The following is a 46,044-nucleotide window of genomic DNA, read 5'->3' as shown; positions in this document are numbered from 1 at the left end:
ATTAACCCCCGACCAATGCCGAAGCCTCTTCCACTGCCAATTAACCCCAAGCCATTGCCGAAGCCTCTTCCGCAACCGGTGAATCCGATCCGGCCAATGCCCCCGCGGCCGGTGGAACCAATTCGGCCGCTCCCGCCCCGGCCAGTGGAGCCGGTTCGGCCGCTCCCGCCTCGGCCGGTGGTTCCGGTTCGGCCGCCGGTCAATCCGAGCCGGCCGATTATCAACAACGGCGGCAACAATAACATCAACCGGCCGACCTGGATCAACAACCGCCCGGTGATTAACAACGGCGGCAACACGATCATCAATAACAACATCAACAACAATCACTTCAACAACTATCGCCCGGCGTACAACCGTCCGTGGGGCGGTTATTACGGCGGCAGTTGGTCCGGCTATTACGGCGGCTGGCACTCCGGCTGGCATTCCGGCTATTGGGGCAACAACGCCGCCTGGTTCACGGCCGGGCTGGCCACCGGCTGGCTGCTGTCCCCGCGCGTGGCCACTTATACTTATGTGAACCCGTTCTATGTCGCCCCGGCCGTGCCCACGACGGTGATTTACAATTACTCCCAGCCGATTATCACGGCCCCGGCGCTCTCCCCCGTGGCCCCGGCGGCGACGGATGTGCCGACAGACATCCCCATCCCCCAGCCGCTTGCCTCCGATCCAACCGTCGTCCGTTCGCCACAAGAAGAGGCGGCGCCGGATGTGTCGAAACTTTCCGACGACGAGGCGAAAAATCTCCAGCAACAAGTGGAGAACATCGTCGGCGACGCCCGGAAGGCGTTTAAACTGAGGGCGTACACCGTCGCCTTGGAAAAGATCGAGGAGGCCATCGCCAAACTTCCGAACGATCCCGCCCTGCACGAGTTGCGGGCTTTGTTCCTCTTCGCCCGCGGGGATGTCCGGAAAGATGATTACAAGAACGCCTCGGCGGCCATCTATTCCGTGCTGGCGAGCGGGCCGGGCTGGAACTGGGAAACCATGAGCGCCCTCTACGGAGATGTCAAGGATTACACTTCCCAACTGCGGGCCTTGGAAACCCATTTCAAGGACAACCCAACCGCCGGGGAAGATGCCTTCTTGCTGGCCTACCACTATCTCACGCTTGGTGAAAAGGAGGCCGCCATCGCCAAACTGGAGGCCACGCTGAAGCTGATTCCCGGAGACGAGCTTTCCAAAAAGATGCTCGATTATCTGAAGAATCCCCCGAAGGAACCGCTCCCCTCGACGGACAAGCCGAAACCCGGCGGATGAAAGCCCGCCCGTCGGCTCCGGCCTCCTTCCTCAAAACGGGCGGAGGTCGGGCCGACGGTATTTTCACTTGCTTGGATATGACCAATCTTTCGGGCACTTTTAATCCCTTCGTTCGCATCAAACCGTGTTGATGGTTTTTGCCCCAAGGGGGTGCTCGATAATAGCCAGGGGCGGTTGCCGCCCCTGGAAACATCGGCAATTAATGCGTTTTCGCCCCAACGGGGCGACACATATTCGATGTGCCGCCCCGTTGGGGCGGAGATCGGGGGAACGGCCATTTTCCAAGGGCGGCAACCGCCCTTGGCTATTTTCGAGCGCCCCCTTGGGGCGAAAAAGCATGATCGACGTGAGTAAACACAAGACTGATTGAGCGCCGGACCATGCGCATTTTCGCAAAAATCCGATTTTCCCCTGTCACAGCCGCGATGTTAGCATGTACGGGGCATTGCACGCCGCCACAGGATGCCGGCCAGAATTCTCTCCCTGGAGTTTCCGATGTTCCGATACGGGTTGCCTCTGTTCTGCCTCGTGTTGATGGCCGGGAATGGTTTTGGGCAGGCAAACGAGATTCGCACTCTTCTTCAGGACGGCCGGGCGTCGCTCAAGGCCGGCAAACTGGACGAGGCAGAGCGGCAGGTCAAAGAGGCTATCGCCCTTGCGGAAAAACACTTCACGATGGACCACCCGAACGGGTCGGACATGTACTTTGAACTCGGCGAAATCGAGACGCAGCGGGGCAACCTCCGCAAGGCGGCCGAGCATTACTCGGCAACGCTCACCATCCGGCAAAAGCACCTTGGCAACGACCATCTCAGCACGGCCAACGCCTCCGACAAACTCGGCATCACACTTGCCCGGTTGCGGCAATACGACAAGGCCGAACCGCTGTTGCTCGAAGCCCTGCGCGCCCGCGAAAAGCTCGTCGAGGCGAACAACGCCTTCCTGAAAATCTCCTTCGACAATCTTTCCGAAATGTACGCCGGGTCCGGCGCCTACAAAAAGGCGGAGCCGTTTGCCCGGCGGGGGGCTGAGTTTGCCGGGCGGGTTTACGGCAAAGATTCCAAGACGCTGGCCATCAGCCTGAACGTCCTTGGTCAAATTCAGGCAAGGCAGGGAAACTGGAAGGATGCCCGGACGACTTTGGAGCAAAGCCTCGAAGTCGCCGAAATCGCCTATGGAAAGGATGGTTATGCCGTCGACGTTCCGGCAGGCAACCTGGCGGCCGTCCACATGGCGACGGGGCGGCTTGCGGAAGCCGAGACGCTGTACAACAGAGCCTTGGAAATCATCGAACGCCACAAGGGGAAAGACGACCCGGCCACGGCGACGGCCCTCAACAACCTCGCGGAACTCTACGGCCGCCAAGGGAAGCTCTCCAAGGCCGAGACTTTTGCCAGCCGGGCGCTGGCCATCAACTTGAAGCAGCCAAAGCGGGACAATCTGGCCATCGCGGCAAATTACTTCCGGCTCGGCAACATCCACTTTGAAGCCGGGTCGCTCAATCAAGCGGAAACAGATCTCAACGCCAGCCTCAAACTCTGCAACGAAAATCTGCCGCCCAACCATCCGCAGACGGCTTATGTTTATAACAGCCTCGGCCAGGTTTATGGCGCCTTGGAGCTTAATGACAAAGCCGAGGCCGCTTATCGCAAGGCGCTGGAAATTCGCCTGGTGGTGTTTGGCCCCCGGCATTCGGCCACCGCGCAATCGTATGCCAACATCGGCACGATCTGTCAGAATCGCGGTGAATATGAAAAAGCCGGCGAATTATACGAAAAGGCGCTTGATATCATCGACGTGGGTGAGGGCAAAGAAAGCCTCCAGACGGCCGTCGTGTTGAACAATATCTATCGGTTAAAAATTGTCACCGACAAACAAGCCCGGCTCGACATCCTTGACCGGGCTTATCAAATCCATGTGAAGCAACTCGGGCCGGACCACCCGGAGACCGTTCGGCTGCGGTATAACATCGGTTTTGGTTACTTCTCGGCCCTGGCCTATGCGAAGGCCGAGGAGCCGCTTCGCCAGAGCCTGCGGCAATTGCGGGCCACCTTGGGGGAGGCCCATCCCCAAATGATCATCGAGGAACAATTGTTGGGCCGGACGCTTTATGCCTTGGGCAATCGGACGGAAGCCCTGCCGTTCATGGATGCGTCCCGTCGGCACACGAGGACCTTCGTAACGAGCGTTCTCCCCGGACAGTCGGCCGACGACCAGAAAACATTCTTGAAAGAAACCGATTTGTACGCCCAATATCTGGCCCTGACGATGGGGGCGGCAAACGCCGACGAAGCCAAGTTTGCCGAAGCCTCGGCAGCGTGGCTCCTCAACGGCAAAGGCTCCTTGCAGGAAACGCAGGCGCGGACGGCGCAGCTAGCCAACGCCGGAGATTCCCCGGCGGCGAAAGAGTTGCGGAAGATCCGGGCCGAACTGGCCGATCTTTCATCCAAGGTTCGCAAAGTCGCGGATCTGCTCACGGCCGCCCGGCGGGCCGTCCTCTTGGATCGTGAAAAAGAACTGGCCGTCACTCTTCAAGGCGCCGGCAGTCATCTCGGCCAGCCTCTTCCGTATGTGGAACTGGATGCCGTGCGGAAAGAACTTCCCAAAAACGCGGTGTTCATCGACTTTGCCCGCTTTGAACGGGCCAATCTCATCCCCAAAGTGGGTGAAAAACTATACGGCGAGGCGTGCTATGTCGCGTGGATCACCCCGAAAACCGGCCCGGTTCGCGTGGTTGATCTCGGCTCGGCCAAGGAGATTGAAGAACTCGTGGCGGCGGCCCGCAAGGAACTGACCGGGGCGCCAAAGCTGATCCCCGAAGTCGGCAATCCGGATGCCGAGAAGAAGCTGCTGGAGGCGCTGGTTCCGCTGGCCAAGCGGGTTCTTCATCCGGTGCTGAAGGAAATCGGCGATGCCGAAACGCTGGTCATCAGCCCGGATGGCTCGCTCTGGCTGTTGCCGTGGGCGGCGATGCCGTTGCCCGATGGCAAATATGCGATCGAGCGGTTTGTCATCCGGAACGTGGTCAGCGGCCGGGATCTCGTCGCCGTGAAGGAAAAGATCACCCCCTCCCCGGCCGTCATCGTGGCGAACCCGGATTTCGATCTGGATGCGAAGTCGGCCGCCGAGGAGGCGAAGTTGCTTCTGAAGGAAGCCCCCTCGCGCGGGTTGGATTCCCGGCGGCTGGCCCTGAAGATCGGCCGCGTCCCCTCGCTGCCGGGCACGGCCATTGAGGCCCGCGAAATCACGCCGCACGTCGAAAAGTGGCTCAGCGGCAAGCCGCGCGTGTTGACGGAGCGGCAGGCCCTCAAGAGCGTGGTCACCAGTTTCCGCAATCCGGAAGCCCTGATCCTCTGCACGCACGGATTCTTCAAGCCGGATCAAGAAGCCGAACTACGGGAAAACCTTGACCCCACCCAATCCCGCTCGGCCGCCCGCACCAAAGACTCAAAGCCGCTGGAAGACCCGCTTCGCCGCTGCGGGTTGCTGTTCGCCGCCTGCAACTCGGCCGACGCCGACGGGGACGACGGCATCCTCACCGGCCTGGAGGTTGTCGGCTGCGATCTTCGCGGCACCAAGGTGGTGGTTCTCTCCGCGTGTGAAACCGGCTTGGGAGATGTCAAAAACGGCGAAGGCGTCGCCGGTCTGCGGCAGGCATTCCAACTGGCCGGGGCCGAAAGCGTCGTCGCCACACTCTGGCAGGTGCCCGACTTGGAGTCAGCCCAACTAATGGTCGGCTTCTTTGACAACCTCTCCAAAGGTCAGGCCCGCGACGAAGCCTTGCGGAATTCCCAAATCGAACGGATCAAGGAACGCCGCACCCGATACGGCGCCGCCCACCCGTATTATTGGGCGGCCTATGCGGTGACTGGGCAAGTGAAGTAAAAGGCTGTCTCGCCCCCGTTCCCGCACGCCTTTCTCTTGGGGAATCGGGGGGGTATTCCGTAGAATAACGAGACGACGCACCGCCCGAGGAATCCACCCTACCCCGATGGGGATCACGCACCTTTGTTTCGGCCTTAGCTATCTCACGGCGTTTGTCCTGGAGATCGCCCATCAGTATCGCCCGTCTGAGGTGGTGCGGTGGATTGGCACGGGCTTCGGCCTCGCCGGGCTGGTCGCCCACACGTTTTACCTGCTTTACCACCATCCCAGCCCCGCCTCCGGTTCCGGCTCGCTGCTCATCCTCGGATGGGTGCTGGCCGTGTTCTATCTGTACGGGGCGCTGCACCGCACCGGGCGGCCGTTGACGCTGTTTGTGCTGCCGCTGGTGATTGGCATGAGTTTTCTGTCGTATGCGTATCTCGGCGACGATCCCGACGTGAACGTCTGGTTCAATGCCGAGCATTTTTGGGGCACGTTGCACGGCCTGCTGTTGCTCGCGGCCTGTGTCGGCATCACCTTGGGGTTTCTTGGCAGTGTCATGTATCTGATTCAATTGCGACGCTTGAAGAAAAAGCAAAGCCTGCTCGGCGGCTTCCGAATGCTCAGTCTCGAACGGCTGGAGACGATGAACCGCCGGGCGATCAACTGGGCCTTTCCGTTCCTCACGGTCGGGTTGTTGCTCGGCTGGATTCGCTGGCCGGGATCCGAGATGGTCGTCGCCCCCGGTTCGTGGACGGCGGCGAAAATCCTCGGCTCGGTCGGCCTCTGGGCGGTCGCCTTGGTGTTGCTTTATCTGCGTTATGGAACCGGCCTCGCCGCCCGGCGGCTGGCTTATCTGACGATGTTCGCCTTTGCCCTGATGCTGGTCACGCTGATGACCTCGCACCCGTTCGCGGCGGCGGGAGAGGTCGCCAAATGAACCTCCTCACGCTGGGGTTGAGTTTTCGCTCGGCAACCGTGGACCTTCGGGAAAAGCTGGTCTTCGACACTGCGAAGCGAGATTGGGCCATCGCCGAACTGGCTTCGCGCTACGGTTGCGAGACAACCATTCTCAGCACGTGCAATCGCGTGGAGCTTTACCTCGCCAAGAACGACGGGGACCATCTTCCCTCTCGCGAGTTGCTGGCCGAGTTTCTGGAAGAATGCCACAAAGTGCCGGCGAAGATGATTGATCCGCACTTGGTGGAACGCCACAACGTCGAGGCCGTGCGGCATCTCTTCCGCGTGACGGCCAGCCTGGACAGTCTGATTGTCGGCGAGGGACAAATTGCCGGGCAGGTGAAGGAGGCGTTCGACGCCGGGTTGCGAATCGGCACCACTGGGCCGCTGTTGAACACGCTGTTCCAATCGGCCCAACGGGCGGCCAAACGGGTCCGCACGGAGACGGGCATCACCGAGGGGCATGTGTCGGTATCCAGCGTGGCCGTCGATTACGTCAAACAAGTGTTCGATCACTTCGACGACAAGACGGTGCTGGTGATCGGCGCCGGGAAGATGGGCCGGCTGACGCTGAAACATCTTCACGAGCTTCAGCCGAAACAAATTTTGGTGACCAACCGCAGCCCGGAAAAAGCGACGACGATGGCCGCCGATTGCGGCGGGCGGGCCATCCCGTGGGAGCAACTGGACGCGGCGTTGATTCAAGCTGACGTGATCCTCAGCACCACCGGCGCCCCGGAACCGATCATGACCAAGGCCCGGTATGCGAAGGCGCTGGCCAAACGCCCCCGCCGGACGACGGTGATCTTGGACATTGCGGTGCCGCGCGACTTCGACCCGGCCATCCACGACGGCGAATCGGTGTTTCTCTTTAACATCGACGATCTGAAGAACATCCGCGAACAAACCATCGCCCGGCGGCGTAGTCATGTAGACAAAGCGGAAGCGATGATCGAGGAGGAACGCCGGAAATATGAGGAAGATCACGGCCGGCGTAAAAACGGCCAAGTCATCGCCCGGCTGACCGAAGATTTCGACAAGCAAATGGCCGAGATCGTCAACCCGTTGGTGGAACGGTTCAAAGGCAAACTGACCGAGGCCGAATTAAATTACATGATCGGCGGCTTTCGGTTATACAAGAATCGCCTGCTTCATGGTCCCATTAGTGCGTTGAATGAAGCGGCGAGAGACGGCAGCCAGAAGAATTTGCTGGAAGCGTTGAAGAGGATGTTCCGGCTGGAGTGATTGAGCGAGGACAAAAACCAACGCCTTCACGTGAGAGCCAAGAGCCCCACTGCGTAAGCGGTGGGGGTTGACGCTTTCCACGGGCAAAACCCCCACCGCTTACGCAGTGGGGCTCTTAATCTTGGCTTTGCGTTGACGCTGATGCGATGAAGTTCTTGATCGTAACACCGTGCGGCAGCCGAACAGGCCGCTTTTCATTCGACATGTCTTTCTGTTTTTGAGTGATCAGTTCTGCGTTGAAATGGGGGTTTCCATGAGTGCCGAAGCCAGTACGGAGAACGCCGAACAATTTTTCTCCATCCGTCGCCACGGCGAGAACATGGTCGTCACCGTGTCGGGGGAGATCGAACACCTGCCGTCCAACGTCATTGAGGCGGCGGCCCAGTTTGTGTTGTCTCCGCTAAAGGAGAACCCGCCGACGAACGTGATTGTCGATCTGGAACGGGTCAACTACTTCACCTCGGAGTTCATCTCTTTCCTACTGCGTTGCCATGTGATCGTGAAGAAACACGCCGGCGAACTAGTTCTGGCCGGCGTGACCGACCGCATCCGCGAACTCCTCCGCCAAACCGCCCTCGACACCCTCTGGGCGATCTACGACAACAAGGCCGAAGCCCTCAATGCGTTGAGCGGATCGGACTGACGAAAACAAGGATGAAGGATGAAGGATGAGGGATGAAAGGAAAGCCAAGAGACAGTTGTGCGATCTGGTTTTCCTTTCATCCTTCATCCTTCATCCTTCATCCTTGTTAATTGAACGGAATCCCCCGGAACATCTCTCATGCCTGATGAATCGACGCCGCGACGACCGCGTTCCCAAACAGTTTCCGAGTTTGTCCGCGACATCAAGGAAACGGCCGACCGGTTGGAGGCCGATGGCATCGGCCGGGGGGAGGCCAAGCTGCTCAGCACCGCGTTGCGGGAGTTGCGGTATGCCTTCAAGGTGTTTTCCCAATATCGCGGCAAGCGCAAGGTGACTGTCTTCGGCTCGGCCCGCACCAAGCCGGACCACCCGACGTATCAATTGGCGGTGGAATTCTCCCGGCAAATGGCCGCGTTGGATTACATCACCGTCACCGGGGCGGGGGGCGGCATCATGGAAGCCGGCCACGTCGGGGCCGGGCGGGACATGAGCCTCGGCCTGAACATCCTGCTTCCCTTCGAGCAATCCGCGAACCCAGTGATGACCGGCAGCGACCGGCTGATGACGATGCGTTACTTCTTCACGCGCAAACTCATGTTCGTGAAGGAGACGGACGCCGTCGTCCTGTTCCCCGGCGGGTTCGGCACGCACGACGAGGGCTTCGAGGCCCTCACGCTCATCCAGACCGGCAAGAGCCACATTTTCCCCGTTGTGATGGTAGATCAGCCGGGAGGGACTTACTGGAAACGGTTCAACGATTTCATCGAACATGAACTGTTGGGGAACAAGCTGATCTCCCCGGCCGACATGGGGCTTTACAAGGTGTGCCTCAGCGTCGAGGAGGCCGTGCAGGAGGTGACGAACTTCTACCGGGTCTACCATTCGATGCGGTATGTTCGCAAGGATTTGATGATGCGATTCATCAAGCCCATCAGCGACACGACCCTGGCCTATGTGAACTTGAATTACAAAGACATCATCTGGGAAGGCGACATCGCCCGTTCCGAGGCCGACCCGATGGAGGCCAACGAACCTCATCTGGCCAGCCTGTTCCGCCTGCGCTTCAAGTTCGACCGCCACGGCCACGCCCGCCTGCGGCACATGATTGATTACATCAACGAAGCGGAAAGCCAGCCGACAGGCGCTGGCAAAATGGATGTGTGAAGCCGCGTCGCCTGCTCATCGCAGAAACAGCCGATAAACCGGGTTGTCCGTTTCATCCACATACGGGTAGCCCAAGGCATCGACGAACTCTTGGAAGGATGCCCGGTCGGCTTCCGGGATTTGGAGACCGACAAGGATGCGGCCGTAGTCGGCTCCTTGATTGCGATAGTGAAACAAGGTGATGTTCCAGCTTGGGTGCATCGTCGCCAGAAAACGCATCAGCGCGCCGGGCCGCTCCGGGAACTGAAACCGGCATAATCGCTCGTCGCTGGCCAAGCGGCTTCGGCCCCCGACCATGTGCCGGATGTGGTCTTTGGAAAGATCGTCGCCGACCAAATCCAGCGCCACAAATCCCTGTCGGGCGAACGCCTCGGCAATTTCCGCCGCCTCATTTCGGTTGCCGGTGGCCACGCCGACGAAGACGTGGGCCTCCTGCTCATCGGAAACGCGATAATTGAACTCGGTCACGTTGCGCGGGCCGACCGCCTCGCACAACCGTCGAAAACTGCCGCGATCCTCGGGGATGGTGACCGCGAACAGGGCTTCCCGCTCCTCCCCGACTTCTGCTCGTTCCGCGACAAACCGAAGCCGGTCGAAGTTCATGTTGGCGCCACAAGTGATGGCCGCCAGTGACTGGTTGCGCAGGCCGTGCCGGGCGACGTATTGCTTCAACGCGGCCACCCCCATCGCCCCGGCCGGTTCCAGAATGCTTCGCGTGTCCTCGAACACATCCTTGATGGCGGCGCACACGGCGTCCGTGTTGACGATGACAAACTCATCAACCAAGGTCCGCGTCATGCGGAAGGTTTCTTCGCCCACTAGTTTGACGGCAGTGCCATCCGAGAACAGGCCGACATCATTCAGTTGGATACGCTGGCCCGCATCGACGGAACGGATCATCGCATTCGAGTCGGCCATCTGCACGCCGATAATTTTCACCTCGGGTCGCACCGCCTTGACATAGGCCGCGACACCGGCGATGAGGCCGCCCCCGCCGATAGCGACGAAAATGGCATGCAACGGCCCCTGCCGCTGCCGCAGAATCTCCATGCCGATGGTGCCCTGACCGGCGATCACATCCGGGTCATCAAAAGGATGAACAGACGTAAATCCTTCTCGCTCGCCCCAAGCGGCCGCATGGAGGTAGGCATCGGAGTAGCTGTCCCCGTGCAACACAACTTCGCCACCGAGCGTCCGCACGGCATCAGCCTTGAGTTTCGGAGTGGTCACCGGCATGACGACGACCGCCCGACAGCCCAACCGCCGGGCGCTGAGGGCAACCCCTTGCGCGTGGTTCCCGGCCGAGGCGCAAATCACCCCGCGTTTCAACTGGTCGGCCGAAAGCCGGACCATCTTGTTGTAAGCCCCGCGCAGCTTGAAACTGAACACGGGTTGAGTGTCTTCCCGCTTGAGCAACACTTGATTGCCGAGCCGCGTCGACAGTTTTCCGGCTATCTCCAGCGGCGATTCAATCGCCACATCGTAAACACGGGCGGTCAAGATTCGTTGCAGATAGTCCAACAACCGAGCGTCCATCCGTCCCATTCTTTCTTGCGCCGATGGCTTGAGAACAGCCGCTCATTGTAGAAAAGCAGAACGGTCACCCAACATCTTCCCGGAGAAGCGTTGGATGGGGGGTGGCAAATCTTTCTGGCACACGTCAGCGGCTTGTATTCGCCCCAAGGGGGCGCTCGATAATAGCCAGGGGCGGAAGCCCCTGGAATCCCGTTATTTTAAGGGTTTTCTGCCCCAACGGGGCAGCACTTGCGAGTTGTGCCACCCCGTTGGGGTGGATTCCTTTTGGCGATTGTTGCCCAGGGGCTTCCGCCCCTGGCTATTATCGAGCGCCCCCTTGGGGCGAAAACCAAGAGGCGAAAACCGACCGGACAGGCATACCAGAAAGATTTGCCACACCCATTGGATGACCGTTGTGATTTCAAACCGATGGCTTCTCTTCCGTCAGCCAATCACTTCGCCATTCTTGTGCGGCTTTTTGTCATCCGGTTGTAACTTGGCCAGAAACTCGGGCATTTCGATGCCGCCGATGTCTCGCATTACTTGCAGCATCGGGGGCATCGAGCGGGCCATGCTTTGCAGGAAATCCGTGGTGTTGGAACCGCCGGAGCCATTGCCGCCGTTTTCCCAGACGACCACTTTGTCGAACTTGATGTTCGAGATCGCGGTGGCCGAGGCTTGGGCCAGTTGGTCCATATGTTCGAGCATCAACATCTGGAAGGCCGCTTGCGAGGAACCGCAGGCTTCGATGATCTTCTTCAAGCCCTCCCCCTTCTTGGCGAGGATCTCATATTGCCCGCGGGCCTCGGCCTCCAACCGGGCATAGACGGCGGCCGCCTGTGCTTGGGCGTCGATGCGAGTTTTCTCGGCCTGGGCCTCGGCCTCGACGATCAGCTTGGCCTTCTCCGCTTTCGCCGGGGCTTCGAGGATGGCCCGTTGCTCGGCCTCCACCTTCTCCGCATCGGCCACGGCCGCCTTGGCCATCGCCCGGTTTTGGGCCTCCAGCACGGCGGCCTCGGCTTCCCGTTTTTTGGTTTCGGAGAACTGATACGCCTCGGCCTTCTTCACCGCCAATTCGGCTTGCGCGGAGGCGATGATCGCCTGCGATTGCGCTTCTCCGGCGGTCGCCTTCGCGTTGGCGTCGGCCTGCCGAATCCGCTTTTCCCGGTCGGCCTCGGCCACCGCCGCCTCGCGCTCGAAGCCGGCTTTCTGCTCGCCGATTTTTTGATCGCGGTCCAGTTCGGCCATCTTGATGGCCTGCAATCGTTGCGATTCCTTGATGAGCGTTTGCTGTTCAAGGAGGGCGGTTTGCTCGCCGACAACCCGTTCTTTCTCCATCTGCGCCAGCCGAACCGATTGATCGCGGACCGATTCGCGGGTGCCGATCTCCCGCAACTTGGTGGCGGTCGCCACTTGGATCGACCGTTCCCGCTCGGCCTCGGCGACGCCGATTTGCCCCTTCTTTTCCTGCTCGGCCACGTCGATGAGGGCTTGTTGCACCGCTTGAGCCGCCGCCTTGCGCCCGATGGCCTCGATGTAGCCGGATTCGTCCGTGATATCCGTGATGTTCACGTTGATGAGGACGAGGCCGATCTTCTTCAATTCCGGTTCGAGCGATTTGAGGATGCTTTCGAGGAACTTGTCGCGGTCTCGGTTGATGTCCTCGATTCGCATGGAGGCGATCACCTGCCGCAGTTGCCCGAAGATGATGTCGGCGGCTTGTTGCTTCTGGTGGAGCGTATCCAACCCGAGAAGGCGAATGGCCGCGTTTTGCATCGTCTCGGCGTCGGTGCCGATGGCCACCGTGAACACGCTGGGGACGTTCACCCGGATGTTCTCGATGGATAGCGCCCCCTTGAGGGGAACTTCAATCTGGATCGGCTCAAGGCTTAGATACGCAAAATCCTGAATCAACGGCACGACAAACGCCGCCCCGCCGTGAACGCACCGGGCGGCATTCCCATCTGATGTTTTGCCAAAGATCACCAACACCCGGTTGCTCGGGCAACGCTTGTACCGGTTCAACAGCATCATCACAAAGCTGAACAGCACCAACCCGGCCACGATCGCCATGATGAGCGGCCACGGAAGAGAGTCGTTGGAGCTTTGAGCGAAGAGAAATCGAGTCATCGCATATGTCCTCGGAAAGACTTGTGTGTTGTCGCATGATGAAAGGCAACCTCACCCCCCCGGCCCCCTCTCCTAAAAGAGAGGGGGAGCAAGAGGGCAAATGTCACCGTCAATCACCTTCGGTCTTCGTCGGCCGGTTTGGTTCCCCCTCTCTGTCAGGAGAGGGGGTTAGGGGGTGAGGTTGTCTTTCACGTCCCCCTCGCCGCCACCTCCACCACGCCGCTCTCCATCACTTCCCTCACCGTGATCGGCGATCCGGTGGGAAGCTCCGGGCCGAAGGTGATGGCTTCCAGTTCGACGGTTCGGTTTTGCAAGTTGAGCGTCACCTTGCCCGCCCCTTCCTTGAAGCCGGGGATGCGGAGATAGACCGTGCCCGGCTGGCCGAGGGAGGAATCCACATTCACGTTGCCGGCGGATTTCAGTTTTGAGAGGCTCCGCATCAGCATGGCCACGACGTAGAAAGCCGAGAGGCCGGAGAGGATGGCCGTGATAATGATGCTGGCGGTCGGGAGATCGTAGTATTGGGCACTGAGGCCGCCGAGGCCGAAGAAGGTGATGGCGGTGCTGACGGTCTTGAAAGTCAGCAGGCCGATGAACCAATTGTTGTCATGGGCGGCGTCATGATCGCCGTGGCTGGAATCATGAAGACTCGTTTGGTCTCCGAGGCCATGATGGTCGGCTCCGAAGCCGAGCAGGCTCATGAGGAACTGGCAGACGATCAGGGTGACACCGATACCGGCACAGATCAGGAAGACCGTGTTCATCAAAGTCTCCTCCAGATGGCGAGTCCAGTCGGAGGGTTATTCGCCGGGTCGAGCGATTGTTTCGCCAAAATCGGGCGAGTTTTATTAGTTGGTTACGCTAACAGACGGATTTGAACGACGCAAGGGATGATGGGCAAAGGATTTGAGAATTGGAAATCAACGCCGTTGGTGGAAAAGGCCGGCCGAGGCCGTTCGCATTTAAAGCGGGCAGAAACAATAAGCCATCCGGCGATGAGAGTACTCCGCACGCTCCGCGTGCGGATGGGACTTCCCCCATGGCCAGACGATGAAACGGGCCAAAGTCCCGCCCGCACGCGGAGCGTGCGGAGTACTCTCATCGCCAGATGGCTTATTGTTTTTCACCAGTTCTTAACCTGAAAATACACCTCAAGGCAGCGGCTACTTCAAATTCAACAAGTATTTTGTGTGAGAGATTCAAGAGCCTCACTGCGTCAGCGGTGGGGGTGGCCGTCACACACAGGAAGCCACCCTCACCGCTGACGCAGTGAGGCTCTTGGGAGCATTTGCAAATCTGTTCGTTTGATTTTTGCACCAAAAAACAAAGGCCGTCGCCGGCGTATCATTCCCGGCGACGGCCTTTCCTCTCTGCTTCTTCTCAGTTCCCTGCCGGGAAGACCCGCAAGGGGAGATCAACCTTGGTCGTCTTCTTGGAAATGTTGTCGGTGGCCGTCAGGCGGATCACAAAGCCGCCTTCCCGGTTCATCGGCACCAAGAACCGCATCGGCACCCCCACCAGCTTTTCATCCACGTTGCCGTCATCCTTGTCAGGGATTTGCTTCACGGTGGATTTTTCCAGCGTCGGCTTGCTGTCCTTGTCGTACACGGTCATTTCCACGGTGATGTCGGGCTGTTTCGTCTTGGGATCGCGTTGAAAATCGATCAGGGCGAAATGCACGAACACAAACTGACCGGCCACGCCGTAGAGCGAAGCCGGAACCTTGCCCTCGATGTCGGCGGCCGTATACACTTGCACCATGCCGAAGGACCGGGGGGCCACCTCGAACTTTTGTTCGAGCGACTTGACCACCGGCTTTTCCTTGTTGGCGAGGTCGGAGACAGTCACCTTGCAGGTGTAAATGCCCGCCGGCTGGTCGATGCCGATGCTCACGAAGGCGCGAGCCGGGAGTTTGGTGCCGCCGAGGGGGAGGAAATCGTCCCGTTCGACCGGCTGTTGCTTGAAGATCGACTTGCCGCCCGAGTCAATCACTTCCATCACCATGCCGTAGCGAACTCGCCCGGTGTTGGTGACCTTGATGCCCTCGATGTCGAAAGCCAGGAAGAAGATGTCACCCGGCAACAACTTCATTTCGGTCCGCGCCGGGCCGAGTTCGCCGTAGGTGGCGCGGGGATTGCCGAGGGTCAGGGTTTCGGGGGCTTGTCCGGGGGTCAGGCTCAGGGCGGTTGCCAACAGGGCCACGCTGGTCCACATGGAAAAATCCTTTCATCCGGTCTGGCCGGGAATGGGGAGACACGCTCTCGCGATGGCTATTTTGGGGGGAGACGCCGGAAACGCCAGTCCACTTCACGAGAGTTACAACAAGGCCACTTCCGGAAAGCGGGTGAAAACCGAAAAATTTTGTCCGGGAAGCTTGAGAAAATCGCATTGTTTTCCGTTGGATTCGGTCGTTGTCTCAATGATTCCGTGGTAAGATCATAATCTCCTCTCCCGAGTTTCTGACTGACTTGACGGCTAAGGCTATCATTCTGATTGGGTGAAAAAGATCGATCATTCTCGTGATTCGCTTTGAATCGGTCCGATCTGTGATCTACTGTTGTGGAATTGCAAAATCTGCCCGGAAGCGGCGGACTGGAATCATCGGCACCGTCGGGGGAGCGTTTCCCCCGGTTTCAACGGGATGCCGGGGAGTAGGGAGACCGGCTCGATGGGCATGATGATTCGTCTCCGGGGCATCAGCGGCGAGGTCAAGGGCAAGACCTGGGAGTCCGTCAACGTCATGCACGTTGGCCGGATCGGCACGATGGAGATCGTGCTTGATGACACCTCGGTCAGCCGACGCCATGCCGACCTTCGCCTCGCCGAAACCGGCTGGTGGGTGAAGGATCTCGGCAGCACCAACGGCACCTACGTCAACGGCATCCGGCTCGGGGCCGCCGAGCGGCAAATCCATCCCCGCGACATTGTCCAGTTTGGCAAAGTCGCCATGATGGTGGAAATGTCCGAAAACGGACCCGCCGAGCCGCTTTCTTCCTCCTCCGATCAGATCATTGTCGAAGGCGAACTGGCTTCCTCCTGGCAGGAAGGCGTTGATCGTCTCTTGCTTGACCGCAATCATGCCCCCCGCCCCGGCGACCAACTGCTCACGCTTCTGCGGGCCAGCCATCACCTGGTCAGCGCCGAGAGCGAGGAAACTCTTCTCCAGGCGATTTTGAACGATGCCGTCGGCGTGCTGGACGCCCAGCGAGGGGCCATTGTTCTCGCCGAGGGATCGACCAACGAACTCAAGCTGAAGGCTCTCGCCACCGGGCGTGGCGAGAGCAATTCACGCACCTATTACAGCCAGGGCCTCGCCAAGCGCTGCTTTAGCCTCGGCCGGTCAATCCTCTGCTGCTCCATCGAAGAAGACGAGGAAGTTCGCAACAACGTCAGCATCACGGACGGCTCGATGGCCTCCGTGTTGTGCGTGCTTCTCCGAACGCCCCGCAAACACCTCGGGGTGATTCACCTCGACCGCAGCTACTGGCAAAAGCCCTTCACCGAAGACGACCTGCACCTGGCCGATGCTCTGGCCGCGCAAGTCTCCGCCGGGATCGAATGCGCCCAGCTTATTCGCCGACAGCGGGAATTGTTCCTGCAAACCATCTCGGCCCTCGCCTCCGCCATCGAAATGCGGGATGCCTACACCGGCGGCCACACGGCCCGTGTGACGGCTTACTCGATCATGATCGGCGAGCAGCTCAAGCTCTCCCCGAATGAAATCGACGACCTGCGCACCGGCGGCCCGCTGCACGACATCGGCAAGATCGGCATCGACGACGCGGTGCTTCGCAAGCCGAGCCGCCTGACGGACGAAGAATTCGAGATCATGAAGTCCCACACGACCCGCGGGGACGAGATTTTGAAGACCATCCCGGAAATGCGCGACATCCGGCCGATCGTCCGCTCCCACCACGAACGCTGGGACGGCCGCGGTTACCCGGACAAGCTCGCCGGGGAAGCGATCCCGTTGCTGGCCCGCGTGGTGGCCGTCGCCGATTCCTTCGACGCGATGACGACCCGCCGGCCATACAACACGAACCACATCAAGACGCCGGAAGAAGCCTTTGTCGAAGTGGGCCGCTGTGCCGGCACCCAATTCGACCCGCGTTGCGCCCAAGCCTTCCTGGCTGTAAAGGAAAAGGTCCTTGAGTGGATCAAATCCAATCGCGGCACGACGATGCACGTGAGTTACGCCGATGCCGAAGCCACCGGCCAGGCCATGCCCGGCCCGCCCCCCGCCTCCCTCCCTTCGCACTCGATGGCCCGCTCCCTCGTTTGATTCCACCACTCTTCGCCAATTCTTTCGGCACGGAACGTGCCTTTCCCTCCCCCGTTGATCCCCGCTGATCGGCGAATCGTCTTCGATCATCCGGGACAGGAAGCCGTTTGCCCGTTTTTGACGGCGATGCTTCCCAATCACCCACGGGAGGGTTTGAAAAATGATGTCACCAAGTCGCTTGTTGCTTGTTCTGATTGGTTGCGGCCCAACCATCGGGGCGATGGCCCAAGAAACACCGCCGCTGAAATTGCCGGAACCGTTTGCCACACCGTCCGTGGAGAAACGGGCGGTGATTATCGGCTGGCCAAAAGACAAAACGCCGACCGCCCCGCCGGGCTTCAAGGTGGAGGTGTTCGCCCACGACATCGCCAGCCCGCGCTGGATCTATGTGCTGCCAAACGGGGATGTGCTGGTCGCCCAATCGACCACGCTGCCAAAAGGGGCGAAGGAAGAACCCCCCAAGCCGTTCCCCAAAGAAAAAGAGCCGAAGACCCCGCCGCCGCCAGTGTCGCCCAACATCATCACCCTGCTGCGGGACACGAACGGGGACGGCCTTCCCGACATCCGCACGATCTTTCTGGAAGGTCTCAAACAACCCTTGGGCATGGTGCTGGTGAAAGACACCTTTTTCGTCGGCAACACAGACGCCCTGATGGCCTATCCGTACAAGGCCGACCAGCAAAAGATTGAAGGGCCGGGCAAGAAGATCCTCGACCTGCCGGGCGGCGGTTACAACAACCACTGGACGCGGAACGTGCTGGCCAATAAAGACGGCACGAAACTGTATGTCTCAGTCGGTTCGGGCAGCAATGTGGCCGAGCATGGCATGGACAATGAAAAGCTTCGGGCGAATATCCTCGAGGTCTCTCCGGACGGTTCGGGAATGCGTATCTTCGCCTCCGGCCTGCGGAACCCCGTGGGCATGGCGTGGGAGCCGACCACCGGGAAACTCTGGACGGCCGTGAACGAGCGGGACAACCTCGGCGACGACTTGGTCCCCGACTTCATGACCAGCGTTCAAGAAGGAGGCTTCTACGGCTGGCCCTTCTCCTACTTCGGCAAGCACGAAGACCCCCGCCGCAAAGGAGAACGCCCGGACTTGGTGGAAAAAGCCATCGTGCCGGACGTGCCCTTGGGATCACACACCGCCTCGCTGGGGCTGGCGTTCTACACCGGGAAAATGTTCCCGGCAAAGTATCAAGGCGGTGCGTTCATCGGCCAGCGAGGCTCTTGGAACCGGTCTTCCTTCGTCGGCTACCGGATCGCGTTTGTGCCCTTCAAGGATGGCAAAGCCGCCGGCCCGCCGGAAGACTTCGTCACCGGGTTTCTGGCGAATGAACTGGAAGCCTACGGCCGCCCGGTGGGCGTTGCCTTCGCCAGCGACGGTTCGCTACTGATCGCTGACGAAATGGGCAACACGGTCTGGCGGGTGAGCGTGGACAAGAAGAAAGAGAAGGACCAGTAAACGGCCGCTTCAAATAGCCCAAACAAGCCAACACCGACGATCCGCCATTGTGAAGCCGCGACGCGGAGTCTTCGGAGCGGAGCGCGGACTTCCGGCGTGAAATCGCCGATAGAAATGGCAATCACATGACGCGGCAAGTCCGCGCTCCGCTGCGCAAAGCCTTCGCGTCGCGGCTTCACAATGGCGAAGTTCTTGCCAGTCCTCACGTCACCTTCCCCGTCGCCAGTCGTTCAATCTCCGCCGCCAGATTTCGTCTGGCGGGTTCCTCGGCCACGGCGTGGAAGCGTTCGGTTTGGTAGATTCGCTCCCGGTTCAGGAAGGCTTGCAACACGGCCGTGCGGCCGGCGCGGTAAGCGTCGTCGGGCACCCAGTCATATTCCCGCCGGATGGCCTCGGCGTATTTCAGGTAGCGCCACTCATCGGAGGCCAGGATGCCGAGGTCTGCGTCCAGCAACACCATCGTATCAGGATCGGTTGATGCGTTCCCGGTGTGGGCGGTCGCCAGAATCATGTCCCGGATGTGCGGGATCAGTCCCTCCCTCAACAAGTATGGCGAGAGGGCTTCGACCATCAGATCGGCCGAGCGGGCTTCGTTGTCTTTGGCCTTCGGGTCGTATACCGAGTCGTGAAACCACACGGCCAGTTGGATGGCGTCGAGGTCGTTTGACGAATCCGCCAGACGGCCGACAACCTTGAGCATTTCGGCAATGTGTTCCAAGGTGTGGTAATGGCGCCACGGCTCGGAATGAGCGGCCACCAGACGATCAAAGACGGGATAAGCCTCAACGGGCGACACGGAGAAACGGGCGACAAACCGGACCCAGCCGGTTTGCAATGCTTCGAGTTTTTCGGGAGAGATCATGTCGGAAGATGACAAGGAGACAAGGTGACACGGAGACAAGGTGACATAAATTCTATTCAAACAGAATAAGGCGGCACCCACTCCAAGGTCATCTTCTCACCTTGTCTCCGTGTCATCTTCCAAGCCGTGTCATCTACGCGGCGGAATGGTCGTGTCCCAGCCGGTGGTGGCGGTGTAGGCGGGCGGAAGCGGGCCGCGCGGAGATGAGTTTTGGGAAATGCCCACGGGCAACGGTTCCGGCGGCAGACCTTGCGGAGCCGTCGGGATCGGTTGCGGTTCCAGCGGACGCAATGGCATCGGCCTCGTGGCCGGTGTTGGCGCCGGTGCCGGCGGCGGTTCCTCGTAATTGACCGTGCGGATGATATTTTCCGGCTTGGCGGTGCGAACCGTGGTTTCCACCTTGGGCGCCGGAGTGTCTTGGGCCGGTTCGCCGCTGTTCAGCATCGCCAGTTGTTCCGTCGCCTGCTTAAAGTTCGGCTCAACCTGGAGGGCAAACTCCAGTTGTTGTCTGGCCAGATCCGGCTTGTTGTTGTGAATCATCATCATCGCGAGATTGTACCGGGCCTCGGACTCGCGCTTCGACCGGCTCAGCCAGGCATAGCCCTCTTCATAGCGTCCGCCGCGGGCCAGCGTGAATCCAAGTTTAATGCGATACTCCCGGTTGTCCGGGTCGAGTTTCACGGCCTTGTGGAAACTGTCCGCCGAGTTGTCCCATTCCTTCGATTGGGCCTGCCGGACGGCGATCCACGCCCAAGCCTTGGCGTTGTTCGGATGGACATCGCGAATCCGCTTTTCGGTCTCGGCCAGCTTTTCATATTCCCCGGTGACCTGATACATCTTGCCCAATCCGAGCAAGGCATCCAGGTTCTTGGGGTCGCGTGCCAGCACTTCGTTGTAAAACTGGCGGGCTTGCGTCAGAAGGCGTTCCCGCTCCGGCGGCGCCTTGGCCGGATCGTTCCGGACGGCCTCCACCCATGTGTCCGCAAACACAAGCAGCGTGCTCGGGGCCAGCGGTCCCTTTTTCTCGACTTTCGGGTCGTCGGCCGGTTCGGGAACAAAGACAGTTTTGGAAGATGACGAAGACGGCGCGGAAGTGAGCGGCGACGGGGCCGCAGGCATGGCCGGTTGTTTCGGCGTTGTGTTGCACCCCACCGTCGCGGCAAGAACGCCGCCGGCGAGGGCGATTTTGCACCGATTCCATCCGGTCATGCTCAACCCCTTTTACGTCGGCCCAGGCAGTGTTCCCGTGTTGCCGAGGTGAAACCGGGGAAGATCCGCCGGTCAGTCAAACTCGGCAATAAAGCTGGCCGAAGCTTCCACCATCAGATCGCGCGACAAATGCACGGGATGCCGTCTGTATCGGCAGATCGACTGCACAATTTCCAGTAAATCTCTGCAGTCTGACGCACGGGGTGTCCGACCGCGGGAGTAGTAACGCTCATACAAATAATCGACCGCTTCCGGGCAGGCCTGCATCCCGAGCCGGCGGGCGTTGCCGTTGAAGATCTTTTCGTACACATCCCGCGTCGGGGCGCTGATGCCCACTTTGTGCCGGATACGGCGAAGGAAGGCGTCGTCCACCAGATCCTTCGGGTCGAGGTTGGTCGAGAAGATGATGAGTTGCTCGAAGGGCACCTGGAACTTCTTGCCGTTGGCCACGGTGAGGAAGTCGTGCCGGTCTTCGAGCGGCAAAATCCAGCGGTTGAGAAGTTCCTTCGGCGAGACAATCTGCCGGCCGAAGTCGTCGATGAGGAAGATGCCGCCGTTGGCCTTGAAGTGAATCGGGGCCTGATAGAACTTGGACTCGGCATTGTAACGCAAGTCCATCATTTCCAAGGTCAATTCGCCGCCGGTCACGATGACGGGCCGACGGATCTTCACCCAACGCGGGTCAATCGAGCCGGTGTTCAGCAACCGTCGCACGCTGGATTCTGCGTCGAGGAAGCTGTTCTCGGCATTCTCTTCCACTTGGTGCAACGAGGGATCGTACACCGTGATGATGCTTCCCTCGGCGATGAACGCATGGGGGACGAAGATCGCCCCGCCGGCTTGATTCATGAACTCGCCGATGGCGCGGGCCATCGCGGTTTTCCCGTTGCCGGGGGGGCCGTAGATGAACACGCTGCGGCCGGACACGATGGCCGGGCCGATGGCGTTGAACATCTCGTCTCGCAACACCAGATGCGAAAACGGGGCGGCCAGCGTCTCCGGCGTGCAGCGGATGCCGGTGACGGCCTGCCGATAACACTGTTCGACATAATCTTCAATGGGAACCGGGGCCGGGCCGACGTAGGCGCACTGGATCATCGCCTCCTTGGCCCGGTCCCGGCCAAGGTCCGTCAGCGAGAAGCGATAGCTCACCTCGCCGACGAGGTCGCCCCCCATCACCTCAAGTTGCTTCTCTTCCTTCAGATACTTGAGCCCCTCCCGCACCACCTTAAAGGGAAGGCAGATGAACTGAGCCAGATCACGACCGATGATCGTGCCGCGCAGATAGACCGTCTTGAGGATCAAGTCGGCCACAAAAGTGAGCGACAACCCCGCCTCCTTGAGTGACTCCGGCGGGGAGGGGGCTTCCGGCGAATTATCTTCCACGTCAAAAGGCGACCCGGACTTGAGCATCATGGCCACTCCACCGCCAGGGGGGATTTGGGACAACCGGGTAGCATAGAACACTCATGATTTGAATGAACGAACGGAAAAGGCATTTTTTAGCCGCAGATCGAACAGAGATTCGGGCAAAAGGCAAAAATGAAAATCAGATAAGAGGAAGAAAGATTCGTTTGTCTTGCCCGTCCCTTCATCAAGTTTTGATCCGTTTTGGTTTTTGTCCGAATCCGTGTTCGATCCGTGGCTGAAAAATCTTGCCCGCTTCCACTCCTGTCCTAATTTCATGGCCCCGCGCAATTTGCCGATTCTGACGATTGTGCCGATTTCACGGAATTTGCAATGATTCCTGCGAAACTCGCGTGACAGCGGTTGACTGACGAAAGAGACGAACTACGTTTGCGGCATGACTGATCCGGAGATGATTCGCCAGATCAGTCGACGGTCCCCTTCGTCTCCCCCGACTTGGTGACTGTTTTTGGTTCATCCGCCAAACCGGGAATGCCCGTCTTGTGGACGTGTGTTCGCGGCCTCCCGTTCGCAGGATGTAGATGCTCACCCCCATGCCCGCTCTCCGGTCATGGTTGTCATCCGAACGTTATAAGGAGAAACGGAATGTGCCGACAATTGATGGTCCGGACGGTTCGGTTTTTGAAAAAAGAAGACGGCCCGACGGCTGTTGAATATGCAGTGATGCTGGCCCTGATCGTGGTGGTGTGCATCGCCGCGATCACCACGCTCGGCCAAAGCGCCAGCAAGACGTTTGCCAACGTCGCTCTCAACACGGCGGCGAGCTGACGAGCGAAGTGTCGGCTCGGAAACCGGAAAGATGGCTTTCCGGGCGGTGCGTCAACACCGCCAATCCGATCCGGCAACCAGGAGATCCGCGGGGAGCGAACATTAACCCGAACTGCGCGCAATCGCGGTCAACCCCCTACAGGCGAGGTTACGCTCTCATGACAACGATGATGGAATCCCACACGGGCCAAAACTCCGCGCCCGCCCCGAACACGAACCCGGATGATCTGGGGATCGACCGCGCCTTTGTGATGTCAATGGCCCGGATCCCGTTCATCGCGGTTATTTGGACGATGGCCGCCTATGCGAGCCATTTGGTCTGGGCGGCTTTCGCCCCGGCCGACGCCCTGCCGACAAGCAATTATGGTCCGTTGGTCGTCCTGTGCTTCGGCATGGTGCTGGCCGCCGTGATCGACGGCTGGGCCTTCAAGGTTCCCAACTGGCTCACTCTTTCACTGGTGGTCAGCGGTTGGGCCTTGGGCGGCCTGCACACGGCCGGCATCCCGGTGGACGCGGGAACCGGCGGCATCGGAAACTCCCTGCTGTGCACCATGGTCGGCTTCTTCCTTCTCTTCCCGTTGCTCGCCATCGTGGGCATGGGACAGGGAGACGTGAAGATGCTCATGGGATTCGGCTCCTGGATCGGCGCCTTCTTCGGCGGCGCGAACGGAGTGGAAATTCTCATCTGGGCGTTCGCCCTCGGAGCCATCACCGGCGGTCTTTGCGGCCTGGTGATGATGGCGACCCGGCGCAAGTTCAAAAAGAACCTCAGCAATTTCCGCGAGATCGCCGTCGATCTCAAAGTGCTGGCCACCGTCGGGCCGAACGCGGCGGCCAGCCGTTCTTCCGCCCGGCGCCCCGGTTGGGACCGGCTTCCGTACGGCATTCCGCTGTGCGTCGGCTTCCTCGGGTATCTGGCCTACCTGTACATGCAGGGCACACTCCCCGGCATGTGGATGTGAAACGGCGGAATGCGGAATTGAAAACCAAGTCAAACGGCCGGATCTTTGTCTTCGGACTTTCATTCACAATTATCTGAATTCCGCATTGGAATGGTTCCGCATCCGACGCGGTTTGCCCAAACCGCGTCGCTGACGGCATAATCGACGAATTCTCTTTCTTTGGCATTCTCCTCATTGCCGGAAAAATTGAAGAGTCCGTTATGCCAATGTCGAAAAAAACGTTGGCAAAAGAATCTCCGGCATCCCCGGAAGAGTGCTAAGTTCCGTTGGAAGGCGTGTGATTGATCGATCAGGCACAACCGGCGAATTCGTCGCGATGTGTCTGGCCGGGTGAAAAGCCACGCGAAGCCGTCTTCGACCCCTCCTCGGGAACGGCATTCGGGATCGACGGGCCAAATCGTGAATCAGCGGGATCGTGTGTCGCACGGTTCCGATCCTCGACCCCGGATGGCGGCCGAGAGGGACGGACCAAACAACCAGAGTTTTGCATCCAGAGAAGGCAGCCATGAAACAGAAAAACTTGATTATGCTCGGCGTCGCGATGGCCTGCGGCCTCATCGCCGCCATTGCCGTCGCCCAATTGTCCGCGGGTTCCGGCAAGGGGCCCGAGACCGGCAAGGCGCTGGTCGCCAAGAAAGACATTCCGCTCAACACAAAGCTGGATGAGAAGGAACTGGACAACTGGATTGCCTGGGCGGAGATGCCCAAGACGATGATCCCGCCGGACGCGGTGGTTGACATCGAGGCCCTGAAGAACAAGGAAGTGAACCGGACGCTGAAGGCTGGAAACGTCGTCACGGTCACGGACTTGGGCGTCTCGGCCGGGATCGCCCTGCCGGACGGTTGCAAGCAAATCACCATCAAGTCATCCCAGGTGGACGCCGTGGCCGGCTTCGCCCGGCCGGGGTCCAAGGTGGACGTGATGTATGTGGAACGGCTGCCCTCCGGAAAGTCCCGGTCGGCCGTGATCCTGCGGGACATGCTGATCCTCGCGGTGAACACCGTTGACCAACTGAAGGAAGGGACCGGCCGGGCCATCACCCAAGTGGAATCGGTTTCCCTGGCCGTGACCGACAAGCAGGCCAACCTGCTGGCCCTCGCCGAAGAACGCGGCCGGTTGAAGATGGTTCTCCGCGGCAGCGGTCAGATCGAAAAGACGAAGGATGGCAGCGAGAAGATTGAATGGCTGGACGACCCCTTCGCCGGGGACGTGGGCCTGTCGCCGGTGCCGACCGTGGCCATTGAAAAAGGCGAAAGCATTGTTTTCGCCCGCAAGGCCGTGCCGGTCAACACACTGATTAACGCCGACAACATTGGCGAATACTTTGGAACGCTGGAAGTGAAGGTGGTGCCGGAAGGGGCTTACAAGTCGGCCGAGGATCTCAAGGGTCTGTATGTGGTGCGCGCGCTCGAACCGGGCCAAAACCTGTTGAAGGCCGCCATCTCCAAGGAGCCGGCGGAGATCATTGAAACGCCCGGCGCCCCGCCGGTCGTGAAGGTTCCGGAAAAGATCAAGCTGCCCCGGTTCGACCAGGTGATCCAGGCGGGCGGGCAGTCGAAGCGAGTCGTGTGGCTGGAGACGGCCCCCGGCAAGTGGAGACGGTTTGAAAGCGACAAGGATGCGGACGACTACACGCCGGAAACCCCGGCGAAGCCCGAAGCGAATTCGACCGAAGAGAACAAGCCGGCCGGGGACGCCAAGCCGGTTGGGTCGTGAGTGAGACGGATCGGTAAAAGGGACGGGTTTCGCAGCCAGCGAAATCCGACCCATGACAGTCCTGGCTAACGAGGTGAACGGATGCACCCGACGATGATTTTGAAGCGAGCGCGGACCGTCATGGCCGTGATCGCCCTGGGGGGGGCGGGAATCGCCTTCCCGGCGCAGGCCCAAGAGCGACCCGCTCAACCGGCTCCCATGGCGATTTTCGACAAAAACGGATCCGTCATCATCTCCATCGGCGGGCAGTCCCGCTTCCAGATGAGGACAAAAAGGCCGATCAAGGAAGCGTTTAACGAGAACGACAAAATCGTTCAAGTGCTCGCGGACGCCAGCGACCCGTCCACGCTGATCTTGATCGGGCGGGTGCCCGGCACCAGCCGGCTGGACCTGACGGACGGGAACGGCGGCAAGGAAAGTTACCTGATCGTCGTCGATTCCGAAGACGAGGCTCTTCGGAAGAAGGCGATCGACGAGCTTCGAGAACTCATCCGAAAGACGGTTCCGACCGCTTCGGTGGAAATCACGCCGATCTTGAGGCCCGCCGCTCGGGCGACGGGATCGACGGCCCCGGACGATCAGAACACTCAGGGCAATCGCCAAGGCCAAAATCGTAGCCTCGGGACGATCGTGATCTCCGGATACGCGGCCCAAGAAGGCGACCGGGATACGATTCAAAATCTGGCGAGTGCCGTGGGCCTGACGGTCGCGGTGAACAATGTGACGGTCGGCGGCGGCGGCAATGTCCCGCACGTGCAGCTTGATCTCACGCTCGCCAAGGTGGACCGGACGCGGGCGAGAAGCCGCGGCGCCAACTTGATTTTCAGCGGAAGCACCTTTTCCGCAGGAAGTTTGCTCGGCGGGCTGACCTCCCTTCAAGGGGGCTCCAGTTCGACAGCCTCGGCGATGACCGCCGGTGTCGGCGTGCTGGCCTCCCCGGCCACGGCGGCGGCGACATCGAGCGCCAACCTGATCGGCGGGATCATCCCGAGCAACATTCAATTGCTGCTCGCGGCCCTGAAGACCGAGGGCCTGGCCAAATTGGTGGCCGCCCCGACGGTGGTGGCCCGCAGCGGGGAAGAGGCTCAATTGCTGGTCGGCGGGCAGGTTCCCGTGATCGGCGCTGCCGCCGGCATCACCGGCCCCGGCGTGACCTACCGGCCCGTTGGAACCGAACTCCGGTTCACGCCTATTGTTTATGGCAACGGGAAGATTCACCTGACGGTGGAACCCCGCGTGACCTCGGTGAACAACACCCAGGCGCTGACGACAAGCTTCGGCACCTCGCCCGCCTTCGACGAACAACGCATGACGACCTCTGTTGTCTGCGAGCCGGGGCAGACGATCGCCATCGGCGGATTGATCCAGACGAACAGTCAGGGAACGGTGACCAAGATTCCGGGGCTGGGCGACATCCCATACTTGGGCTGGGCCTTCAGCTATGCGACACAGACCGACGAGGAAATCGAACTGGTGATCTTGGTGACGCCCCGGTTGATCGACCCGTCCGATTCAAGCCAGATGCCGAAGCCCCTGCCGGGTTCGGAAACGCGGAAGCCGGATGATTTTGAGTTCTATCTTGAAACCATTCTGGAAGCTCCCCGCGGACAACGACAGATTTGGGACGGTGTTCATTACAAGGCGGCGTGGAAGAGTTCGCCGACGTCCTCGACCTACCCGTGCATTGGCGGGAATTGCGGCACCCCGGCGGGCAACTGTGCCACCGGAAATTGTGCCGCCCCGGTGACGGGAACGGTTGTCAGCCCCGCCCCGGTGCGAACTCTGCCGACGCTGGACCCCGGAACGCCGGTGAATGTCATCCCGCCGAGCAATCCGGCTCCGGTGCCGATGTTGAAGACGACGCCCGCGAGCCTGCCGCCCTTGTCGGATCTGACCTCCCCGGCGGACATCCCGATCCCGCCGGCCGGGAAGGTGACTCTGGCCGAACCGACGATTTCCGCCCCCGGACGGGCAATGGTCAGTTCGCCGGTGAAGTGATGATTGATCGGGTTTCCCGGCGGGTTTGGCCCAAACCCGCCGGGCGGCCACGTTTTGAAAGCCTTTTGGTGACACCATGCATCGCATCGCGATTGTTGATCCGAACGAGGCCAGCCGTGAATCCCTCCGCACCATGTTGCTGGGGGTTGATTTCGTCTGGCTTGAGGCGGAATGCGCCCGGTACGAATACTTTTTTGACGTGGTTCAGCAGTCCACGCCGGATCTCGCCATCGTGGCCCTGGACGGCGACAAACCCAAGGCTCTGGCCATGATCGGCCAGCTCGGGGCGGAATACCCCAAGCTGTCGATCATCACCATCAGCTCGGACAGCACGGTCCTCCTCCAGTCGCTCCAGCTCGGGGCGAAACACTTCCTCACCGATCCGCCTTCGCTGGAGGCGATGGTCACCACCCTCCGCAAAGCCCTCCACGAAGTGCCGGGAACAGCCGAACGGCCCGGCCTGCCCAATGCCCAGAAGGCCAACGGCCAGATTATCAGCGTGCTCGGCTCGCGCGGCGGCATCGGTTGCACCAGCATTGCGGTGAACCTGGCGGCCGCCCTCGCCTCCTGGCCGGAAAACAACGTCGCCCTGATCGACCTTGACCTGGCGATGGGGGACGCGGACATCGCGGTGGAACTGCCGGGCAACGACAACATCAGCATGGGCGACCTGGCCCGAAACATTGAACGACTGGACATGAACTACCTCCGGCGGGCACTGGTCAAACACCCCGACACCGGATTGTCCATCCTTCGCCATCCGCTTGAATTGCACGAAATTTCCGGCATCCATGAGGGACACATCGAGCGCATCCTCAACTTGGTGAAGATGAGCTACACCCACCTGATCGCGGACTTGAGCAAGGGCCTGCTCCCCACGGACCTGATGTCCCTGCGGATGTCAAGCACCATCCTGCTCGTCTGCCAGTTGGAACTCAGCAGCCTGCGCAACGTCGTCCGATTGATCCACTCCCTGAGCATGGAAGGGGATCTGGGCGACCGCATCCGCGTGGTGGTGAACCGCACCGGCTCCGAGCACATGGAGGACGGCATCACCGTGAAGAAAGCCGAGGAGGTCATCGGCAAGCCGATCTTCTGGCAGATTCCGAACGACTCCAAGGCGATGATCGGCTCCCGCGTGGCCGGCATGCCTCTCATCAAACATTCTCCAAAATCCCGCGCTCACCAAAGTGTGCTAGGCTTGGCGCAGGCGTTGACGGGACGAACCCCCGTCGCCGAGGCCGCGAAGAAGCGGGGATGGTTTGGAAGCTGAGCGTTGAGCCAGACATCAAGCCAGGACGACTGTGCGTTTGAACAGTGACGAATCGCCGGGCTGAACCCGGTTTAGCTCATGGCTCGCGGCCCAAAGCCCGGAGCCAGCCCGCAAGGGCCAGACCTTCACCAAGAGTTTCAACGATGTCGCGTTTGCAACAAGGGCTTTCCAAGCTCAACAACATGAACGGGTCGAGCGTCCGGGGGCTGAGCGTCAGCAACAACGGACAATCGGCGGCCGGCACGAAGAACTTCGAGGAACTGAAAAAGCAGATCCACGCGAAGCTCGTCGAACGGCTCGACTTCTCCCGCGTGAAGGACCTGACCTCCGAGGCACTGCGGCGAGACATCCGTCGCGTCATCGAACATCTTTGCGACACCGAAAACCCGCTGCTCAACCGGATGGAGCGGGAAAAACTCATCGAGGAAATCCTCGACGAAACACTCGGCTTCGGCCCCCTCGAACCGCTCCTGAAGGACCCGACCATCTCGGACATCCTCGTGAACGGCCCCAAGAAAATTTACGTTGAGCGTCGCGGGAAGCTCGAAAAGACCGAAGTGGTCTTCCGCGACAACGACCATCTTCTCCAGATCATCGACCGCATCGTCTCCAAGATCGGCCGGCGGGTGGATGAAACCAGCCCGTTGTGCGACGCCCGGTTGCCGGACGGCTCCCGTGTGAACGCGGTCATCCCCCCCATCGCCCTCGACGGGGCTTCCTTGAGCATCCGGCGTTTCGGCGCCACGCCGCTGAAGCTCGAAGACTTGTTGAACTACAAGGCGTTCAGCCCCGAGATGGCGATGCTGCTGGAGGCCTGCATCAAGGCCCGGCTGAACGTCATCATCTCCGGCGGGACGGGTTGCGGAAAAACGACGCTGCTCAACACGCTTTCCAGCTTCATCCCGCACGACGAACGGGTCGTGACCATCGAAGACGCGGCCGAACTTCAGCTTCAACAAGACCACGTCGTGCGGTTGGAAACCCGGCCGCCGAACATTGAAGGCAAGGGCGCCGTGCTGACCCGCGACTTGGTGAAGAACGCCCTGCGGATGCGGCCCGAACGAATCATCATCGGAGAGTGTCGCGGCGGCGAAACGCTCGACATGCTCCAGGCCATGAACACCGGCCACGGCGGCTCGATGACCACGCTGCACGCCAACAGTGTGCGGGACGGCATGTCCCGCCTCGAAACCATGATCATGATGGCCGGCTTTGAACTTCCCATGAAGGCCATGCGGCAACAGATCGCCTCGGCCGTGGACTTGGTGATCCAGGCGAACCGCCTTCAGGGCGGCCCCCGGAAAATCACCAGCATCACGGAAGTGATGAACATGGAACAAGACGTCATCATCATGCAGGAAATCTTCCGCTTCAAGCAATTGGGCGTGGATCAAAACGGCCGGGCCTACGGCCAGTTCGAGGCCACCGGCGTCCGGCCGACCTTCGTGAACCGGCTGGAAACCAAGGGCGTCAAGCTGCCCGCGAACATGTTCACCGAACGAGTGCTGCTGCGGGATTGATTGAAGGGCTTTGAGCCATGAGCCGTGAGCCATGAGCAAAGCCAGGACGGGCATTGAACAGTGACAAAAACACGCCGTGGCTGGTTTGGCTCACGGCTCATGGCTCATAGCCGGCCCGCAGGGCCCTCAAGAGTTGCATCATGAATCCGTACATGTTGGGCTTTCTGGCCTTTGTCGGCGTGACCAGCGTGGTCGCGATCGTCGGCTTTGTGCTGTCCAAGTTTTATGGCGGCGACGGGGCCGCGAGCGAACGCTTGGAAGCCATCGTCGGCCGGTCGAATCGCAAGGCCGATTCGTCCACGGATCTCATGATCAAACAGGCTCTTCAAGAAGTGGGCAAGGCCAATCTGCTCGAAAAATTGACACCGGAATTTTTCAAGGTGTCCAAGATGTTCGAGCAGGCCGACCTCAAGATGCAGCCCAGCGTCCTGTTCGGCATCGCCATGGCCTTCGGCTTCGTCGGGGCGATGATCAGCACCGTGATGGTGAACATCTACGCCTCCCCGATCGGCGGCCTCATCATGTTCGGCCTGCCGTTCATGTGGCTGTGGTTTAAGCGGGCCTCGCGGCTCAAGAAATTCGCCGCCCAACTGCCGGAGGCGATGGAACTCGTCGCCCGCGCCTTGCGGGCCGGTCACTCGCTGGCCTCGGGTTTCCATGTGGTGGCCCACGAAATGCCCGAGCCGATCAGCAAGGAGTTTGCCCGCGTCTATGAGGAACAAAACCTCGGGATGACGATGGAAGACTCCCTGCAAAACCTGTGCGACCGCGTGCCGAACCTGGACCTTCGGTTCTTCGTCACCAGCGTGAACATCCAACGGCAAACCGGGGGTGACCTGGCCGAAATCCTCGACCGGATCGGCCACATCATCCGGGAGCGCTTCAAGATTCTCGGCCAGGTGAAGGCCCTGACGGCGGAAGGCCGGCTCTCCGGGATCGTGCTGATCGCCATGCCGATCGGCCTGTTCCTGATGATGCTCCACATGAAGCCCGACTACATCGAGTTGCTGTGGACGGACAAACTGGGCCAGCAGATGAGCGGCGGGGCCATCATCCTCATGCTTATCGGCTCTTATGCGATCAAGAAGATTGTGGACATCAAGGTTTAAGGGCTTTGAGCCATGAGCCGGAAAAACAAAGACGGACGGCGCCAGTCGATCAGTGACGTAAATTGCCGGGCGGTGACGTGATTTGCTCACGGCTCACGGCTCATAGCTCATAGCCGGCCCGCAAGGGCCTCCGAGACCTCACCATGATTCCCCTGTTTGCCTTCTCCATCACGGAACTGACTCCGATCATCGTCTTCGGGGCGATTGTCGTCGGGGCGTGGGCGTTGATGACTGTCCTTTCCAAGCGGTCCAACATCGCCGTGGACCGGCTCGACCGGCTCAGCCGGCCCCAGTCGGCCGGAAACATGGATGACATGGATGACCGTCGGCAGCGCTTCAGCGGGCTGAAGGACGCCATCGCCCAGATTGGCGGGGCAATGGAAGGCCAGTCCGATCTTGAAAAGAACAAACTTAAACTCAAGCTGGTGAACGGCGGGTTCCGAAGCGACAACGCCCCGATGATCTATCAGGGGTTGCGGGTGCTGAGCCTCGCCATCTTCCTGATCCCGTCGGCCGGGGTGATGCTGTACACATCCGGCTTTACCCAAAAAGCCCTGATTTACATCGTGATCTGCGGATCGCTCGGCTTCTATCTGCCTCAGGTTACCCTGCACCTGATCGTCTCCGGACGGCAGAAGAAAATCTTCCTGTCAATGCCGGACGCGCTGGACTTGCTGGTGGTCTGCGTCGAATCCGGGCTGGGTCTTGACGCCGCCATGAGAAAAATCACGGAGGAAATGGGGGAACATGCGAAAACAATCTCGGAAGAGTTTGAACTGGCCAACATGCAATTGCAAATGGGCCGGCCGCGCCGGGAAGTGTTGCACGAACTCGGCGTGCGAACCGGCGTGGACGACATGAAGGCGCTGGCCGCGATCCTGATCCAAGCCGACCGGTTCGGCTCCAGCATTGCCCAGGCTCTCCGGGTTCAATCCGACTCCATGCGGACGCGGCGGCGGCAAATTGCGGAAGAGAAGGCGGCAAAAACGGCTGTGCAACTGATTTTTCCCCTCGTCTTGTTTATTTTCCCCGCAATCTTCGTGGTTTTGGTGGGCCCCGCGTCGATTCAAATCTCGAAGGGTCTGCTGAAAGGCGGATAATCCGCTGGTTTCAAGCTGAAGAACCGACGGATCTTTGGCCGAAGACCAGAAACCAGTGGTCTCAGTTCCAAGGAGGGAACGATGAACCGGATGATCAAGGGAATGTTGTGCGGGGTGATGGGTCTCGGCGCGGCTGCCTCCTCGGGATGCATGCACGGAGGGGACAAGGGAAGCGTGTATGAATGCGTGGCCGACCCGTGCTGGCCGGACCGCTACGCCTCCCAGGCTCGGGAGCGGCAGGTGGCCCAGTTTGAACCCCAGGTGATGAACGGGCATATTCTGGATCAGACGATCTGGAACATGCATTTCGACGCGGGATCGGACCGGATCAACGCCGCCGGGATGGACAAGCTGGATCAACTGGCCCGACGACGGCCGGCCCCGGACCCGGTGATTTATCTGCAAACCACGCGGGACATCCCGTATGACGCCGAGAAGCCCTCGGACTATGTGACCAAGCGGGGCGACCTGGATTCCAAGCGGGTGGTCGCCATCCAGAAATATATGTCCTCGACCCTGAGCGGCCGGTCGCCGTCCACGATCAACGTCGAGATTCACGACCCGGCTTATCCGGGCATCAATGGCGCCGCCCCGCGACTGGTCGTGCCCTCGCCGAAGCAGCGGATCTCGATTGGCGCCGTGGGCGGGCCGGTTTCCACTCCGGGCGGCTCGGGAGCGGGAGTCGGAGCGTATGGCGCCCCGATCCCTTCATCGGGTCCGGGCGGGGCGCCGACGGGCACTCCCGGCGCCGGTGGTTCCTCGGCTCCTGGCATGTGATTGAAATGGGGAAGCGAGGGGCGCCGTTTGGCTGTCCCCCCGTTTCCCTTGGTTTGGCTGACACCCTTGACGGGCAACGTGGTGCATCATGTTTCGCTACCTGAGTTTGTTCACGGCTTTTCTCTGGCTTCTCCTTCCCACGCCGTCTTACGCGTCGGGATTCTGGTACGGCTTCAAAAAATACTGGGCGGGATTCCTTGCCGACCAAGACGGCGTCGTGATGACGGTCATCATCCTCGGCATCGTCGGGGTTCTGATTATTTCCTCCGGCAAATGGAAGAAGTGACCGAAAAAGAACGCCTCGCTTCCCCGTCAGCCTGCCATTCAAATTGGGCCAATGGCCCGTTTCTCACACTCTAATTAATGCAAAATCAAGCAACAACATTTGCAAATGAATTCAAGAGCCCCACTGCGTCAGCGGTGGGGGTGGCCGTCACACACTGAAAACACCCCCACCGCTCACGCAGTGGGGCTCTTGATGATCTCACACAAAATATCTGTTGATTTTGCATTAATCAACTTTTGGGACGAACTCGCTGTGAAGCCGCGACACGAAGGCTTTGTGCGATCTTACCCAAGTCCTTAACTCACTCTCTTCGGCAACAATCTCCAGACTCGCTCCGTCGTGCAAAGCCTTCGCGTCGCGGCTTCACAGCTCACTTCCCAACATGCGAAATTTCCCCGCCCAATCTTCATGAATTCATCAATCAGACGCCCATTTCTCGATTGACAAATTATGAAGGACGGTTATAAGCCTCGCGAGTCTCGACGGAATGTCTGTGCATGGGGGAAACATCGCACGGGCGCTTGGTCGGGATGAAACACCAAAGTTGACCAGACATGCCGGACGCGACCACCACGGTGGAGTCGTTGAAGGAAGCAATTCGCTCCTTCGCGACCCAACGCCACTGGGAACCGTACCACTCGCCGAAGAATCTTTGCATGGCCATCGCCAGCGAAGTCGGCGAGTTGTGCGATCATTTCCGCTGGCTCACCGCCGAGGAGTCGTATGCCGTGTGCCAGAGCCCGGAGAGCCGGGAGGCCATCGCGGATGAACTGGCGGATGTCTGCAACTTGGTGATGCTGTTCGGCGTGCATTCGGGCATCGACATCAGCGACGCGGTTGCCCGCAAGCTGGTGAAGAACGCGGTGAAATACCCGCCGCCCGCCGGTTGAACAGCAGGGGTACAAGGGGGACGACTCGCCACGGAGTGCAACGACGCATTTCGCTTCCGGGGGGAAGCACGGCGGGTCGCGTTCGGATTCAAGGATGAAGGGGGAAGGGGACCATGCGACGACTTCACCTGGCCACGCTGGCCGCGGGCGTGATTGCCGTGCTGGGGATCAGTCTCGTCAGTGTGACGGCCCAACCGGCGCCATCGCCGTATGGCGGGAAGGCCGCCGCCCCGCAGGGTCCGGACATCCTGCCGATGACGTTTAGCAAGGCGCAATCCACGCCGAGCCGTCCGAGCGCCGTGGGGGTGCCCGCGAAGCCCGGCCCGGAACTTCTCATGGGCGACCTCGATCCCGTGGTGCCGCCCCCGCCGCCGCTCGAAGGGGCGCCCACCAAAATCGACCCCTCCTTGCTTGAGCTTCCGATGCCGGAAATCAAACCCGCCATCCCCAAGCCGCCCGGCCTCGACACGCCGCCGAAACCGGAACCCGCCTCGCTGCCGGTTCCGGCCCCGATCAAGGCTCCCGAATTAACGCCGCCCGCCCCGAAGCCGCCCGAGGTGAAACCCGCCGTGTCGGAACCGGCGCCCTTTGAACTCCGGCCCGTGGTTCCCGCGAAGCCGCCGACGCCGGTGAGGACTGAACCGCCCGTCGAACCGGCTGGCCCCGTCAATCCGGCGCCGAATTCTTCACCGCAAGGGCTGCCGGGCAATCGCATCATGGCCGGTGTGAGCATCGAAACCGTCACGCCGGAATCGGCCGGATTAGGCAAGGATACCAGCTACGAAATTGTGGTGAAGAACAACGGCCCGGTGCCCGTCACGGGGGTGCGTGTCGAGGAAGAACTTCCGGTTGGCACTCGTTATCTCGGCGGCGAGCCGATGGCCGATGTTTCCCTCAACACACTGCGCTATTCCCTGGGCGATCTGGCTGTCAACGGCGAGAAGCGCCTCAGGGTAAATGTGAAGCCGACGGGGGAAGACGATTTCAAAACTTCTCCCAAAGTCACCCACACCGCAGCGACGAACAACGTCATCAAGATCACCCGGCCGAAACTGGCCGCGAGCATCACCGGCCCGGAGGCGGTGCTGTTCGGCGACAAAGTCTCCTTCAACATTCAGGTGAAGAACGAGGGAACCGGCGCCGCCAGCAAGGTGAAGATTCACATTTTGCTGCCCGCCGGGTTGCAACATGCCGCCCAGAAAATGGGAACGGCCGTCGAGGCGGAATTGCCCAGCCTTGCCGCCGGGGAGACGCGATCTGTGGAACTGCACACAATAGCCGTGAAACCGGGGATGCAAACTTGCGAGCTGATGGTCGCCGGGGAATCGTGCAAAGCAAGCGTGACCAAGTGCAATGTGATGGTGCAACAACCGCTGCTGGAGTTGAGAGTGGTCAACCCCGGCCGGGCGATGGTGCGGGGCGAACCGACCTTCACGCTGGAGATCACCAATCCCGGCAATGCGATCACGCCGGGCACGCTGGCCGCCGCCTCCTTCCCGGAAGGATTGGAATTTGTCTCCGCCAGCGACGCCGGCAACTACGAACCGGGCACGCGGACGGTGACTTGGAACTTTGGGCCGCTGGCCGCCGGAGGCAAGAAGCTTGTAACGCTTAAACTGCGGGCTTCCGTCGCCGGGAGACTGGCGGTGCGGGCAATTGCCCAATCGACCATCATGAAGTCGTTGAAGGCCGAAGGGGAGTCCGTGGTGCAGGTGGAGGGCGTCCCGGCGCTGAACTTTGAAGTGGTGAACCTCGACAACCCGGCCGAGGTGAACAAGGAAGTGACCTACGAGATTCGGATCTTCAATCAGGGGACTTGTCCGCTGACGAACATCCGGCTGGCGTCCGCGTTCTCCGAGGGCCTGGCCATCACTTCGGTGACCGGCCCGGTGAAGCACAGTTCGGCCGGCCAGACGGTCACGTTTGAGGCCATCCCGCGGCTGGCCGTGAAGGCCGACGTGGTGTTGCGGATCAAGGCGAAGGGTCTGACGCAAGGGGATCTGCGTTGCAAAGTGCAACTCTCCTGCGACCAGCTCAAGCAGCCGGTGGTGAAGGAAGAAAGCACCGTGTTTTACTCGAACTAAGAACGGGCGGAAAGAATGAACGGTCGAGGACCAGAGTACTCCGCACGCTCCGCGTGCGGTCGGGGCTTGCCCTGTGGCCGGACGATGAAACGGGTCAAAGTCCCGTCCGCACGCGGAGCGTGCGGAGTACTCTGGTCCCAGACCGATTCATTCTTTTCACTTGCTCTGAGTTTTTCTCGGTGTTCGGAATGGAAATGCGGAGTCGAAGACGGTCGATTTGCCGGTCCGAAGGGCCGGTGAATCCGGCCCGGTCGCGAGGGCCGGGCGAACGAAAACCCGCCGATTTCCGGCCTTTTTGGCCGAAAAACCATCCGGCGGGGGCCGCGAAACGCGGTGGAAATGTTTTGGATTTTGATTCGCCTGCTCGCGTTCTGAATTGTAATGATCGTTGCTCTTGAGCGCGGGGAAATCTGCTGGTATGATTCGTCCTCCGTGGAACCGGATACTCCGGCCGACTGGCGGACGAACCGATCGAAGTGGCTGAAATATCACGGAAAAACGGACGGCACGGGGGCCACGAGGCCTTGTCCAGGGATGGCGTGCCGATCAGTGGGAGGAGTCCGTCGAATGAACAATACGGTTCGCTTGCCAATCAAGGACCGGCTTCGCGTTCACATCCGCTGGATGATCCGGCGGGACATGGCCGAAGTCTTGGAGATCGAACGCACCAGTTTCGATTTTTCGTGGACGGAGGATGATTTCCTCCGCTGTCTGCGTCAGCGAAACTGCATCGGCATGGTGGCCGAGCATAACGATCGCGTGGTCGGGTTTATGATTTACGAACTCCACAAGTCGAAGCTGCATGTGCTGAACTTTGCGGTGGACCCGGCTCATCGCCGCCTCGGCATCGGCACGCAAATGGCGATGAAACTGGTCGGAAAGCTCTCCAGCCATCGTCGCACCAAAATCACGCTGGCGGTGCGGGAGTCCAATCTTCCGGCCCAGCAGTTCTTCCGCTCGCAGGCGTTCAACGCTACGAAAGTTCTGCGAAGTTACTACGAAGACTCCGGCGAAGATGCCTACTTGATGAACTTCCGCCTCGACGATCTGGTTGACGATGACGACGACGACACCGCGCCGAACCGCATCGCCGCCCAATACGAAGAAAGCTGATCGAAGACCAAAAGGCATCAACCACAAAGGCACAAAGATCACGCGAAGATTCACAAAGAAGACCAAAGAGATTTCTTTTTCTTGGTTTTCTCTGCGAAACTTTGTGTGATCTTTGTGCCTTTGTGGTTGATGCCTTTTGGTTTTACCCTCCCCGACTTGCTAAAATGAATCGATGATTGCGAAGTCCACACGGGCGAAGGTGTTTTTGGTCGGGGCCGGGCCGGGCGATCCGGGGTTACTCACCCTCCGGGCGGTCGAGTGTCTGCAACAGGCCGACTTCGTTCTCTACGATTATCTCACCTCCACGCGCATCCTTGATTACGCCCCCGCCCATGCCGAACGGCTGTGCGTGGACGAGCTTCCCGGCGAACATCCGCAGCGCTGGCCGCACATTCATCAACGAATCATCGAGGAAGCCAGCAAAGGCCGTTGCGTCGTCCACCTAAAGGGGGGCGATCCGCTCATCTTCGGCCGGGGGGGCGAGGAAGCCGCCGGATTGCGCGAGGCGGGCATCCCCTACGAAATTGTGCCGGGCGTGACGGCCGCCTTCGCGGCCGGGGCCTACTCGGAAATCCCGCTGACACACCGGGCTTATGCCAGCGCCATCGCCATCGTCACCGGGCACGAGCATCCGGGGAAGACCAGCACGCGGATCGATTGGGCCGCCCTCTCGAAGTTTCCCGGCACGCTGGCGGTCTACATGGCCGTCGGCCGGCTCGGGTTGATCGCCCGCGAACTCATCAACCAAGGCAAGCCCGCCGACACGTCCGTGGCCCTCGTTCACCGGGCCAGCACCGGGGAACAACAGATTCTCATGGGAACCCTCGGCACCATCGACGATCAGATTCGCCTCGCGGGGATGACCAGCCCCTCGCTGGTCATCATCGGCCAGGTGGTCGATCTCAAACCGGCGGTCTCGTGGTTCGAGGCCCGGCCGCTGTTGGGCTTGCGGGTGTTGGTCACCCGGCCGTCAAAACAGGCCAAAACCCTCACCCGGCAATTGGAACTGGACGGGGCGGTGCCTTACTCGCTCCCGGTGATCGAGGCCGAGGCCCCCGCCGACTGGTCGGGCGTTGATGTCGCCGTCTCGCAACTGGAGGCCGGTCGGTTTTCGTGGATCGTGTTCACCAGCGCCAACGGAGTCCAGTTCTTCTTTCAGCGGTTGAAGGAAGTGGGAAAGGACGCCCGCGTGCTGGGCGGGACAAAGATCGCCGTGATCGGCCCCTCCACGGCCGAGGCCCTCGCGGAATACCACCTTGTCGCCGATTTGATTCCGTCAGCCGGGATGAATTCGGAAACACTGGCCGCCGAACTGGCCGAGCGAGTTCGCGGCCAGCGGGTCTTGCTCGCCCAGGCGGCCGAGGCAAGGGAATTGCTGCGGCAACAACTCTCCGCCGTGGCGATGGTGGAAACCGTGGAAGCCTACCGGCAAACCCCCGCAATCATCGAGAACCGGGACGTGTTCGACCGGCTTCGTCGCGGCGAAATCCATGTCGTCACCCTGACCAGCCCGAACATCGCCAAGGCCTTTCTCGCCGCGTGCGACAACACCATTCGCGGCCGCTTCCAACGCGGCCAAATCACGCTGGTGGCCAACAGCCTTCGCCTAAAGCAATGGCTCGCCGAGCAGAATTTCCCGGCCGAAGTGACCAGCGATCCCACCAACGCCGGACTGATGGCCAAACTGCGGGAATTGAAATTGCGACGTGATGTCGGGGACTGATTCGGTAGTTCCTGGCGATTGACGGCGCCGGTTCAGCCGGGATGGCGAGCGATTTTGGACTCGGGTATACTACACCTCATCTTCCACCGAGGTTCGCCGTGCCGCCAACACTTCGAGAACTTGGTCTTGATGCCCTCAGCCCCGAAGACCGTTTTGCGCTGGCTCAGGCTCTGTGGGACAGTGTCCATGATTCACTGGAACAAGAATCAATCACCCCGGAGGTTCAAGCAGAGTTGGAGCGACGGGCCGCCTTGTCGGATGCCGATCCATCCCGTGGCGTCGCTTGGGAGAAAGTCCGTCGGCGGTTGGGATTGCTGACGTAAGCATTTTTTATGGGAGCCGATTCGGCCCCCAAACCCGTCTCAATCAAGCGGAAGCGATTCTCCCGTGGAACGGGTTCCGAACGCCGTCCACGCATCCACGTTCACCGACTCTCGGACAAAGCGCACCGAGCCGTCGACGAGGCAAACGTTGACGCCGCCGGTGTGGCGGCTAGTCGGGGCGGCGGCGTATTGGCCGTAGGCTCCGGGACGCCAGCAGGGGGTGTTAGGCGGGAGGATGTGGTTATACAGGCCGCGCCACATCGAGCCTTCGCTCCACGGGTAGCCGCGACCTTTCCAACCCCCTCCGGCAAGACCGGCGGTTTTCCAGTCCATCGCCTGGAACGCGGCGCGGGCCGTCGGAATGGTGGTGGCGGTCACCGACGCGGGGGTCTCGAAACAGTCGGACAATTTGTCCGTGCCGCTGGCCTGATAATTACATCCTTCCGAAATGGCGGCGGTGTTCGAGGTGCCGTCCGTGATGTCGGCGATGCGGGTTTCCGTCGCCACGGCCGTCGGCGAACTCTCGGACGACACGGCCATGCCAAACACGCCATCCCAATTGTTGATCCGGTCCCAACTGCCGCCGTTGTAGCGGTAATTGGAATACCCGTAATCCGTCGCCGCGCCTTTTTCAGTGTCCGAAGGGCAAAGGAAGGCGGCCGGTTTGTTGGCGGTGTAAGTGGTCCAGGCGGCGGCCGTGTTGGGGTTGCCGACTTGGGAATAAATATTGTCCTGCTCCAGGTATGGCAGCAAGAAAACATTCGGCCCCACATAAGCGGCGGCGGTCGCCCCGATGGGAAACTTCTCGTTGGCTCCATGATAATTCTGCAAAGCCAGACCGAGTTGTTTGAGGTTGTTCGTGCATTTCATCCGGTTGGCGGCCTCGCGGATTTTCTGCACGGCCGGCAACAACAGGCCAATCAGGATGGCGATGATCGCCATCACCACCAGCAGTTCGATGAGCGTGAAACCCCGACGACGTGAATCAAAACGACAATTCATCAGACAATCTCCCGAGAAAGGGAACCAGATGGATGGAATGCAGGCACATCAGGCCGGGGAGAGCGACGTCAGGCGGGGGTGGAAGACGCCGGTTTTTGGAGAGGAAACGGCTCGGATCATTATGAGGCAATCATGCGATCCTAACAGAACATACGCATTCGCCCAGAGGGAAAGGCCGCCAATTTTTGGAAACCATGTGTTTTGTTCCACGAGCGGCTTTTTTCGCCCGAACCAAGGGCATGAATTGCAATCACCGGAGGCACAAACGTCTATTCGCCAACAATTTTGGTGGTCAACAACGCATCAGTACAATAACATATGAAACAGACGCATCAGCAAAACAAAGCTTGTTAATTCGTTGATTCAATGCCGCCAACGAACGCTTGAATCCTCTGCTCAACGAACAATTTTTCAACCATCAAATCGATTGCTTCAAAAACAGGCATCGATGCGCCTGTCGAAGGCGTCATCTTGGGAAGCCATTACCTGTTAGATATTTTTAATCGTTACACAACACATTTGAAAATAGCCATTTACGTCAACACTGATGGCGACATCTCGTGTTCGGACCAATGATGGCATCCGGGGTGCGTAAGGGGTCACACCCACCGTGTCCCTTTGTTCGGGATGCTTTTTCTCATCTTCATTTGGTGCCCGGAGACTTCATGACTTTCCCCCCCGGCCGCAAGCGTCGCGGCTTCACGTTGATTGAACTGTTGGTGGTGATCGCCATCATCGCGATTTTGATCGGGCTGCTGCTTCCGGCCGTCCAAAAGATTCGCGAAGCCGCCAACCGGATGAAGTGTTCCAACAACCTCAAGCAGCTCGGACTGGCCCTGCACAACTACGAGAGTTCCTACGGTTGCTTCCCGATGGGGCACAAGACCGAAGTGGCGGGCGTGCCTCACCGCCGCGAGTGCTGGTTCCAACTCATTCTGCCGTACATGGAGCAGGACAATCTGTTCAAGCTCTATCAAGCGGACACCACGGATTATGTCTTCTACATCCCCACGACCATCACCGCGGTGATCGTCCCCACGTTGGTTTGCCCGTCCGATCCCAATGGTCCGGGCAAGGGGGCCAATGGCACCACGACCGGCTTTCAAACAAACTACGGCCTGAGCGCCGGCGGGATGACGTGGTCTGGTTCCACCCCCACCCAAAAGGACATTGGCGCCGGTGATCCGGGCGGCATGTTTTATCTGGACTCGACCACCACCTTTGGCGCCATCACGGACGGCGCCTCCAACACCCTGATGGCTTCCGAAAGCATCATCCGGACCAGCACCTCCGCCTGTTGGGGCGAACTGGGCGGCGTCTGGGGCGGCGCCCCGCACGGGGCCTATGGATTCTCAAGTTTTGAACTGCCGAACACCACGGTGGCCGACCAGGTGTATTCCTGCAAATCGACCACCTGGCCGGGCGCTCCCTGCGTGAGCCTCAACGGAACGGCCACCCGGTGGAACTTTGCCCGCAGCAAGCACACCGGCGGCGTGAACGCGGCAATGGGCGACGGCTCCATCCGGTTCTTCAAGAACACGATGGACCGCTACACCTGGCAGACGCTCGGAACCCGCGCGGATGGCTTGGTGTCTTCCGTCAACTGATCGGTTTCGATTTCACAATGACCCCGCCTCATCCCCGTCATCAGACGGAGGTGAGGCGGTTCTATTTCCAAGGATCTTTTTGATGACGCATGTTTCGATTGGCCGGACGATGTCGCGCCCGGTGATGGGGTTGTTGCTGGCGGTCGGAATCTTCCTGCCGGGTTGCGACGGGGGCAGCGGTCCCAAACTCAACAAGGTGACCGGACACGTCAAGTTTGAAAACGAGCCGGTTGCGGAGGGACGAATTAACTTCCGGGCGGCCGACGGCAAAGGCGCCACTTATTCCGGGGCGATCACCGGTGGGAAATACACGGCCGACTGCGAGGCGGGTTCCTACAAGGTGGAAATCATGGCCTCCCGCAAGACGGGCAAGTTCACCAACACGGTCGAGGGAAAAAACGAAGTCGAGGAAATGTACATTCCCGCGAAATACAATTCCCAAACCACCCTGACCAAGGAAGTGCCCAAGGGGGGCGGCGAAATAAATTTCGACCTGACCAAGTAAGGCCGGTTGTCGCGGCCAGCCCCATGATGCCGCCACTCTTTCCCGATATGCCCGTCCGGCTTCCCATGCCGGACGCGGACGTGACCTTTTTCCCGGCATTCTTCAATGCCGTCGAATCCGAAGATTTCCTCCGCCGGTTGACCGCCGAGATTCCGTGGCGGCAGGTTTCCATCCGGCTTTACGGCAAGACGATTCCAGTTCCCCGTCTCACGTCGTGGCATGGCGATGCGGGAACCGGTTACGCCTATTCCCATGTCGAACTGATTCCCGAACCGTGGACCCCGGCCCTGTCGGAGATCCGCGAACGATTGCTGGCGCCGGACGGCCTGCCGTTCAACAGCGTGTTGCTGAATTACTACCGCGACGGATCGGACGGCGTGAGCTGGCACAGCGACGACGAACCGGAACTCGGCCCGGCGCCGGTGATTGCCTCCGTGAGTTTTGGGGCCGTCCGGCGGTTCCAATTCCGGCATCGCGTTCGCCGAACCGAGAAAACGGCCATCGACCTGACGGCCGGGAGTTGTTTGCTGATGCGCGGCGAGACCCAACGACATTGGCAGCATCAAATCCCGAAAACCAAGAAGCCTTGTGGTCCGCGAATCAATTTGACTTTTCGGAGAATTGAGACAAACAATCGACCGTGAGACGGTCGGTGGCGAAATGAAACCTGACGGGAGAAACTTATTTCACATCCTGCCAGGCGTTGAACCCCAAATACGCGGTGGTGCCGGCGGCCAGAATGGCCCCGATGTCGGCGACCATATACGGCCCGCCACCGAAAGGCTTGCCGATAATCAGGTCCATGAGGCACAGGATTAGCGTCAGGCCGGCGACGATCATGGCTCCGAGACACATCCACTTCTGCATCATCGGCCTCGCAGACAAACGGGGGTTTCCCGCCGGGAATTATCGGATGGGTTTTCGTTTGGGAATTGTAGTGGACGACTCTTGTGCCGCAACGGGTTCATCGGGAACATGATGGGGATTTTTCGCCATCCGGGCGCGATACGACCCGCACAAGACGCCCGCCGGACGTTTTTCGGGGGCCAAGACCGCCCTTCGGGCCGCCTAAGTCACCCACAAAAGTGAACACATTGGACAGCCTAAAAAGAAAGAAACCTCCGGCGTTCTCATCTTTGATTCCCGATAATCTCGCGTTTAAGGCGGCTCGGCGGGCGGTCGGGAAATCCGAAACTTGGGAAGCGAGGTTCTCCTTCGGTTCCTGAGTCGTGTAAAATGATTTCAATGGGTAATGAGACGGGTTGGGAATCGAGACCTTCATGGGGAAATTGACATATCCGTCGGAACCGGACTGGGCCGTCCCGTGGGCGGACTTGGACCCGTTCCCGTGGATGCAGGATTTGAAGGGCTGCCCGCAGAACCCCGACCGCCACGCGGAGGGGGATGTGTGGATTCATGTGCATATGGTGTGCGAGGCGATGGCCGCGCTGCCCGCCTGGCGCGCCCTGCCCGAGCATGACCGCCAGACAATGTTTCAAGCCGCCCTGTTGCACGACGTGGCCAAACCCGCCTGCACGCGCCGGGAGGCCGACGGCCGCTGGTCCTCGCGCGGGCATTCGTGGCGGGGGGCGATCCGCGCCCGGCATATTCTCTGGCGGCTGGGCGTGCCGTTTCACGACCGGGAGGCCGTGTGCGCCATCGTCCGGCATCACTTGGTGCCGTTCTTCCTGACGGACAGCGAAAACCCGGAGCGAATGGCCATCGAAGTCAGCCAGACTGCCCGGTGTGACTGGCTGGCGATCATGGCCGAGTCCGATGCCCGCGGCCGCATCTGCCCCGACCCGGATCAGCTTCTCTCACAAGTCCGGCATTTCCGGGAAAAGGCCGAAGAACTTGGCTGCCTGGACCGGCCGTACCAATTTCCGAGCGACCATCAACGTTATCTGTTCTTCCGGGAACCGCACCGTCATAACGGCGCCACGACACCGCCGGAGGATTTTCGCACCCGCGTGGTGGTCATGAGCGGCCTGCCGGGGGCAGGGAAGGATTATTGGGCCGAACAGCATCTCCCCGACTGGCCGGTCATCAGTCTGGACGTGATCCGGCAGGAAATGGGCATCCCGCCACAGGACGCCCAAGGGGATGTGGTCAACCGCGCCCGGGAAATTGCCCGCGATTTCCTGCGGGCCGGCCGGGACTTTGTGTGGAACGCCCAGAATCTCAGCCGACAGGTCCGGTCCGATTGCTTGCGGCTGTTTCACGATTACCATGCCCACGTCCGGCTGGTGTATGTGGAGGCGCCGCCGGATCGGCTGTTCCAGCAGAACCGCTCCCGCCGTCGCAAGGTTCCGGAAAAAGTGATCGAGCGAATGCTGGACCGCTGGGAAGTCCCCGACCGCACGGAAGCCCATGTGGTCGAGTATGTGGTCTGATCCGGCCGGTTTTGTCGTTCGTCAGATTCTCCGAGAATCTTGTTGCGGGGCAATTGGACGAATGTTAATCTGACCATCGGCCCGCTGTCGGGAGTTGACCTTTTGGGCGAGGGTTGGCGAACGCGGCGGGCCACTTCTGTTCGCGGACATTTCTTTTCCGCAACCTTGCAACCAATCTGAAGAAAACGGAGCGGATTTTTCTTGATCCTGTCGGGGAGGACATGCTAATTTAATCCCACGCACTTCTCCGGTCCCGGTGGGAATGCGAGTCTCCTGCCGGGACCTTCTTTTTTTTACTCTCCCGATTTCTCTCTCTCTCCCTACTCTCCCGATGAAGTACCGTCCCCGCAAAGCCTGGACCTCGGCGGAGCTTGCCCTGTTGGGCAAGGCCACCGACGAGTCAATCGCCGCCAAAATCGACCGTTGCAAGTCGGTGGTGCGCGAGAAACGCCGGTCGATCGGCATCGCCGTTTACAAGGCCCCGGCGCCCCCGCCTCCGGAGAAGGTCCGCAAGTTGCTGGGAACCGCCTCGGACCCGGCGCTGGCGGACAAGCTCCGCATCAGCCGGGACCGCATCACCACCTGGCGGCGGCAACTCGGCATCCCCCCGTTCCGCAAACACCGCCCCCGCGACGGCGACGCGGCCCGGCTGGCCGAGTTCAAAAAACTCCGCAAAGCCGGCTGGACCTACCCGCAGATCGCCGCCAAGCACGGCCTCTCCCGGCAACGAGTCCACCAGATTCTCTCCGGCCGTGACGAACGCCGCCGGGCGGGCGGGTGAGCTTCCGGCGACTTCCGCCGGTTGGCGTGGCGGTTGATTGGGTGATGGCTTGATGCAAAATCAAGCAGCAGCATTTGCAAATGAAT

At 60.3% G+C, this 46,044-nt stretch carries 37 protein-coding genes; 28 read left to right on the top strand and 9 right to left on the bottom strand.

Annotated features, from left to right (window positions below):
- From BGIM_RS0113740 to BGIM_RS0113715, 6 genes are all read left to right on the top strand, one after another.
- A partial coding sequence (locus BGIM_RS0113740) for a tetratricopeptide repeat protein (RefSeq protein WP_390566339.1) occupies window positions 1-1,260 on the top strand: 1,260 nt, incomplete at its 5' end.
- A 495-nt stretch (window positions 1,261-1,755) separates the two neighbouring features.
- Window positions 1,756-5,145 carry a CHAT domain-containing tetratricopeptide repeat protein gene (locus tag BGIM_RS0113735; protein ID WP_162136249.1) on the top strand — a complete coding sequence of 1,130 codons (3,390 nt, stop codon included), beginning with the start codon at window positions 1,756-1,758 and terminating at the stop codon, window positions 5,143-5,145.
- A gap of 106 nt (window positions 5,146-5,251) precedes the next feature.
- Complete coding sequence (ccsA, locus tag BGIM_RS0113730) at window positions 5,252-6,064, top strand: cytochrome c biogenesis protein CcsA (RefSeq protein ID WP_020470340.1); 813 nt, start codon at window positions 5,252-5,254, stop codon at window positions 6,062-6,064.
- On the top strand, window positions 6,061-7,329 hold the full coding sequence (hemA, locus tag BGIM_RS0113725) for a glutamyl-tRNA reductase (RefSeq protein ID WP_020470339.1): 1,269 nt from the start codon (window positions 6,061-6,063) through the stop codon (window positions 7,327-7,329). The genes ccsA and hemA overlap by 4 nt, the downstream gene beginning before the upstream one ends.
- A 253-nt stretch (window positions 7,330-7,582) precedes the next feature.
- Window positions 7,583-7,972, top strand: a complete 390-nt coding sequence (locus BGIM_RS0113720; RefSeq protein WP_020470338.1) for an STAS domain-containing protein — start codon at window positions 7,583-7,585, stop codon at window positions 7,970-7,972.
- Between the two features lie 138 nt (window positions 7,973-8,110).
- Entirely contained in the window at window positions 8,111-9,136 is a 1,026-nt protein-coding gene (locus BGIM_RS0113715) for an LOG family protein (protein WP_020470337.1), read from the top strand.
- Window positions 9,137-9,151: 15 nt separating this feature from the next.
- Here BGIM_RS0113715 and ilvA read toward each other — a convergent pair whose 3' ends face one another.
- The 4 genes from ilvA to BGIM_RS0113695 all read right to left on the bottom strand — a co-directional run bounded on the left by ilvA (window position 9,152) and on the right by BGIM_RS0113695 (window position 14,995).
- A complete protein-coding gene (gene ilvA, locus BGIM_RS0113710; RefSeq protein ID WP_020470336.1) occupies window positions 9,152-10,672 on the bottom strand; it encodes a threonine ammonia-lyase, biosynthetic in 1,521 nt (506 codons plus the stop codon).
- A 423-nt stretch (window positions 10,673-11,095) separates the two neighbouring features.
- A complete protein-coding gene (locus BGIM_RS50265; RefSeq protein WP_020470335.1) occupies window positions 11,096-12,781 on the bottom strand; it encodes a flotillin family protein in 1,686 nt (561 codons plus the stop codon).
- Between the two features lie 188 nt (window positions 12,782-12,969).
- Window positions 12,970-13,545, bottom strand: a complete 576-nt coding sequence (locus BGIM_RS0113700; RefSeq protein WP_020470334.1) for an NfeD family protein — start codon at window positions 13,543-13,545, stop codon at window positions 12,970-12,972.
- Window positions 13,546-14,161: 616 nt separating this feature from the next.
- The gene (locus BGIM_RS0113695; RefSeq protein ID WP_020470333.1) at window positions 14,162-14,995 is read right to left on the bottom strand and encodes a hypothetical protein; all 834 of its coding nucleotides are present in this window, start codon (window positions 14,993-14,995) and stop codon (window positions 14,162-14,164) included.
- A gap of 454 nt (window positions 14,996-15,449) precedes the next feature.
- Between BGIM_RS0113695 and BGIM_RS57425 the strand changes: the two genes are divergently transcribed.
- Both BGIM_RS57425 and BGIM_RS0113680 read left to right on the top strand, forming a co-directional pair.
- Window positions 15,450-17,063 carry an HD domain-containing phosphohydrolase gene (locus BGIM_RS57425; protein WP_020470331.1) on the top strand — a complete coding sequence of 538 codons (1,614 nt, stop codon included), beginning with the start codon at window positions 15,450-15,452 and terminating at the stop codon, window positions 17,061-17,063.
- A 160-nt stretch (window positions 17,064-17,223) separates the two neighbouring features.
- Window positions 17,224-18,528 carry a PQQ-dependent sugar dehydrogenase gene (locus BGIM_RS0113680; protein WP_020470330.1) on the top strand — a complete coding sequence of 435 codons (1,305 nt, stop codon included), beginning with the start codon at window positions 17,224-17,226 and terminating at the stop codon, window positions 18,526-18,528.
- Window positions 18,529-18,730: 202 nt separating this feature from the next.
- On the opposite strand, the gene BGIM_RS0113675 is transcribed toward BGIM_RS0113680, so the two are convergent.
- The 3 genes from BGIM_RS0113675 to BGIM_RS0113665 all read right to left on the bottom strand — a co-directional run bounded on the left by BGIM_RS0113675 (window position 18,731) and on the right by BGIM_RS0113665 (window position 22,015).
- Entirely contained in the window at window positions 18,731-19,390 is a 660-nt protein-coding gene (locus BGIM_RS0113675) for an HD domain-containing protein (protein ID WP_040888854.1), read from the bottom strand.
- A gap of 129 nt (window positions 19,391-19,519) precedes the next feature.
- Entirely contained in the window at window positions 19,520-20,599 is a 1,080-nt protein-coding gene (locus BGIM_RS0113670; protein WP_029630026.1) for a tetratricopeptide repeat protein, read from the bottom strand.
- A gap of 72 nt (window positions 20,600-20,671) precedes the next feature.
- Entirely contained in the window at window positions 20,672-22,015 is a 1,344-nt protein-coding gene (locus BGIM_RS0113665; RefSeq protein WP_029630025.1) for a hypothetical protein, read from the bottom strand.
- 597 nt (window positions 22,016-22,612) lie between these two features.
- Here BGIM_RS0113665 and BGIM_RS0113655 point away from each other — a divergent pair.
- The 15 genes from BGIM_RS0113655 (at window position 22,613) to BGIM_RS50255 (ending at window position 39,670) form a co-directional block, all read left to right on the top strand.
- Window positions 22,613-22,795: a Flp family type IVb pilin gene (locus BGIM_RS0113655; RefSeq protein WP_020470326.1), complete on the top strand. Its 183-nt coding sequence runs from the start codon at window positions 22,613-22,615 to the stop codon at window positions 22,793-22,795.
- Window positions 22,796-22,953: 158 nt separating this feature from the next.
- Window positions 22,954-23,757, top strand: a complete 804-nt coding sequence (locus BGIM_RS0113650; protein ID WP_020470325.1) for an A24 family peptidase — start codon at window positions 22,954-22,956, stop codon at window positions 23,755-23,757.
- 505 nt (window positions 23,758-24,262) lie between these two features.
- Window positions 24,263-25,474 (top strand): Flp pilus assembly protein CpaB, encoded by a 1,212-nt coding sequence (gene cpaB, locus BGIM_RS0113645; protein ID WP_020470324.1) that lies wholly within the window; start codon window positions 24,263-24,265, stop codon window positions 25,472-25,474.
- Window positions 25,475-25,555: 81 nt separating this feature from the next.
- Window positions 25,556-27,472, top strand: a complete 1,917-nt coding sequence (locus tag BGIM_RS0113640) for a hypothetical protein (protein ID WP_020470323.1) — start codon at window positions 25,556-25,558, stop codon at window positions 27,470-27,472.
- 76 nt (window positions 27,473-27,548) lie between these two features.
- The gene (locus BGIM_RS0113635; RefSeq protein WP_020470322.1) at window positions 27,549-28,745 is read left to right on the top strand and encodes an AAA family ATPase; all 1,197 of its coding nucleotides are present in this window, start codon (window positions 27,549-27,551) and stop codon (window positions 28,743-28,745) included.
- Window positions 28,746-28,888: 143 nt separating this feature from the next.
- Window positions 28,889-30,265 carry a CpaF family protein gene (locus BGIM_RS0113630; RefSeq protein WP_020470321.1) on the top strand — a complete coding sequence of 459 codons (1,377 nt, stop codon included), beginning with the start codon at window positions 28,889-28,891 and terminating at the stop codon, window positions 30,263-30,265.
- Between the two features lie 140 nt (window positions 30,266-30,405).
- Complete coding sequence (locus BGIM_RS0113625; RefSeq protein WP_020470320.1) at window positions 30,406-31,374, top strand: type II secretion system F family protein; 969 nt, start codon at window positions 30,406-30,408, stop codon at window positions 31,372-31,374.
- A gap of 143 nt (window positions 31,375-31,517) precedes the next feature.
- Window positions 31,518-32,474, top strand: a complete 957-nt coding sequence (locus BGIM_RS0113620) for a type II secretion system F family protein (RefSeq protein WP_020470319.1) — start codon at window positions 31,518-31,520, stop codon at window positions 32,472-32,474.
- 81 nt (window positions 32,475-32,555) lie between these two features.
- Entirely contained in the window at window positions 32,556-33,251 is a 696-nt protein-coding gene (locus tag BGIM_RS0113615) for a hypothetical protein (protein ID WP_020470318.1), read from the top strand.
- An 88-nt stretch (window positions 33,252-33,339) separates the two neighbouring features.
- Window positions 33,340-33,537: a hypothetical protein gene (locus BGIM_RS0113610; RefSeq protein ID WP_020470317.1), complete on the top strand. Its 198-nt coding sequence runs from the start codon at window positions 33,340-33,342 to the stop codon at window positions 33,535-33,537.
- A gap of 554 nt (window positions 33,538-34,091) precedes the next feature.
- A complete protein-coding gene (locus BGIM_RS0113605; RefSeq protein WP_020470316.1) occupies window positions 34,092-34,427 on the top strand; it encodes a MazG-like family protein in 336 nt (111 codons plus the stop codon).
- Window positions 34,428-34,540: 113 nt separating this feature from the next.
- Entirely contained in the window at window positions 34,541-36,511 is a 1,971-nt protein-coding gene (locus tag BGIM_RS0113600; protein WP_020470315.1) for a CARDB domain-containing protein, read from the top strand.
- 567 nt (window positions 36,512-37,078) lie between these two features.
- Window positions 37,079-37,624 (top strand): ribosomal protein S18-alanine N-acetyltransferase, encoded by a 546-nt coding sequence (gene rimI, locus BGIM_RS0113590; RefSeq protein ID WP_020470313.1) that lies wholly within the window; start codon window positions 37,079-37,081, stop codon window positions 37,622-37,624.
- A 172-nt stretch (window positions 37,625-37,796) separates the two neighbouring features.
- Window positions 37,797-39,347 (top strand): uroporphyrinogen-III C-methyltransferase, encoded by a 1,551-nt coding sequence (gene cobA / locus BGIM_RS0113585; RefSeq protein ID WP_020470312.1) that lies wholly within the window; start codon window positions 37,797-37,799, stop codon window positions 39,345-39,347.
- A 98-nt stretch (window positions 39,348-39,445) separates the two neighbouring features.
- A complete protein-coding gene (locus tag BGIM_RS50255) occupies window positions 39,446-39,670 on the top strand; it encodes an addiction module protein (RefSeq protein ID WP_020470311.1) in 225 nt (74 codons plus the stop codon).
- Between the two features lie 39 nt (window positions 39,671-39,709).
- On the opposite strand, the gene BGIM_RS0113575 is transcribed toward BGIM_RS50255, so the two are convergent.
- Entirely contained in the window at window positions 39,710-40,672 is a 963-nt protein-coding gene (locus tag BGIM_RS0113575; RefSeq protein WP_020470310.1) for a DUF1559 domain-containing protein, read from the bottom strand.
- A gap of 665 nt (window positions 40,673-41,337) precedes the next feature.
- On the opposite strand from BGIM_RS0113575, the gene BGIM_RS0113565 reads away from it, so the two are divergent.
- The 3 genes from BGIM_RS0113565 (at window position 41,338) to BGIM_RS0113555 (ending at window position 43,428) form a co-directional block, all read left to right on the top strand.
- Complete coding sequence (locus BGIM_RS0113565) at window positions 41,338-42,279, top strand: DUF1559 domain-containing protein (protein ID WP_020470308.1); 942 nt, start codon at window positions 41,338-41,340, stop codon at window positions 42,277-42,279.
- An 82-nt stretch (window positions 42,280-42,361) separates the two neighbouring features.
- On the top strand, window positions 42,362-42,784 hold the full coding sequence (locus BGIM_RS0113560) for a hypothetical protein (RefSeq protein ID WP_020470307.1): 423 nt from the start codon (window positions 42,362-42,364) through the stop codon (window positions 42,782-42,784).
- A 23-nt stretch (window positions 42,785-42,807) separates the two neighbouring features.
- A complete protein-coding gene (locus BGIM_RS0113555; RefSeq protein WP_020470306.1) occupies window positions 42,808-43,428 on the top strand; it encodes an alpha-ketoglutarate-dependent dioxygenase AlkB family protein in 621 nt (206 codons plus the stop codon).
- Window positions 43,429-43,465: 37 nt separating this feature from the next.
- Here BGIM_RS0113555 and BGIM_RS0113550 read toward each other — a convergent pair whose 3' ends face one another.
- Complete coding sequence (locus BGIM_RS0113550) at window positions 43,466-43,654, bottom strand: hypothetical protein (RefSeq protein WP_020470305.1); 189 nt, start codon at window positions 43,652-43,654, stop codon at window positions 43,466-43,468.
- A 410-nt stretch (window positions 43,655-44,064) separates the two neighbouring features.
- On the opposite strand from BGIM_RS0113550, the gene BGIM_RS0113540 reads away from it, so the two are divergent.
- Window positions 44,065-45,177: an AAA family ATPase gene (locus tag BGIM_RS0113540; RefSeq protein WP_020470303.1), complete on the top strand. Its 1,113-nt coding sequence runs from the start codon at window positions 44,065-44,067 to the stop codon at window positions 45,175-45,177.
- Between the two features lie 331 nt (window positions 45,178-45,508).
- Window positions 45,509-45,958 carry a helix-turn-helix domain-containing protein gene (locus tag BGIM_RS0113535; protein WP_020470302.1) on the top strand — a complete coding sequence of 150 codons (450 nt, stop codon included), beginning with the start codon at window positions 45,509-45,511 and terminating at the stop codon, window positions 45,956-45,958.
- Window positions 45,959-46,044 lie beyond the last annotated feature (86 nt).

It is taken from the genome of Zavarzinella formosa DSM 19928, from assembly GCF_000255705.1.
Taxonomy (GTDB): domain Bacteria; phylum Planctomycetota; class Planctomycetia; order Gemmatales; family Gemmataceae; genus Zavarzinella; species Zavarzinella formosa.
Note: the sequence above shows the minus strand (reverse complement) of the source record. Positions and strands in the feature narration are given on the sequence as shown.

What these genes read in the sequence shown, in the direction of transcription:
- BGIM_RS0113735 (WP_162136249.1), top strand. Translation starts at nt 1,756, where the DNA reads ATGTTCCGATACGGGTTGCCTCTGTTCTGCCTCGTGTTGATGGCCGGG.
- ccsA (WP_020470340.1), top strand. Translation starts at nt 5,252, where the DNA reads ATGGGGATCACGCACCTTTGTTTCGGCCTTAGCTATCTCACGGCGTTT.
- hemA (WP_020470339.1), top strand. Translation starts at nt 6,061, where the DNA reads ATGAACCTCCTCACGCTGGGGTTGAGTTTTCGCTCGGCAACCGTGGAC.
- BGIM_RS0113720 (WP_020470338.1), top strand. Translation starts at nt 7,583, where the DNA reads ATGAGTGCCGAAGCCAGTACGGAGAACGCCGAACAATTTTTCTCCATC.
- BGIM_RS0113715 (WP_020470337.1), top strand. Translation starts at nt 8,111, where the DNA reads ATGCCTGATGAATCGACGCCGCGACGACCGCGTTCCCAAACAGTTTCC.
- ilvA (WP_020470336.1), bottom strand. Translation starts at nt 10,672, where the DNA reads ATGGACGCTCGGTTGTTGGACTATCTGCAACGAATCTTGACCGCCCGT.
- BGIM_RS50265 (WP_020470335.1), bottom strand. Translation starts at nt 12,781, where the DNA reads ATGACTCGATTTCTCTTCGCTCAAAGCTCCAACGACTCTCTTCCGTGG.
- BGIM_RS0113700 (WP_020470334.1), bottom strand. Translation starts at nt 13,545, where the DNA reads ATGAACACGGTCTTCCTGATCTGTGCCGGTATCGGTGTCACCCTGATC.
- BGIM_RS0113695 (WP_020470333.1), bottom strand. Translation starts at nt 14,995, where the DNA reads ATGTGGACCAGCGTGGCCCTGTTGGCAACCGCCCTGAGCCTGACCCCC.
- BGIM_RS57425 (WP_020470331.1), top strand. Translation starts at nt 15,450, where the DNA reads ATGGGCATGATGATTCGTCTCCGGGGCATCAGCGGCGAGGTCAAGGGC.
- BGIM_RS0113680 (WP_020470330.1), top strand. Translation starts at nt 17,224, where the DNA reads ATGATGTCACCAAGTCGCTTGTTGCTTGTTCTGATTGGTTGCGGCCCA.
- BGIM_RS0113675 (WP_040888854.1), bottom strand. Translation starts at nt 19,390, where the DNA reads ATGATCTCTCCCGAAAAACTCGAAGCATTGCAAACCGGCTGGGTCCGG.
- BGIM_RS0113670 (WP_029630026.1), bottom strand. Translation starts at nt 20,599, where the DNA reads ATGACCGGATGGAATCGGTGCAAAATCGCCCTCGCCGGCGGCGTTCTT.
- BGIM_RS0113665 (WP_029630025.1), bottom strand. Translation starts at nt 22,015, where the DNA reads ATGATGCTCAAGTCCGGGTCGCCTTTTGACGTGGAAGATAATTCGCCG.
- BGIM_RS0113655 (WP_020470326.1), top strand. Translation starts at nt 22,613, where the DNA reads ATGTGCCGACAATTGATGGTCCGGACGGTTCGGTTTTTGAAAAAAGAA.
- BGIM_RS0113650 (WP_020470325.1), top strand. Translation starts at nt 22,954, where the DNA reads ATGACAACGATGATGGAATCCCACACGGGCCAAAACTCCGCGCCCGCC.
- cpaB (WP_020470324.1), top strand. Translation starts at nt 24,263, where the DNA reads ATGAAACAGAAAAACTTGATTATGCTCGGCGTCGCGATGGCCTGCGGC.
- BGIM_RS0113640 (WP_020470323.1), top strand. Translation starts at nt 25,556, where the DNA reads ATGCACCCGACGATGATTTTGAAGCGAGCGCGGACCGTCATGGCCGTG.
- BGIM_RS0113635 (WP_020470322.1), top strand. Translation starts at nt 27,549, where the DNA reads ATGCATCGCATCGCGATTGTTGATCCGAACGAGGCCAGCCGTGAATCC.
- BGIM_RS0113630 (WP_020470321.1), top strand. Translation starts at nt 28,889, where the DNA reads ATGTCGCGTTTGCAACAAGGGCTTTCCAAGCTCAACAACATGAACGGG.
- BGIM_RS0113625 (WP_020470320.1), top strand. Translation starts at nt 30,406, where the DNA reads ATGAATCCGTACATGTTGGGCTTTCTGGCCTTTGTCGGCGTGACCAGC.
- BGIM_RS0113620 (WP_020470319.1), top strand. Translation starts at nt 31,518, where the DNA reads ATGATTCCCCTGTTTGCCTTCTCCATCACGGAACTGACTCCGATCATC.
- BGIM_RS0113615 (WP_020470318.1), top strand. Translation starts at nt 32,556, where the DNA reads ATGAACCGGATGATCAAGGGAATGTTGTGCGGGGTGATGGGTCTCGGC.
- BGIM_RS0113610 (WP_020470317.1), top strand. Translation starts at nt 33,340, where the DNA reads ATGTTTCGCTACCTGAGTTTGTTCACGGCTTTTCTCTGGCTTCTCCTT.
- BGIM_RS0113605 (WP_020470316.1), top strand. Translation starts at nt 34,092, where the DNA reads ATGCCGGACGCGACCACCACGGTGGAGTCGTTGAAGGAAGCAATTCGC.
- BGIM_RS0113600 (WP_020470315.1), top strand. Translation starts at nt 34,541, where the DNA reads ATGCGACGACTTCACCTGGCCACGCTGGCCGCGGGCGTGATTGCCGTG.
- rimI (WP_020470313.1), top strand. Translation starts at nt 37,079, where the DNA reads ATGAACAATACGGTTCGCTTGCCAATCAAGGACCGGCTTCGCGTTCAC.
- cobA (WP_020470312.1), top strand. Translation starts at nt 37,797, where the DNA reads ATGATTGCGAAGTCCACACGGGCGAAGGTGTTTTTGGTCGGGGCCGGG.
- BGIM_RS0113575 (WP_020470310.1), bottom strand. Translation starts at nt 40,672, where the DNA reads ATGAATTGTCGTTTTGATTCACGTCGTCGGGGTTTCACGCTCATCGAA.
- BGIM_RS0113565 (WP_020470308.1), top strand. Translation starts at nt 41,338, where the DNA reads ATGACTTTCCCCCCCGGCCGCAAGCGTCGCGGCTTCACGTTGATTGAA.
- BGIM_RS0113560 (WP_020470307.1), top strand. Translation starts at nt 42,362, where the DNA reads ATGACGCATGTTTCGATTGGCCGGACGATGTCGCGCCCGGTGATGGGG.
- BGIM_RS0113555 (WP_020470306.1), top strand. Translation starts at nt 42,808, where the DNA reads ATGATGCCGCCACTCTTTCCCGATATGCCCGTCCGGCTTCCCATGCCG.
- BGIM_RS0113550 (WP_020470305.1), bottom strand. Translation starts at nt 43,654, where the DNA reads ATGATGCAGAAGTGGATGTGTCTCGGAGCCATGATCGTCGCCGGCCTG.
- BGIM_RS0113540 (WP_020470303.1), top strand. Translation starts at nt 44,065, where the DNA reads ATGGGGAAATTGACATATCCGTCGGAACCGGACTGGGCCGTCCCGTGG.
- BGIM_RS0113535 (WP_020470302.1), top strand. Translation starts at nt 45,509, where the DNA reads ATGAAGTACCGTCCCCGCAAAGCCTGGACCTCGGCGGAGCTTGCCCTG.